The sequence below is a fragment of the Pedobacter sp. KBW06 genome (genome assembly GCF_003852525.1).
Classification (GTDB): Bacteria; Bacteroidota; Bacteroidia; order Sphingobacteriales; family Sphingobacteriaceae; genus Pedobacter.
The window spans coordinates 1,625,268-1,682,938 of record NZ_QAJL01000001.1; the positions used below are offsets into that span (position 1 = coordinate 1,625,268).

Consider the following 57,671-nt stretch of genomic DNA (forward strand, 5'->3'; position numbering starts at 1 on the left):
ATTTTTCAGACACCTTTTTGCGTTCCCGAGAAAAAACAGAAAGGACATGTCCGCTGTAAATAATCGGAAAACCGGGGCTTTTTATTTAATTTAGCCCTCCCATGGAAAATAAGACCATTGCACGCAACTTGCGCCTGCTTTCTCAATTGATGGAATTGCACAATGAGAACCCTTTTAAAATTAAATCAGTAGCGAATGCTGCTTTCAAAGTAGATAAACTGCCATATGCTGTTCAGGGCAAAAGTCTGGAAGAAATTGCACAGATCGACGGACTCGGAAAGAGCATTTCTTCTAAGGTCTGGGAGTTGCTGGAAACAGGAACGATGGCTGATTTAAAAGACATCATTGCTGAAACTCCGGAAGGTATCGTAGAAATGCTGGGCATCAAAGGCATTGGCCCTAAAAAGATAGGCGTCATCTGGAAAGACCTTGGTATTGAAAATATCGGGGAACTCTATTATGCCTGCAACGAAAACCGTCTTATTGAAGCCAAAGGTTTCGGCTTAAAAACCCAGGACGAGATCAAAAAGATCATTGAATTCAGAATGGCCGGACAGGGAAAATTCCTGTATGCCCATGCGGAGAGTTTGGTAAATACCCTATATTCCGAATTGGCCGTTTGGTTAAATGCCATCAGCGGAGAACCCCTGTTGGGAATTGCGGGTGAATACCGTCGTTGTATGGAAATCATAGAAGATGTTCCCTTCCTGATTGGCGCAGATCAGATTGCTGAAATTCAAGATAAAATTGCCTCATTTGAAACGATCGCTTTCGAAGAACAGGCTGATGGTTCTTATGCTGCAACCGCCACCTCCGGACTAAAAGTACAGTTACACCTTGTTCAAAAAGAAGATTTTTACCTGAACTGGTTTAAGCTCACCGGGAATGAACAGCATGTAAATGAAGTTCTTGCCTTAGCAGGAAACGGACCTTTTGAAGATGAACAGGCAATTTATAAAGCTGCAGGTCTGGCTTTCGTAGCTCCTGAGCTGCGCGAAGGGCTCAATGAGGTTGAACTGGCGAAAGAGAACAAGCTGCCCGAACTGATCACTTATGAAGACCTGAAAGGCAGTTTGCATAACCACTCTACCTGGAGCGATGGTGTGCATACGTTGGAACAAATGGCTATTTATTGCAAAGACAACCTGAAAATGGAATACTTTGGAATCTGTGACCACTCTAAATCGGCATTTTATGCCAATGGCTTGAATGAACAGCGCTTATATGCCCAGCACCAGGAAATTGATGCTTTAAATGCGAAGCTCGCGCCATTCAAAATTTTCAAAGGAATTGAAAGCGACATCTTAAACGACGGTTCTCTGGACTATAGTGATGATATCCTGAAAACCTTCGACTTTGTCGTAGCTTCCGTACACAGCAATCTACGCATGGATGAAGAAAAGGCTACAGCGCGACTAATTAAAGCGATTGAGAACCCTTATACGACCATCCTTGGCCATCCTACCGGAAGATTGTTACTGAGCAGAAAAGGATATCCGATTGATTTTGCAAAAGTAATCGATGCCTGTGCGGCAAATCAGGTCGTAATAGAGATCAATGCCAACCCTTTACGTTTAGACCTGGACTGGCGCTGGCACCGTTATGCCTTAGAAAAAGGCGTATTGCTTTCCATCAATCCGGATGCACACCGCATGGAAGGATTTTACGATATGCATTATGGTACCCTGATCGGAAGAAAAGGCAGCTTAACCGCCGCACAATGTCTCAATGCCATGTCACTTCAAGATATCTCAGAATACTTCAGCAATAAAAAATAGTTATCCTTACCTTTGATTCATGATTAGTAAGCTTTGCAATAAAATATTTCAGGACGCGATTAATGATTATCACCTCCACAACAACATTGACCAACCGATTCACAATACCTACAAAATAAGCACTATTGAACACCTGCTTTATTTGAAATGCTGGATTGATACGGTACAATGGCATATGGAAGATGTGGTTCGTAATCCTGAAATAAACCCGGTAGAGGGCTTGCAATGGAAACGCCGCATAGATGCTTCCAATCAGGAACGTACAGATGTAGTGGAATATATTGACAGTTACTTCCTGGAAGAGTTTAAAGATATCGTCCCTTCAGCTACGGCAAAGATCAATTCTGAAAGCCCGGCATGGGTAATCGACAGATTGTCCATTCTTGCTTTAAAGGTATATCATATGGGAGAAGAGAGTCAGCGCAGCGATGCTTCTGAAGAGCATAAACAGAATTGTACGGCTAAACTTAACATTCTGTTAAACCAACAGACCGATCTTTCTGCTAGCTTAGATGACTTAATGGCTGACATTAAGAGCGGTGCAAAATACATGAAGGTTTACAAACAAATGAAAATGTATAATGACCCGAGTCTTAATCCGGTACTCTACAACCCGAAATAACTAATGCCTAAAGAAACTGCTAAAATATTAGTAATCCGTTTCTCCGCAATGGGGGATGTAGCCATGACGGCCCCCATTTTAAAAGAGTTCAATCAACATTACCCTGATACACAAATCCTTTTCAGCAGCCGGGAGTTTTTCCGGCCTTTCTTCCAGGGCGTAGAGAACCTGACCTTCATTCCTTTTGATCCTTCAAAAAGGCATAAAGGTTTTTTCGGCATCATCAGGCTTTTTCTGGAGTTAAGGAAACACAAAGTCACGGCCGTAGCCGATCTTCACCAAAATCTGAGAAGCAGGATCCTGAGTTTACTGTTCTTCTTCCAGGGTGTGAAACGGGTAACGATCAATAAAGGAAGAAAAGAAAAGTCCCTGCTGACCCGAAAAAAAGACAAGGTCTTTGTCCCGCTTCAGCAAACCGTAGAAAGATATGCTGAGGTGTTTCAAAAACTGGGTTATCCTTTCCCCCTTTCCAATACCTTAAAACCGGTTTTGCCGGCAGTACTGAACCGGGAGATATTTCCTCCTAAAACAGAAAAATGGATTGGAGTAAGCCCCTTTGCCCAACACCTGCAAAAAGTCTATCCCCTGCATAAAATGGAAGGTGTGGTTTATGCGCTGGCCAACCTGGGACATCAGCTGTTTATTCTTGGCGGAACTCCCGAAGAAGAAGAAATCGCAGACAGCTGGGCCTCAAAGCACAAAAATGTGCGTTCCCTGGTCAGAAAGATTAAACTGGAGGAAGAATTGCAGTTTATTTCCAACCTGGATGTCATGCTGAGCATGGATTCTTCAGGAATGCACCTCGCTTCTTTAAAAAATATCCCTGTAGTTTCTGTATGGGGCGCTACCCATCCTTATGCCGGATTTTTAGGCTATGGACAATCTCTTGCCGATGCGGTTCAGGTTGACCTTTACTGCAGACCATGTTCAGTCTATGGAAATGTTCCTTGTTATCGGGGAGATTTCGCCTGTATGAACAATTTAGCCGAATCAACTGTTGTTAATAGTGTAATAAATAAACTCAATAATGGCGAAGCAACTTCTCTTAGTACGGCACGGAAAATCTGAATGGGGCAATAGCCACCTTTCTGATTTCGACAGGCCATTAAATTCCAGGGGCTTAAGAAATGCTCCGGAAATGGCAACCCGGATTCTTCATAAAGATTTAGTCCCGCAGCTGGTGGTCAGCAGTCCGGCTTTACGTGCACTCACTACCGCTAAAAATTTTGCAGAGGTATGGAACAAGCCTTTGAGCCAGATCCAGGAAGAAACTTCCATCTATGAAGCCAATGTAACGGCCATGTTAAAGATCGTCAATAAGCTGAGTGATAAATACGAAAGGGTGGCTTTGTTTGGTCACAATCCAGGGCTTACAGATTTCGCCAATTACCTGAGTAATGCGAATATCTATAACGTCCCTACATGTGGTACAGTGCTTATGGAGTTTCCATTTGAGAAATGGGAACAACTAAGCCACCATACCGGAAATTTATTAGAATTTGATTATCCTAAAAGTGCAGATGAAGATTAAAAGTGCAAATGTTTCACTGTTAATCCATTATTAATCAACTGTTTTAAGGAATCTATTCCTATTTTCAAGTGTGTTTCCACATACGTGCTGGTTACATTGCTATCGCTTTCTGCGGTTTTTACACCTTCAGGAATCATCGGCTGATCAGAAACCAGTAACAATGCACCTGTTGGAATCTTATTCGCAAATCCTGTGGTAAAGATCGTTGCAGTTTCCATATCTACCGCCATAGCGCGCAGGCTTTTCAGGTATTTTTTAAAGTTCTTATCGTGCTCCCAAACCCTGCGGTTGGTCGTATAACAAGTTCCTGTCCAGTAATCTCTGGAATGGTCACGGATGGTGGTAGAGATTGCTTTTTGTAAAGCGAAGGCCGGTAATGCTGGCACTTCAGCAGGGAAGTAATCATTGGAGGTACCTTCTCCCCTGATTGCTGCGATAGGAAGGATCAGATCGCCAAGTTGGTTTTTCTTCTTCAATCCACCACATTTTCCAAGAAACAATACTGCTTTCGGACTGATTGCAGTAAGCAGGTCCATCATCGTTGCTGCCATCGGGCTTCCCATACCAAAGTTGATAATGGTGATTCCGTTAGCCGTTACACTTTGCATTGGTTTATCCAGACCTACGATAGGCGCATCGTCATGCCATTCTGAGAACATCTGAACATATTTACTGAAATTTGTCAACAGGATATATTGTCCGAATTCCTCAAGTGGCCGGCCTGTATATCTTGGCAACCAGTTCTTAACGATGTCAGCTTTAGATTTTAAACCTGATTTTACCGGAGATTCTACTTCTTTAGCTTTCTTTCCTTTTTTCTCATTTCCGTCTTTGTTTACTTCTAATTCTTCATTCATATATTTTCTCCTTTTTTATTATTCATTATTGTTGCTGTTTTATACAGCTTCCGCTCTATCGAAGATCAGAGGGTGGTTCCTGGGGAATCCGGAGGATTTAGCAGGACAAATCCTGATATAACAAGTTAAAAAAAATCCCCGTAAAACGGGGATTAAATTTTTTAAGCTGCTTTTAACTTTTTAAAGTCGGCCTTTTCGAATTTCTCTACCGCGTAGTCGAGCGTAATGCTCAGCTCCTTTATGGTCGGATCGGAAGGGATGTCAAACATGGCATCCAGCATAATCGCTTCGCAGATGGAGCGTAAGCCCCTTGCTCCCAGTTTGTATTCCATTGCTTTGTCGACAATAAAATCCAATACCTCGTCTTCAAAAACCAATTTCACCCCTTCGAATTCAAACAATTTCACATACTGACGGAATAAAGAATTCTTAGGTTCTGTCAGGATATTGCGCAATGCCTGTTTATCCAACGGGTTAAGATGTGTTAATACCGGTACACGACCAATCAGCTCAGGGATCAAACCAAAAGATTTTAAATCCTGAGGGGTAATGTATTTGTACAGGTTTTTAAGATCAAGCTCCGCATCATCTTTTTTCACTTTATAACCAACGGCCTGCGTACGTAGTCTGTTCGCAATCTTACGTTCAATACCATCAAATGCGCCACCGCAGATGAAGAGGATATTATTCGTATTTACCGGGATCATTTTCTGATCAGGATGTTTACGTCCGCCCTGAGGTGGAACATTTACTACCGTTCCCTCTAAGATCTTCAGCAAGGCCTGTTGTACGCCTTCTCCCGATACATCTCTGGTGATGGAAGGGTTATCACTTTTACGCGCTACTTTATCCACCTCATCGATGTAAACGATTCCGCGTTCTGCCGAAGCCACATCATAATCCGCAGCCTGAAGCAGACGGGTCAGAATGCTCTCCACATCTTCTCCTACATAACCAGCTTCGGTCAGTACCGTCGCATCGCAAATGCAGAAAGGAACATGGAGGATCTTAGCGATCGTCTTGGCCAATAAGGTTTTTCCGGTCCCGGTTTCCCCTACCAGCATGATGTTCGATTTCTCAATCTCCACTTCGTCCTCCTGGTTTACCTTTTGACCTAATCTCTTATAGTGGTTATAAACCGCTACAGAAAGGACTTTCTTGGCATCATCCTGACCAATTACGTACTGGTCAATATGTGCTTTGATTTCCATAGGTTTCAATAAGGTAACTGAAGAGTCTAAAGATTTCGCTTTCTTACTCCCAAGCTCCTGTACCAGGAGTTGATTGGCCTGAGTCACACATTTATCGCAAATGTAGGCATCCAGACCTTCAATAAGCATTAATGTATCCTGCTTACCTGAGCCACAAAAAGAGCAACGAGATTCTTTATTTTGTTTAGCCATTATTTTCTTTGTTATTCGCTCCCAGCACTTCATCAATCATTCCAAAGCTTTTCGCCTCGTCTGCTTTCATCCAGTAATCACGGTCTGAAGCTTTCTCTACCCATTCGTACGATTGTCCGGAGTGGTTTGAAATGATGTCATACAATTCTTTCTTTAATTTCAGCATCTCTCTTAAGTTGATCTCCATATCTGAAGCAACTCCCTGCGCGCCACCTGAAGGTTGGTGAATCATCACACGTGAGTGTGGCAATGCGGCACGTTTTCCTTTAGCACCTGCTACCAATAATACTGCTCCCATAGAAGCTGCCATACCGGTACAGATCGTAGCCACATCTGGTGTGATGTATTGCATGGTATCATAGATACCTAATCCTGCATATACAGAACCACCTGGTGAGTTGATATAGATCTGAATATCTCTGTTGTTATCTGTAGATTGTAAAAACAACAACTGAGCCTGTATAATGTTCGCGTTACCATCATAAATGGCATCACCTAAAAAGATGATACGGTCCATCATTAAACGCGAGAACACATCCATTTGTGCCACGTTAAGCTGACGCTCTTCAATGATGTAAGGAGTCATGCTTTTTGGAGAGTTATTGGTTGCACCAATAAAACGATCCACGTTTAAACCATTAATACGATGGTGTTTAACTGCGTATTTTCTAAATTCGTCTTTGTCTATTTTCATCAGTATATCTATTTTTCTTTTAATTGTGATGAAGCTTGCTTCGCAGGTTTTGCTACACAGGTTTCATCAGTATATTTATTTTTTCCTTATCAATTTTACCAAATTAATTAAACTAAATTGGTTATTTATTGTGGTATTGTAAAATTCTCGAATCTCTTTATATAAACAAGGCGGCCTTAATAAAGCCGCCTTATCTGTAATTATAAACTAAAAGTATTGGGTTTTCCCTGGATTACTTCAATTCTATAAATTTATTATAAGCTATTTCTTTTTGGTCTAAAGTGGCAACAGATTGAATATATTCAAAAACTTTAATTGCTTTTACTTCATCAAAAATGCGGTTTGCATTGTCTTTCTCTTTCAGGAAAGTAGCTGTGTATTGCGCCAATTGATCTTCCGGCATCGGGCTTGGGCTGTACATTCTGAACTGTGCATCTAAACGTTGTTTAGCAGTTGCGAATACATCCTCATATTTAATTTCGATGCTATTGTCTTTAATCAGTTTGTTCTCGATTAAAGTCCATTTAAGGTTTTTAGCGAAATCTTCATATCCTTCTGCAAGCTCAGCCTCAGTTAGTTTTTCGTTTGTAGCTTTTAACCACTTACGTAAAAACTCATCAGGCAATTCCATTTTCACACTTTCAATTAGTTTAGTGTACATGTCGTTCTGCAGTTTGCGGTCTGCATCCTGTTTGAACATGCTTTCAACTTCCTCAGTGATTTTAGCGGTAAAACCAGCTTCGTCAGTCACTACACCTTCACCAAATAATTTATCAAAGAACTCCTGGTTTAAATCAGATTCCTCTAAACGGTTTACATTTTTAACCGTTACCTGGAATTTCGATTGTAATTCTTTTGCATCTTCTTCAGCAATGTTTAACAATTTGGCGATGATCACCTCATTCTTATCAAAAGCTTTTTGAACATCAAGTTCAACTACATCATCCTTTTTTAAACCGATTAAAGATTTTAAGATCTTTTTATCAGCTACCTGATCTAAACGAATAGAACCTGTACTGTTGATGCCACCTTCAAAAATTGAACCATCAGCAGAAAGTTGTGCTAATTCGGCATAAAGGACGTCATCTTCTGCCGAAACTTCAGGGTTTGTCATTTTGCCATAGCTTCTTCTGATGTTTTTGATACGGGAAGCTAAAGTTTCTTCGTCTGCTTTAACGTTGAATTGAGTGAATTTATCTTTGGCAGTGATTTTCACATCTACCTCAGGTGCAAGACCTAATTCGTAATCAAACTCAAATTCATCTGTATTGTCCCATTTGAATTCTTTAGTATCGTCCATCACCGGTAAAGGCTGGCCAAGGATTTCTACTTTATTATCAGTAAGGTGTTTGCTTAATGTTTCGCTCAACAGGGTATTGATTTCTTCCACCAAAATGCTTCTGCCATACATCTTCTTGATGTGTGCTGCAGGAACCATTCCTTTACGAAAACCAGGAAGGTTTGCTTTTTTAGCTTGCTCTCTTATAGATTTATCAACCTTTTCAGTATAATCTTCAGGTGAAATCTTAATCTTTACAACTGCATTTAAGTCGTTAATTTTTTCCTGTGTAATGTTCATCTTTCTGAATCAATAATTATTAGTGTCTTTATACAAAAAATCCTCCGGGTTGCGGAGGAAATTTATTGCGGAAGAATTGACTTCCAATCCATCGCTCAAATTTCCCTTTCGAGGGCGCAAATATATTCTTTTTTGTTGATTTCAAAGTGTATAATTTAAAAAATTATGTCTGCAGATTGTCTGAATCTCATGGACCTACACTAAAAAAAAGAAGCTGATTTCTGCACGTTCAGGACCAGCTGAATTTTGCGGTATAAAAGAAAAACAGTCCTTTTGAGACTGTTTTTCAATTGTTGTGCGGAAGAAGGGACTCGAACCCCCACGCCGTGAAGCGCCAGATCCTAAGTCTGGTGCGGCTACCAATTACGCCACTTCCGCAGTTAGGATTTATTTATTTCGGATTGCAAAGATAGAATAGTTTTTTAGAAATCCCAATAAAATTGAAATATTATGCATTTTTATTAAAAGCCCTGCGTATTTGATTAACACAAGGGATTTCCATCTGGCCTTTACCTGAGACGACACACCCCAAACCGGAAAGACAACCTTGATTTCCCTTGTAAACTTATCGTATTATATTTGAATAGCCTCCGTCCCTGAACAGGGGTTGCTGAGGGGTTGACGAGGGGTTGCTGAGGTATCTGGCCTTACCAACCGTTACCAACCCCTCGTCAACCCTACGTCAACCCCTCAGCAACCCCGAAGTCTATACAACCTTATTTCGGACCAGATCTTTATCCAACTGTCATTGTTTTTATAGAAATTCACCATCATTCTTTAACTTTAAATCAAGCTAAAATGAAAACAGAAGAAGAATTGATTCAATTTGAAAAACAGTGGAATAAAGCACTGGAAAACAACGATGCGGATGAAATCTCTAAATTCATGTCGCCAGACTGGATCATTGTCGGCTCCGACGGCATCACGACTAAATCTGCCTTTCTGGAATCAGTAAGAACAGGAATACTCATACACAACAGAATGGATTCAGACAAGATGACTGCTAAAATTTATGGAAACACCGGCATCATCATCAGCCGGGGAACAAGTGCCGGGACTTACAACGGTCAGGCTTTCCAGTTATACGAATGGTCCAGCAGTACCTATATAAAAAAATACCGGAAATGGCAATGTGTATCTACAATGGTTACACCGGCAAATCAGCCCTGAATAAGGAACCGCGATTTCGGGCATACAACCTTTTATTCCGGGATAAAAAAGACTTAAAATAGAAAACCCGATCGGATGGATCGGGTTTAGTTTTGTGCGGAAGAAGGGACTCGAACCCCCACGCCGTGAAGCGCCAGATCCTAAGTCTGGTGCGGCTACCAATTACGCCACTTCCGCAGTTAGGATGTCATTGTTTTGGATTGCAAAGATAGATATTGTTTCTAAATCTCAAAACTCTTTTCCAATTAATTTCGGCGTTTAAAGCTAACATATTGATCTTATACGCTTTAAATTTCAATCTTTTTTTTCTTTTCTCAGCTGCAGACATTCAGTCAGGCAAAACTCAATACAATTCCTTCTGAAACTGGAAAAAATATTGAACTGCCTTTACCAGCCGGCTTCCGTACCAGGAAAACATTTCGCCGTCAACCAGCAGCACTTTCGCTTCCGGCAGGACTGCCCTGATTTCTTCCAGGTGTTTTTCCTTAAAGGGATAAGGTTCTGAAGACAGAAACACCAGCTCCGGCTTCAACAGGCGAAGGTCTTCGAGGTCTATTTCCGGATAGCGGCTTTCTTTGACCACATTATTAAGCCCGTTTACAGCCAGCAGATGGTTGATAAAAGTATTTCTTCCGGCAAACATATACGGGTTTTTCCAGATCAGATAAGCCACACTTTTGTTCAGGTTATTTTGCAGCGCCAGGGTTTGCAGGTCATTAAACCCCGCATTGATCAAATGATTCAGGTAAGCTGCTTCTGGTTCCCGGTCTACCAGGGCCCCGATTTGACTGATGGTTTTCTTCGCATCTTCCAGGTCATAAATATCGCTCATCCAAACCGGAAACTCTTCCATAAGCGATTCGATCTGCGCTTGCTCATTTTCTTCTTTATTGCCAATGATGAGGTCAGGCTTTAAGCTTCGGATCAGGTCCAGGTTTAATTTCTTCGTCCCTCCTATTTTGGTCTTTTCCTTAAATTTTGATTCCGGATGAACACAAAATTTAGTAATTCCAATCAGCTCCGCATCCAGCCCCAGATCAAACAGCAGTTCTGTTTGAGAGGGAACCAGAGAAATGATTCTTTTTGGCGGATAACTGATGTTTATCGTACGGTTAAGCTGATCTGTAAAACTGCGCTGCATTTTACAAAGATAAGCTACTCGTACTTTAATGCATCCACAGGATTTGATTTTGCAGCGCGATAGGCCTGCCAGCTCACCGTCAGAAAGGCAATCATCACCGTTGATACCCCCGTGATCAGGAATACCTGCCAGCCTATGGAAATATGGTAGTCAAATTTATCCAGCCATTTCTTCATCAGCAGGTAGGCAACCGGCATCGCAACAAAGAGGGCGATCAAAACTGTTTTCACAAAATTAACGGACAATAACTGCACGATTCCCGATACCGAAGCGCCCAGGACTTTACGGACCCCGATTTCCTTTGTGCGCTGTTCTGCGCTGAAAGCAGATAAGCCAAACAAGCCCAGGCAGGAAATAAATATCGCAAGGCCTCCAAACAGATTCGACAACAGCCCTAAGGTCGCTTCATTCTTCATCTTCTCTGCAACAAGCTGGTCCAGGAACCGGATATCTATCGGAAAATCAGGATTGATCTCCCGGGTGATCCGGCCAATCGTTTCCAGGTTCTCTTTAAGGTCTTTTTCCGTATTTAACCGCATCGTAATTACATCACTGTTTTCCTGATTAAAAGCAATAATCATCGGTTTCTCTTTTGTAGTCAACGATCCCCAGATGATGTCTTTAAAAACACCAACTATAGTTCTTTTAACCCCCTGAAATATCACATCTTTCCCAACAGGGTTAACCAGCCCCATCCGTTTTATTGCGGACTCGCTTAACATTACAGCAACACTATCTGAAGCCAGGCCTTTTTTAAAATCCCTACCCTCCAAAAGTTCAACCCCGTTTGTTTTCACAAAATCATAACCAGTATAAATCTGGTTCACAGACATCTTCTTATCTGCTTCAGACATCCCCTGCCACTCCATCCCGGTACTGTTGGAATTTTGCTGTGAAATACTTCCTGAAGAATGACACATCGCGCTGACAGCGCCGGAAGACAACAGCCTTTCCTTCAAAAGGTCGTACTTCAGATACAGATTACCTTCATGGGGCATCTCCACCAATGCCTTTGTCTGGTAGCCCAATGGCTTATTTTTGAGGTACTGCAATTGCTCATAAATGATCAGGGTAGCAACGATCAGAATCACAGCAAAGCTAAACTGAACGATCACCAGTATTTGTCTGAAATTCAAAGAAAAGCTGCTTTTGAGTTTCACCGTTTTCTTTAAAGTCTGTACCGGGTTAAAAGAAGAAAGGAAAAAGGCAGGATAACTTCCGGCGAGAATTCCGGTAAAAAAGATCAGTGCAATTACGCCCAGCCAATTTAAAGGATGAGCATAAGCGATTTTCAGTTTAATATCCAGCAAATGATTGAATTTGGGCAGGCAAAGCTCCACCAATACAACCGCTATAACGACACTTACAAAAGTCAGCATCAGTGATTCCATAAGAAACTGGGAAATCAGGGATTTTCTTGATGCCCCGATTGTCTTTTTTATCCCTACTTCTTTTGCCCTTTTCTGTGACCTTGCGGTAGAAAGGTTCATAAAATTGATGCAGGCAATGATCAAAATACTCAATGCCAATATAGTAAAGATCCTCAATTGCTCGATCTGCCCCCCTGCAGGTTTACCGTTAATAAACCTTCCATAAAGATGAAGGTCTGCCAAAGGGTAAACAAAGGGCTCTGAATCGGTGGAGACACTGGCCGCATGTTTTCGGCTCATGTTCTTTATCTTCTCATTAAAAGCAGGAATGTCGGTTCCCTGTTTAAAGGTCACCAAAGTATAAAAGGAATAGTTATGCCAATTTGGGTCCACCACCCAGCTATTCAGCTGTTCGAAGAGCTTCCAGGAATTCAGACAATCAAAATTATAACTCACATTTGGAGGCAGGTCTTTGATTACTGCAGTCACTTTCAGATCAACCTGATTCTCAAAGCGGAGTACTTTATTCAACACGTCCATACGTCCAAACAAACGTTGCGCAGTACTGGCAGTCAACACGATGGAATTCGCGTCATTGAGGGCATGATCCAGATTTCCATAAAGGACCTGAAAATCAAAAATCTTTAAGATTTCCGGGTCCGCATAACGTCCTTCTACTTTAAAAGAATTCTTTCCATCTGCCAATAAACGTTTCACCGGCCATAAGATTCTGCTGATGTGTTCCACTTCAGGCATCTCTTCCTTCAACGCTCCCGCAATCGTATTCGGCGACTGGTCGCCGGTAGCCCTGATATTTTTATCAGCTCCATAAAAATTAAACATCACCTGATGAATACGGTCTGCATTTTTAAAGCCTTTATCGTAATTCCACTCGTAAGAAACATACAGCAACAGCATCAGACAAGCAGCCAAGCCAATTGCCAGACCACTGATATTGATCAGAGATGCCGTTTTATTCCTTAACAGATTCCTTAAAGCAATCTTTAAATTGAGAATATACATTTTAATTCTAATGGTTGATGTTGATTAAAAATCCCCTACACGCCCTGCGGTACGGCAAGGTCTTCCTTGATCACTCCGTCCAGCAAATGCAAGATCCGGCTTCCATAAGCTGCATTGACTTCCGAATGTGTCACCTGAATGATGGTAATATTCTCTTCCTCATTCAGTTTCTTAAACAACTCCATAATTTGAAGAGCCTGTGGAGATTGCAGGTTCCCTGTTGGTTCATCTGCCAGGATAATGGAGGGTTGTGCCACTAAAGCTCTGGCGATCCCCACCAACTGCTGTTGTCCGCCGGAAAGCTGATTGGGAAACAGGTCCTTTTTAGCGACCATATTAAAACGGTCAAGAACATCTGCCACCCTGCTTTTACGCTCTGGCCCGCTCACTTTTTTATAAAGTAAAGGGGCTTCAATATTCTCTGCAACGGTCATCTCATCGATGAGGTGATATGCCTGAAACACAAAACCAATATGGTTCCGGTACAGCTCAATCCGTTTCCGCTCATTCAGGGAAACCACGTCCTCCCCCATAAATTCATAGGCCCCATAAGTTGGCTCTTCCAGCATCCCCAGGATATTCAGAAGGGTAGATTTTCCTGCACCCGACGGTCCCATGATCGAAATAAATTCACCCTGTTTAATGCTCGTCGTCACATGGCGCAGGATATAACTTTTTACTCCTTTATTCGCGTAATACTTCTCTATATTTTTAAGCTCTATCATCTTTGTATGTTTTAATATTTAATTTTTCTCAGGATAAGTTTATTCGTATTTGAGGGCATCTATCGGGTTCGTACTCGCCGCTTTAAAAGACCGCAGACTCACCGTAACCAAGGTAATGATTACCGATAACACCATCGCAATCATGAATGGCCAAATGCTGATTTCTATGCGGTAAACGAAGCCATTCAACCATTTGGAAACAAAAATATAAGCCAATGGCCAGGCCACCAGGTTGGCGATCAGCACCATCCATAAAAAGGACCGGTTGAGCATTTTAACCAATTCTAAAGTCGAGGCACCAAGCACCTTACGGATCGCAATTTCACGTGTTTTCTGCGCAGCGATAAATGATACCAATCCGAATAAGCCGATAAAGGAAATGAAGATCACAACCCCGGCAAAAACTTTGAAAAGTACACCCATTACCTGCTCTGTTCTATAAAATCCAAGGATGTTGTCGTCCAGAAACTCAGCTTCATACACATGATCAGGAAAGGTGTTATTCCATTCTGTTTCTACTATTTTCATCGTCGCCACCATGTCCTTAGTATCTATCTTTACCGCCATTGCATTATAGTCTCTTTTATCAGAATAAATGGCAATCGGAGAGATGGCACTCTTAAAGGTCAGGTTGTTAAAGTCTTTCACGACGCCCACAATGCTCCCTCCCCTTCCCCCTACATTCATTGTCTTTCCTATGGCATCTGCAGGATTTCTGATGCCCAAAGATTTCAACAATTGCTCGTTAACCACAAATTCCTTAAGTGTATCACTTTTCGACAAGCCTCTACCTGCAATCAGTGGTAAATTGAAAGTTTTCAGATAATGTTCATCGGCTTTTTTCAGGTTTAATTGAATCTTTTCATCATCAGCACGATGATCATAGCGGAAACTTGAAGTCATATTATCTGTAGAAACCGGCGCAGCATTGGCAAAACTAATTTCCCTTACACCTGGTTTTTGCATTAATCTTTCCCTCAATCCTTCATATTTTAACCTGCTAAGGCTATCTCCGGGAATGTTGACTATTGATACCGCTTTCGTATCAAAGCCCAGCGATTTCTCCCTCATATATCCCATTTGCCTCACCACAACCAGAGTGGCGATGATCAACACCGCAGTAATGGCAAATTGTGCAACGACCAGAATTTTCCTCAATCCCAACCCACCGGCATTGGCCGAGCTGATCTTATTCTTGATGGCCAGTGCCGGACTGAACCCGGACATCACCAATGCAGGATAGAGCCCCGCAAGGAAACTCACGACCAGAATTAAAATCAGCATGAATATAAAAACAACCGGCTCAGAGAACAGCTGAAAAGAAACATTCGCCTCCATCAGGCTTTCCATTTTCGGAATGCCCAGTTCTGTCAATACACAGGCAAAGCCTAAAGAAATAACCGTTATTAAAGCGGTTTCACTTAGAAACTGCCAGATCAGTTGCTTACGACGGCTTCCCATTACTTTTCGGATGCCCACCTCCTTAGAACGACTGATGGCTTGCGCTGTTGCCAGATTAATAAAATTGATACATGCCGTAATCAACAAAAAGAGGCCAATTACAGAAAGGCCAATCAGCTCTCTGTAAGGCATGGTTTTATACCGGAAATTCCCAAACCTGGAGTCGTGATGGACCTCAGAAAGCGGCTGGAAATAATGTTTTTCCTGGGCCGGGCCTTTCTCTACATAATATTTAGTGATGAATTGTTTCAAAGGCTTTTCAAGATCCGCAGCCTGAAGTCCTTCTTTCAGCAGCACGTAACATTCCGACCGGTTCGTTACCCAGCCCCAGGCTTTACTATCCTTCTCTGCAAATGAAGCATAAGAAAACACCACCTCGAAAGGAAAGCTGCTGTTCTCGGGGAAGTCTTTAAAAACCCCGGTTACCTTATAATCCGCCTTATTGTTGTACAGGATACTTTTACCGATTGCATTTTTCCAGCTTCCAAAATACTTTACCGCTGTTTTTTCCGAAAGCGTCACCATATTAGGCTGTGATAAGGCCTGCTCCGGGTTTCCGGAAAGCCATTCAATTTTGAAAATCTCAAAAAACTGAGGCTCCACATAGAAAATATCCTGCTTTAATTTCAGATCTGCCTTTCCTCCCTCATTTTTCACTTTGAGAATTCCCCCACCCTGACGAACTGCAGCCACTTTTTCAAATTCTGAAAAATCATTGCGCATTGCCGGAGCCAATGGAACCGGAACCCCACTGGTAAAAAATTCCTCCTCAGGATAAATCCAGGAAGACACGACCCGGTAAATCCGATCCTTCTTCTCCTCGCTTTTATCGAAGCTCAGCTGAAATTTCAGAAAAATAAAGATCAGCAGACAACCTGCCAGTCCGATAGACAATCCAATGATATTGATGGCGGTGTAGCCCTTATACTTCCATAGGTTCCGCAGGGCGATCTTAAGGTTTAGTCTGAACATATCTCTTTAATATTTAATTACATTATTCATATTTTAAAGCATCAACAGGGTTTGCTTTTACGGCTTTTTCCGCCTGAATGCTTACGGTAAGAACCGTAAGAACCATACTGATCAGTCCGGCAAGCAGGAATGGCAATAGGGGAACATCTATTCTATAAGCAAACGTATCCAGCCATCTTGTAGCCACGATATAGGCGATTGGCCAGCCGATCAGATTGGCAGTTAAAACCACCCAAATGAAAAAACTGTTTAACAGACGGAGTACCTGAACATCGGTTGCCCCTAAAATCTTTCTGACTGCAATTTCTTTTCTTCGGCTATTGGTACTAAATGCAGAGAAAGCAAAAAGCCCCAAAACAGCGATAAAGATCGTCAGCACCGCTGCCCCGTAAAACACCGATTGAAGCTGCTCCTGTTTCTTAAATAAGCGGCCATACAACTCATCCAGAAATTCATACCTGAAATCATCTCCATCCAGCTGATTCCAGTCCTTCCAATTTGTTTTCAGGCTTGCAAGAACGGCAGCCATCTTTGCCTGATCAATATTTACCATCAGCATAGACTTTTCGCTGAGGTTACCACATGGATTTTTTATAGCATAAACCGTCGGTTCTACGGCCGTTTCAAATCCCTGCGCTTTAACATCCCTGACTACGCCTACAATCCTGTAATCCATATCACACCCCCTGATCGTCTTTCCGACAGGATTACTCATTCCATAAGCAGCGACAGCACTTTCATTCAATACAATTGAATTCAGCGTATCTGTGTTAAACCTTTTGGAAAAGAAACGACCTTCTTTAAGTTTCAAATGAAGGGTTTCGAAATAATCGAAATCAACATGAATGATGTCCAGGCCCTGCTCTTTTCCTTCAAAAGAATAGTTGTTCTTCTGTGCCTTGGAACCATCCGGAACAATAGTGGCTACCGTAAAGGCATTTACCCCGGGAATTCCGTTCACCTTCGCCTTCAATTGCTCAAAATTATCGCGTTTAAACCACACCGTATTTTGGATAGAAACCACTTGTGCAGGTTTAAAGCCGGTATCTTCGGTTTTCATGTATTTCAACTGAGTGCTCACAATCAAGAGACCCGCGATAAAGACAATCGCTACACTAAACTGTATCACGAGCAACGCATTTCTCAACCAAAGGGTCTTATAACTCGTTTGCAGGTTTCCTTTTAAAACATCGGCAGGCCTGAAGCCGGACAACACCAATGCCGGGTAAACGCCCGAAATCAGTGTAATCACGATCAAAATACCAGGCAGCTGCCAGAACAACGCTCCATTGCCTTTCCATAAGGATAAGGAAGTTTCAAATAAGCCATTAAAATAAGGGAGTAACAATTCCGACAATGCCAATCCGATTACCAATGCTAAAAGACACTGCATCAGAATTTCGATCAAAAACTGAAAGATCAGGTTCATCCGGTAAGCACCGAGTACCTTTTTAACCCCGACCTCTTTTGCCCTCCTGTTTGTTTGTGCAATGGTGAGGTTGGTAAAATTGATGCAGGCAATCACCAGCACGAGCAAACCCAGTATTCCCAGTGCAAGGACAATTTTATAATTGGTATTGTTTCCGGCAACAGGCTTCAAATGCAGGTTATCCAGGGGATCTAAAAAGATCACCGACCTTCCGGAAATCATCTTGTCACCGGCACTCATCCCATTTTTAATCATTTCCTTTTTAAACAGGCCATCTATCTTATGTTCAAGCTGAGCCACATCTGCGCCTGCTTTAACTTCAATATAGGTCTGGTAATTCAAAGCATTGGGGTCCTGATTGGCAGCAACATCATTTGAAATCACCATCGCATCAAATTTCAAATTGGAATGGTCGGTACGGTAGTTGATAATACCCTGGATGTTTGCCGATTGTCCAGCGTTCCTGGGACCAAGGGTCACCAGGCGGGGATACGTCAGATTCTTGCGGGGGAACAAGACATCGGCAAACTCCTGAGGTACATATAAATCAAAACCTTCCGCAGCCGGCTTTTTTAATCCGCCATCTGGCCGCAAATGGAACATTTTTGCCATTTCATAATCTACAGAGAGTACATTTTTACCGTAGATCCTACCCTCGTCGGTACTAAAAGCAAACTCAAATCCGGTTTTTTTACTTCTTCCGACATTCTCAATCTCCGGAAAAGCAGCTTTCATTGATGGTGCAAGCGAGGCGGGGGTATAATTTGTCTTCCCCTCAGGCAGACTTCTTCCCACCAGATAAATGCGGTTGTGGTTCGGAATATGATGGTCGAACGTGGTTTCAAAACCGACATACATCACGACCATAATAAAAGCCGAAAGTGCAATGGCCAGCCCACCAATATTAATTGCCGTATATCCCTTATTCTTCCAAAGGTTCCGCAAAGCGATTTTAAGATTTAACCTGAACATTCTTTTCTATATTTTCAAATACCTATTCATATTTTAACCCATCCACAGGGTTGGATTTCAAGACCTTTGCCGATTGTACACTGAGGGTAAGGATCGCGATGATCAGGGATAAACCCAAAGCCATTGCAAAAGGCAAAATGGAAATCCCCACCCGAAACTCATAGGCCGACAACCATTTCGTCATGATGACATACGCCAATGGAAATCCAATCAGATTGGCAATCCCCACGAGCTTCATAAAATCTTTATTCAACAAGGAAAGCACATCAATTGCACTGGCCCCTAAAACCTTGCGGATACTGATTTCCTTCTTGCGCTGCTCTGCCATATATAAGGTCAGTCCCAGCAGACCCAGACAGGAGATAAAGATGGCAAAACCACCAAACCAATTCGCCAGAGTTCCCAGGAGCTGCTCGTTCTGGAATTTTAGTTTAAAGTCCTCATCCACAAAGCTTCTTTCCATAGGAAAGTCCGGGTTTAACCTTTTCATCACTTCGTCAATTCTCTGAACAGAGCTGCTGACATTCATTGCAGGGTTCAAGCGAACAAGGGCGAAATTAAAATTCACATTCCAATCGTAAATCACCATCGGTGCTGCCTGCTGATAAGGTGATCCTACCACAAAGTCTTTGATCACACCTATAATCTTCACCTGATCCTGTCCCATGCTAATCACAGTACCAATCGGGTCTTTCAGTCCCATCACCCTGACGGCCGATTCATTCACGATCACATTGGTGCTGTCCTTGTATCGGGCAGAAAACTCCCTTCCCGATATCATTTTACTCCCAATAGTCTTTACGAAATCATAACCTGCACAGCGGTAATTGAAATAAACCAACTCCTTTTTACTTTTACCCGGCCAGTTCATGTCAAATGTCCGGTGCCCGTCCCAGTTCATGCTGGAACTGAAAAAGCTGACACTATTCACAGCCCCTGATTTGATCAGTTCATCTTTTAAGACATCCAGATTTTCTTTACCGCCCAAACCTTTCCCCAGGGTTCCCTGAAGTGGAATCTCAATCAGGCCAGCCTTTTCATAACCAATAGATTTATCCTTAATATAATTCAGCTGCTGGTACACGACGATCGTGCAAATCATCAAACATACAGCAAAAACAAACTGAAAAACAACGAGCACCTTTCTGATCGAAACAGAGGAATTCCCTCCGATACTGAGGCTTTTTAGAACTTTAACAGGCTCAAATGAAGACAGGTAAAATGCAGGATAACTCCCTGCAACAAAACCGGTAAACAGTGTCAGAGCGAAGAGCACCAGCCAGAATTCCCAATTGCTATAATTGATCACAAGCTCGATATGGAGCAATCCATTAAAGTAAGGCAGGCTGATTTCCATTAAAACAAAAGCAAGCAGCATCCCCAGAAAAGAAAACAACACAGATTCTACCAAAAACTGGCTGATGAGTGATTTTCTGGAAGAACCAATAGCTTTACGTACCCCAACCTCCTTTGCCCGTTTCTGAGACCTCGCCGTAGAAAGGTTCATAAAATTGACACAGGCAATCAACAGGATACAAAAGGCAATACCCACAAAAATTTTAACCTGATCAATTTTGCCGCCTACTGATTTTCCATTCTCAAAACGACTGTATAAATGCCATTTGGAAAAGGGATGAATCATCGCCTCTGCCAGCGTTCCTTTTTCATGGCGCTTAAAGATTCCTTTAATTTCTTTGCTCACCTGATCAAAAAAACGGTTGTCCTCCAGCTGAACGAGCGTCAGGGCATAATGACTTCCCCATCCTGCATCTTTAGACCATGGATATTGTTTCTCGTAAGCTGCCCAGGGCATCAGGTAATCAAACCGGATCGTATTTGTCTCCGGAATATCGGCAATCACAGCCTCGACTTTTAACAGCTGTGAATTCTCCAGTTTTAATGTTTTATTGATCGGATCTTCATCTCCAAACAAACTTTTCGCAGTACTCTCTGTCAGGATTATACCGTTTACCGCTGCCAAAGCCTTTTCCGGATTCCCCTTAATAAACTTGTAATCCAATATTTTCAGAAAATCCTGATCTGCAAAGACCGCTTGTTTTTTAAAACCCCTTTGCCCGTTCGCGATTAATAACGGTGCTGGATTGGTCGAACAGGAAGCCCTGGATACTCCTGAAATCTGCTGTCCCACTTCCTTTGCCATCACCGACGGTGTCCATGGCCAGCTTAATACTTCATTTGGCGTTTTTGTATTGTTATATACGACATACGTCTTATCATAGTTACTGAACTGCCTGTTATAGCTCCATTCATGTGCAACATACAATAACAACAACATACAGCTGGCCAGGCCAATCGCTACCCCCCCCACATTTATCAGGGTATATCCTTTGTTTTTCCAAAGGTTTCGCAAAGCGATTTTAAGGTGTTGTCTGAACATGTTGCTGTACCGTTATTTATGATGTCTATTCGTATTTTAATGCATCAATCGGATTGGATTTTGCCACTTTCACCGATTGTGCACTCACCGTTAGAAATGCGATGAGCAGGGATAAGCCGATCGCAATTGCAAAAGGAATAAAGGAAATACTGATCCTGAATTCAAATGCAGACAACCATTGGCTAATCATAATATAAGCCAGCGGGAAAGCGATCAGGTTCGCGATCGCCACGAGTTTTACAAAATCTTTATTCAGCAAGGTTAAAATATTCATCATACTTGCGCCGAGCACCTTACGGATACTGATTTCTTTCCTGCGTTGTTCTGCCATGAATAAACTCAAGCCCAACAGCCCCAAACAGGAAATAAAAATCGAGAAACCACCAAACCAGTTTGCCAGGATACCGAGTACCTTTTCATTCTGAAACTTGGCTTCAAAGCTATCGCTCAAAAATGTTGCATCTACAGGAAAATCAGGATTCATCTCTTTTACCAGTGTGGTAATCTGTTGCATAGAAGCACTGATACTTTGTGTTGGGTTCAGGCGCATCACCAGGACCCCTTCTCCATCTCCGGTTGAATTAACCATCATGATCATCGGTGTTACGGTCTGATAAGGGGTTTCCATCACAAAATCCTTCACTACACCGATGACAGTCAGTTTTTCACCTCCCCAGGTAATCACCTTACCCACCGGATTTGACAAACTCATCACTTTGACCGCGGTTTCATTGATGATGACCTTTCCACTGTCTGCATACTGAGGCGAAAACTCCCTGCCCATCACCATTTTCGTTCCAAGGGTGGCCGCGAAATCATAGTGAGCGAACCTAAAGTTAACCAGGACATCTACTTTTGGGTTTTTACCCGGCCAGCTCACCCCGGAGGTATTGTTTCCTCCCCGGCTTAAACTGGTACTGAACATGCTGGCATTGGTCACTGCCCCCGACTTGAGCAACTGTTCCCTGAGCAGTTTCATTTTTCCGCCGATGAGTAATCTGCCTTCAACCGGAATTTCGACCAATCCGGCCCTATTGTATCCAACAGGCTTATTCTTGACATAATTCAGTTGCTGATAGATCACTACAGTACATATAATTAAACAAACTGCAAATACAAACTGGAACACCACCAACACCTTTCTGATAGATAAGGAAGAATTCCCCGGCAGGTTAAATCCTTTCAATACCCTTACCGGATTAAAAGAAGAGAGGTAAAAAGCCGGATAACTACCCGCAACCAAACCGGTAAATAAAGTCAGCGTGATCAAAACCGACCAAAACTCCCAGTCCTTATAATTAATGGTCAGATTTGTATTTAAAATGCTATTAAAGTAAGGAAGGCTGATCTCCATCAGCATAAAAGCCACCACCATCCCAAAAAAGGCCAGCAATACAGACTCCATCATAAACTGAGCAATCAATGACTTTCTGGCTGCTCCAATTGCTTTACGGACTCCTACTTCTTTTGCACGTTTTTCAGACCTTGCCGTAGAAAGGTTCATAAAATTGATGCAGGCAATTAATAAAATACAAAAGGCCAGCAACAGGAAAATCCTGAGGCTATCTATTTTTCCGCCAACTGATTTTCCATTTTCAAATTTATTGTACAGGTGCCATTTTGATATGGGGTGGATCGAGGCAAAATTCCTGTTTTCCTTTTGGTTCCGCTGATAAACCCCCTTGATTTCTGCAGTTACCCTTTCAAAAAAGCTATTGTCCTGAATCTGCAGTACCGTAAGGCAATAATTATTACCCCAGTTTTTTTCGTTCTCCTGTGCCCATACATTTTGCTTTAAAAACATCGCCCATGAGCCCAGGTAATCAAACTGAATACTACTGGTAACAGGCACATCTTCGATCACCCCTTCTACAATCAGGTCTTCTTTGCCATCTATTTTAACCGTTTTATTGATTGGGTTCTCGTTTCCGAACAAGATTTTCGCCATACGCTGCGTCAACACTACAGCGTTTGGATTTTTCAGCATCTGATCTCTGTTTCCCTGTAAAACTTTATAATCAAATATTTTAAGAAAAGCAGTATCTGTAAACACCGCCTTTTTCTTAAAGTTCTGATGGTTATAGCTAATCAGGTGTTCAGCAGGATAAGTTGATTTTGAGGCCCTGGTGATTCCCGGTATTTTTGTCCGCAGCTCATCAGCCAGCACCCCTGGTGTCCAGGGAAAATTCACAGTATGATCCCCGTTTTTCTGATTGTTGTAAACGACATAGGTACGTTCGTATCCGCTGGTTTGTTTGTCGAAGCTCCATTCGTAAGCCACATACAGCAGCAGAATCATGCAGCTGGCCAAACCTATCGCCAGTCCGCCGACATTGATCAAAGTATATCCCTTGTTTTTCCAAAGGTTTCGCAAAGCGATTTTTAAGTTAAGTCTGAACATATTATATAATTTGACTATTCGTATTTAAGTGCATCAACAGGCTTCGCATTAGCTGTTTTAAAGGTCTGAAGACTTACCGTGAGCACCGTGATTAACACAGAAATAATGCTTGCAAAAACAAATGGCCATACCGTAATGGTGGTCCGGTACGCAAAACCGGAAAGCCAGTTACTGGATAAAATATAGGCAACCGGAATTGCAATGAGGTTCGCGATCAGAACGAGTGCTAAAAAGCCCTTATTGATCAGCCTCAGGATATCCGTTGTCTCTGCTCCCAAAACCTTTCTTACCCCGATTTCCCTGGTACGTTCCTGAACGGAGAAGGATGCCAGTGCAAATAAGCCCAATACAGCAATCGCCAGGGTCACATAGGTGAATATATTGAAAAGCTTATCCAGCCTCACATACTGTACATAAACCTGTGCAAAACTCTGATCCAGCCAGGTGTATTGAAAAGGAAATGGCTCCACAGCTGTCCATACTTCTTTAAGTGCTTCAAGGCTCTCCTGTGTATTCCCCCCATCCATTTTTAAAATCACATGATCAGCGGAATTTGTTCCTCGTCCTTCCACCACAAATGCGGTAGGTTCAGCGGCAGTTTCCATCCCTTTCTGAACATGGTCCTTAACCACACCAATGATCACCCTGTCGTTAATCCATTTGCTTCCGATCAGCTTTTGTAAACCATATTTTTTTACCGCAGATTCATTCACCACAATAGCACTGCTATCGGTAGCAAACTTATCCGAGAACACCCGTCCCTTTTGAGCAGGCATCCCCATCACTTTGAAATAATCAAAATCCACGGTAATGGTACTTAGATTGGAGACCTTTCCTCCATTAAAATCACGGTCAATCACCTGCATGGCTTTTACGCCCGGGTAGTAATTCACACGGCTCACCGCATTTATTCCTGGTACTTTGAGCAGTCGCTGTTTAATCTGGCTGAAATTTCTTCTGGTGTCACCTTTCCTGACCTTAAATACCAGCACATGATCCTTCCTGAAGCCCACATCCTGATTTTTGATGTAAGTCACCTGCTGGCGGATGATCATCAAAGCGACCATAAACACCGTCGCCACAATAAACTGGATTGAAATCAATGTTTTACGCATCCATAAACTGCCAATTCCTCTGGAGAAGTTTCCTTTCAAAACTTTTACAGGCTCATAATTCGACAGAAAAAACGCTGCGTATCCACCCGCAAGAATGATGACCAATGTCATCACCAGCGAGAGCTGAATGATCAGCTGCCCCGGGTTTGAATAGCTCAAGAGAGAGAGTTTTACGTCCATCAGCTGGTTCAAAACAGGCATTCCGACCTCCGCAATGGTCAGGGCCAGCAACAAGGCCAACAGACATTGTATTCCTGTTTCTGTCAGGAAGTAAGTGATCAGGTTGCTTCTCAAAGCTCCCAGAACTTTTCGGACCCCGGTTTCTTTGGCCCGCTTCACAGATTGTGCAATAGATAAGTTGGTAAAATTGATACAGGCAATGATCAGTAACAAAGAAGAAAAGAGCACCAAAATCGTCACAATTTTAGCATTGCCCCTTTTGGCAGGATCCTGTGCACTGCTGGCATGCAGGTAAATATCGGGCACTGAGGTAAGAAACAATTCTACGTCTTTTAATCCCTGATCTTCCTTTACCACCGGAAGTTTTTTAAAAGCCTCGTTTAGTTTTTTAACGAAAGCCGCTTTGTCTGTTCCTGCTTTCAATTTTAAGTAGGTGTAATAATTGCCGTTACCCCAGCCATCACCTGGTGATGACATTTTTACGAAACCATCATGTTCCAGGTGTTCCGGTGTATTGGGTTCCTCATATACGCCACTTACTACATAACGGTCTTTGGTATTGATCAGCAAAGACTGCCCTACAGGATTCGTTTTTCCAAAAAACAATTCACTCGTCTTTTGACTTAAAACAATCTGATTGTTCGATAAAATGGCTTTTTTTGCATCACCATAGATAAATTTATAGGGAAACAGTTTAAACCAGGAGCTGTCTACCCCCATGATATGGTCTACAAAACTTTCATTTTTATCCTTATTTATCAGGCGCTGTCTCATGTCCCAGACATAAAAACGACCGTAATCGGCAATTTCCGGTAATACTTCTTTTAAAGCAGGAGCCAGTTCCGCAGGGCTTGAAGAATATTCTTCCTGTCCAGGTCCCCATTTGATAGAAATCCTGTAAATGTCTTTTGCATCCGAATTCCAGGTATCATAGCTCCGTTCATGATTGGCAAATAACAGGATCATAATGAAACCTGCCAATCCAATAGAGAGTCCAAAAATATTTAAAGTAGAATAACCTTTGTTTTTCCAAAGGTTCCGTAACGCTATTTTTAGATTGAGTCTGAACATGATATTACTTATATAAGTTCTTCTGTACGGTTCTTATTGATCTTTTCAGAGATGACGTGTCCATCTTTTAAGTTGATGATCCGGTTAGAAAAACTGGCATCATGAGAAGAGTGGGTCACCATGACAATCGTGGTTCCTGTTTCATTCAGTTCACAAAGCAACTCCATGACTTCATTACCGTGGGAACTGTCCAGGTTTCCTGTAGGCTCATCCGCCAATACCAGTTTTGGCTTGGTTACCAATGCCCTGGCAACAGCCACACGTTGCTGCTGTCCACCTGAAAGCTGCTGAGGAAAGTGTCCGCTCCTATTCACAATGTTCATCCTTTCGATGATCTCATTGACCAGCCTTTTACGCTCTGTAGCCGGGATTTTGTTATAGATCAACGGAAGTTCGATGTTTTCAAAAACGGTCAGCTCATCGATCAAATTGAAATTCTGGAACACAAATCCCATATTACGTTTCCTGAAGTTGGAACGTTCCTTGTCATTGAGCTTCAATAATTCCGTGTCAATGAATTTATAACTGCCACTTTCAGGCTTATCCAATAAGCCCATTACATTTAGCAAAGTAGATTTACCGCAGCCCGAAGGCCCCATAATAGAGACAAATTCGCCTTCTTTAACATGAAGGTTTATCCCATTTAAAGCAGTAGTCTCAATTTCTTCAGTTTTATAAACTTTTTCCAGGTTTTCTATTTTTATCATGGCTATATTTTTATCCGTTTAAGCGTTTTTTAGAAAGGCTAGCGCCCGGATCAACGCAATAATCCTGGGCACACTAACCTAAATTTATGTCTTTAATGCACTATTTGCTAATTTCTATAATATCATACTGGTTGAACTGATCGTAAGATGAAGTAATCACTTCCTCTTCTTTTTGTAAGCCTTCCAATACTTCATAGTACAGGTAGTTTTTACGACCAATCTTCACGTTTCTTTTCGTGGCTTTTCCATTTTTCACCACAAATACCCAGGTGCCGCCGGTACTTTGGAAAAACTGTCCCTGTGAGATCAGCAGAGATTTGCTGTTGTCCGACAAGGTAAGTTTCACCTGCATAGACAGACCTCTTCTCAGCTCATCCGGAGATTTTCCTTCGAATACCAACTCCACCTGAAACTGCCCTGCGGTAACCTCCGGAATCACTTTTCTGACCGATAGCTTATACGTATTGCCGTTAAACTCTACGTTCGCACTTTGTCCTTCTTTCACCCTGTTGATGTAATACTCATCTACTGCTGCCTGCAATTTATACCCTTGCAGTACATCGATCTTACCCAACATTTCATTCGGGGCATAAGACTTACCTGTTACCGGATCATAAGAAGATAAACGTCCGGCCACAGGTGCCTTGATGGTCATATTCTCAATATTCTGTCTGATGGTTTCCAGGCTTTCATTCATCCTGCCGATGGAAATGTCAATCTGTTTAAGCTGCATTACCCTCCCCTGATTCTCCTGTTTTACCGCTTGTTTCAAAATGTTCTTTCTACCTTGAAAATATTCGTAATCCTGACTTGAAATGTTAAACTCTTCACGTGTGATGACATTCTTAGCGAATAAGGTGCTGTCAATTTTATATTTTCTGCTCGCCGTTCTCAAACTGTTTTCAATCACCATCATATCCTGGCTCATCACCCTTTGATTTTGTTCCAGATCCAGACGCAGCTTTCTCAATTGATTGATCTGCTCGGTAATACTCGTTTCGCTGGAAGTATAATTAGATAAGGCATTCGGATTGGTAATCCTCAATAATGGCGTTCCTTTAACTACCGAAGCTCCGTTTTCTGTAAAGATCTCGGCTACAGTACCACCTTCCGGTGAACTTACAATTACCGAGGTTAAGGGAACCACGCTTGCATTGAGCAATACGACATCCTCGAAGTCGCCATACTGAACTTTGCTCACTGTAATCTTCTCTGCATCTGCTTTATATACCTTGTTTAAGGAAAGGCTGTATCCATAAGCCACAAGGCCCACTAAAGCTATAGCCCCTGCAATGGTTATTATTGTTTTTTTACTGAACCTTTTTTTCTCTATGATCTTATCCATTTTTGTATTACGCTTAGTGATTAGCCATAAGCCAAGGGTATGCCAATCAAAAAAAATATATTTATATCACTAATTATCAACTAGTTAAATCAAACATCAATCAAAAAGCGTTCATAATCGGACACTAGCTGTACAGCATCGAACAGTTTCTGCTATTTTTGAGCGTTGCTTCGGCTTTACCTTTATCAGAAGCGCAACCTTACCTGATGCCGCTTCGGAAAGTCAGGATGAAGGCCATTTATACCTGATACACGATAACGAATAATAAGGAAACCAAACCGTACAGTTAAATTCATAAAAATGATAGATGCAAATGTTTTAGTAATCGATGACGATGACGACATCTTATTGAGTGCACGCTTATTCTTAAAACAACATTTCAATCAGGTTGTGACCTGTAAATCTCCAAAGGAAATCAATGTACTGCTCAGTCATAATGAGATAGACATTATCCTGCTGGACATGAATTATCAGAAGGGAGCCAGTAACGGACGCGAGGGATTGTACTGGCTGGAGCATATCCTCTCCATTGATAAAGATTATGTCGTGATCTTAATGACTGCTTATGGAAATGTGGAGCTGGCTGTTCAGGCGATTAAAAAGGGTGCTACAGACTTTATTCTTAAGCCCTGGGAAAATGAAAAACTATTCGCGACCCTGTCGGCGGCATCCCGTTTAAGGCAGTCCAACAAAAAAGTAAAGAAACTGGAAAAGATCCATTCTTCTTTACAAAAGGACCAGGCCAGACAGTTCGAGCATATCGTTGGAAATTCAGCACCCATTAAACACCTGCAGAATACCCTCATTAAAGTGGCACCAACAGATGCCAATGTCCTGATTCTTGGAGAAAACGGAACAGGAAAACAGGTTTTCGCCTATGAACTGCACAAGCATTCCCTGCGAAAGAACCACATCTTTATGCATGTAGATCTGGGTTCCCTGAATGAAAATCTTTTTGAAAGCGAGCTTTTTGGTTATGCCAAAGGAGCATTTACAGATGCCAAAGACGATAAACCAGGCAGGTTTGAGCTTGCAGATGGAGGAACCATATTTTTAGATGAGATTGGAAACCTGTCTCAGCCGCTCCAGGCAAAACTATTAAGTGTACTGCAAAACAGAACGGTGACCCGCCTGGGAGAGAGCAAAGAGCGCAAAGTCAATGTCCGCCTGATTACGGCCACCAATATGCCACTCAATGAAATGGTGAACAAAGGAACTTTCAGACAGGATTTGTTGTTCCGGATCAATACGGTAGAGCTATTGCTGCCAGGCCTTGCCCAACGTGGTGAAGACATCATCCTGCTGGCAAACCACTTCCTGCAGAGTTTCAGCACAAAATACCATAAAAGCCTGTATAAATTCGAGGCAAAAGCCGAGAGTTTGTTATTAGGTTACCATTGGCCAGGAAACGTACGCGAACTGCAACATGTAATTGAACGCGCAGTGATCATGGCCGATGGCATGGAAATCAGTGCAGGAGATCTACAACTGAGCCCACAGAAGTTCGGTGGAAATACCCTGATCCAGCCGGAAATGGGACTGGAAGAAATGGAAAAGCTTATGGTTCAGAAAGCAATAGACAAACATAAAGGCAATATCTCCAGGGCTGCCCTAGAACTTGGCCTCACCCGTGCTGCACTTTACAGGCGCATAGAAAAATTTGACCTATGACCTTTTATAACCGCTTCACTTTCCGCTTAATCAGTCGCCTGGTATTGATCAATGCACTGGGAATCTTGCTGTATTACCTGATCAGGAAAACAGAACTCTGGTTTACCATTTCCGGATTAGGCATCCTGCTGATCTCCGCCCTGCTGAATTTATACTTTTACATCAACCAGATCAGGGAAGACATCAAGCGTTTTATCCTGGCGGTAAAAACCCGCGACAGTACCCTGAACTTTAGAAATAAGGCTACAAAGGGCAGTTTTCCTGAACTTTATGAATCTTTCAACGACATCATACAAACCCAGAAAGACATACAGCTGGAGAAGGATTCCATGTTTCAACTCATTAAGACTATTCTGGAGCAGGTTCCTGTGGGTGTAATTGTGATCAAAGACAATGTGCAGGATGCCCGGCAAACAGAAATTGTATTTTTCAACCAGGCGGCAACGAGTTTATTAGGCATTCCAACCTATAAATACTGGCACCGTGTGGCACAGCATAGCCCCGATTTCTCAAAAGAAATCGAAGCGATTGGCAAGGGTGGGAAGCGTTTTATGGAACTGAAAATTCAGGACAAACTCATCCAGCTCTCTACCGAAGTGATCCCCCTTAATCTGTACATGACAGACTATACGATCATCTCTTTTCAGAACATCAAGGACGAGATCGAACAAAAAGAAAGCGAAGCATGGAACAGGTTGATTGGTGTCATCTCTCATGAGATCTTAAATTCCATTACGCCGATCAGCTCTTTATCCGACACAGTGAACAGCATGATCTCCAATAAGGAAACCTTAAATCATGAGGACCTTGAAGATTTAAAACCAGCCATAAAAACGATCAAAAGGAGATCCGAGGGATTACTGGATTTCGTAAAGGATTACCGCCTGATCGCAGAACTCCCTACGCCCGATCTGGAATACCATACCATAGGAGAAATCCTGCAACACATCAAAGTATTGATGCAGCCTTTTGCCAATGGCAGGAACATCATGCTTAAAGTGGAGCAAACTTCTTCGAAAATCACGATACAGATGGACTTGAAACTCGTGGAACAGGCCTTGATTAACCTCGTTACCAATAGCATTTATGCTTTGGATGAAGCCGAGCACCCCGTGATCGAGATCAACTACCGGCTCGATCAGAACAAGTTATACCTGGAAGTAACGGATAATGGCAAAGGAATCGATGCAGAACTGATTGAGAAAATCTTTGTCCCTTTCTTTACGACCAGAAAAAATGGTTCGGGTATTGGCCTGACCATTACCCGAAACATTATGAAGATGCACCATGGAAGCCTTGAAGTGAATTCTATTCCTTTTGAAAAAACAGTGTTCTCATTGGTCTTCCGGTATCAATAACGATTATTTAATAAATGATTATTTAATGATCGTTCCATCAGGAATAATGGCTCCTTTTTTCACGACAACAATACCATCCTTTACGGTATAAAGTGCATGATCGCTGTCAGGAAGGTGTGCCCCGCCAATGATCTGAACGTCATTTCCAATCCTGCAGTTTTTATCTAAGATGGCATTGGTGATGATACACCTGTCGCCGATGCCGATCCATGGCTTTTTATTTTGCAGATCGACCTCCATCTCTTCCAGAACCTGGTATTTATCACTGCCCATAATATAGCAGCTGTCAACAGTAGTCTCTTTTCCAATCCGTGCACGAATACCGATCACAGAATGCCTGATGCTTTCCGCATGTAAAATACAGCCTTCAGCAATGATCGCCTTATCCAGCGTTGTTCCCAGAATCTTGGAAGGTGGCAACATCCGCGGGCGGGTAAAAATGCTGTGGTGACTGTCGAACAGGTTAAACTTAGGCAGGTCATCGGTCAGTCCAAGATTGGCTTCAAAGAAAGAAGAGATGTTTCCAATATCTGTCCAATACCCCTCATACTGAAAGCTCAGCACATCATAGGTATTTAACATTCTTGGGATAATTTCCTTTCCAAAATCCTTCTCATCTGCATTTTCAGCAAATATTTTAATCAGTAAGTCTCTGTTAAAAATATAAATCCCCATCGATGCCAGGTGCTCACGACCTTCGGCACGCATCTCTTCTCCGGTATCAGAAGTCCAGTCGGCCAGTAACGAAGCCGCAGGTTTCTCGATAAATGACGTGATGATGTTCTGCTCATTGGATTTAAGGATCCCAAATTCCGGTGCTTCTTTTTCAGTTACCGGAATCGTTGCGAGTGTAATCTGTACGCCGCTTTCAATGTGCGCATTCACCATCTTGTTGAAATCCATCTGATACAGCTGATCTCCCGATAAAATGAGTACGTACTCAAATTCATGGTTTAACAAATGGTGCATGGTTTGCCTTACCGCATCCGCAGTTCCCTGAAACCAGGTTGGGTTATCAGGCGTTTGCTCTGCCGCAAGAATGTCTACAAAAGCAGCACTGAAATGGCTAAAATGATAGGTGTTCTTAATGTGCTTATTCAGCGAGGCTGAATTAAATTGCGTAAGAACGAACATGCGGTGTATGCCTGAGTTTAAGCAGTTTGAAATCGGAATATCAACCAGCCGGTACTTTCCGGCTATAGGAACCGCTGGTTTAGAGCGCGTTTGTGTAAGTGGGGACAACCTCGATCCCTGGCCACCACCAAGGATGACCGCCAATACTTTATCAGTCATAGCTATTCAGTTTATTATATTTGGTACAAGTCAATGTATTGTTGTGCCGCTCTATCCCATGAGTGGTCTAATTGCATCATATATTTACGGATCTCCTTCAGGTGTTTTTCATCATGGTAAAGCTCATAAGCCCTTCCTATCGCATGGCCAACATCCCAAACACTGGTCTGATCATGACAAACTCCAAAACCACCATCCCCAATGTCAACCACCGTATCCTTTAATCCTCCTACCCTCCGTACAATCGGAACCGTCCCATAACGCAGTGCATACATCTGGTTTAATCCACATGGCTCCACCCTGCTTGGCATCAGCAGAAAGTCTGCCCCTGCATAAATCTGATGGGACAGCTGTTCATTATAGCCAATATAAGCGTTGTAGTTTCCCGGGAAAGCTTCCTTCAACTGCATTAGTCTCCCTTCTACCTGGGGATCTCCGGATCCTAAAACCAACACATTTATTCCTCCGTTAGCCTGTAACAAAGCATTATAAAATATATCCGGTAAGAGGTCGGCTCCCTTTTCTCCGACTAATCGTCCTATGAAAGTAAAGAGTGGTTTCAGAGGATCTAAGTTGAAAACACGACATAAGGCTTCTTTGTTTGCCTTTTTTCCATTTTCTACCGTACGAATGGCATATTTTTTTTCGAGCATCGGATCATTTTGCGGATCCCAGACCTCATTGTCTATTCCGTTCAGAATTCCAACCGACTTAGCCCGCTCCTGTGCAAGTAAATCTTCTAAGCCATTTGCCTTAAAGCTAATCTCTTCCAGATAACTTGGTGATACCGTAGTTACCTTCCAGGCACATTTTATCGCCGAAGCCAAGGGGTTGATGGAACCTTTCCAGTCCAGCTGACCGGATTTCCATAAGTCAAAAGGAGGAATATAATGAAGCTTATCCCAGCCAAACTGCCCCTGATATTGCGCATTGTGTATGGTCAGTATCGAAGGTACCGTACTCAATTTCTTAAACTGATGACAATAAGCCATCATAAAAGGAACCAAACCGGTATGGTGATCGTGACAATGAATCACATCAGGGCGGTGTTCCCATTGGGTGATCCAGTCGAGCACCGCAATCTGATAGGCAAGAAAACGCTCGGTATCGTCGTCGTAACCGTAAACATTCGGCCGGTCCAGCAATCCGGAAATGTGGACAAGGTAAAGGTCGAAGCCTAACTTATTCGTTTTTTCCCTGAAGATGCGCACAGGAAAATTGTGGAAACCTAACTTTCCCCATCCGTCGTAAACCACCTCAAACTCGTTTTCCTGCATGAATTTAGTCTGGTAAGCAGGCATTACCACCTTCGCTACATGGCCAAGCTTGTTCTGGTATTTTGGCAGTGCGCCAACAACATCGCCCAGTCCACCTACTTTCGCAATAGGATAACATTCCGCACTCAGGTGTATAATCTCCATAGTTTTATTTGGGGGGTTAAAAAGTATCTTAAATTAGGGAATAACAGGTAGAATGGCAATTATTACAGGAAATTATTTCTTAAAAAAGATATGCTATTCAAAGACTGAAATCTTTTGCAGCGAAGAGCTGCAAAATTTTCTAGGTCTTTTCACAGCACAATCTTTTTTAAGGAATAAATATTTACTCGGAATAAAGCTGGGAAGAGGGAAAAGCAGGATGCAGAGCAGGGTTTTATAGCAATTGTTTTGGAGGCAGATATGGGTAGGTTATTGCGTAGATTTTGGAGGCAGGGGCATTAGAAGGAGGCTTTATTGCAGGCATTCGGAGGCAAATATTCATTGCAAGGGATTAAAGACCGGATTTTTATTACAGAACTGAGAGATGAAAGGCATTAGTGAAAAGGTCCGTATTTGGCAGAAATGCACGTAAACTTGTCATTGCAGACGAACTCTCCTGACCTTACCTTTGTCGGGTAATATAAAGATCAATGGAGAAGCGATTAGTTGTTATTGTTGCCATGCCTGATGCCTTAACACTTGACATTATAGGTCCTGCCGATGTATTTACGGGTGCGAATCATTTTTATCCTTCGGAAACCTTAAAAAAAATAGATGTGGAGTACGAGGTGCTTACCGTATCTGCTACGGAAGATCTTGATGTCAGTACCAGAAGCGGCATTGTGATCAGGACCAATAGCAATATTTATACGATCGACAAAAAGATTGATACGTTACTCATCGCCGGATTTCCCAGTCATATGGAATGGAAAAGCTATCCCAGACTGGTGGAATGGGTAAAGACAAAGGCACCTGAGATTCGAAGAGTAGGCTCTGTATGTATTGGTGCATTTGTATTAGCAGAAGCCGGTTTGTTAAAGAATAAAGGAGCAACCACACATTGGATGAACTGCCAGGAGTTACACAGTTCATATGAAGATATCCGCGTTAATCCTGATCCGATTTTTGTTAAGGATGGCAACATCTATACTTCTGCCGGAGCCTCAGCGGGAATTGACCTTGCGCTGGCTATGGTAGAAGAGGATCACGGTCCGGAGCTGGCTTTAACCATTGCCAGGTACCTAGTTTTGTACCTCCGCAGACCAGGCAACCAATCCCAGTTTAGTAACCTGCTCAGCCAGCAACTCTCCAGTAAAAAGCCAATCCGGGACCTGCAATTATGGATCGCCAAACACCTGCAGGAAGACCTGAACGTAGAGCGCTTATCTGGTCGTATGGCAATGAGCCCCAGAAATTTTGCCAGAGTATTTCATATAGAAACCGGATTCACTCCAGCCCGGTATATCGAAAAGCTACGTGTAGAATCCGGACGCAGATTCCTGGAAGAAACCAGACTATCCCTGGATGAGATCGCTGAAAAATGTGGCTTCGGTAGTTCAGATACCATGAGAAAAGCATTTCTACGTCACCTGGATACCAGCCCCTCGTATTACCGGAATCTGTTTGGTTCCTCCTAAAACAACTTAATTCCAAACTGCTTTAAACAGCTTAAACGATCGTTTTAAACCATTGTATGGCTACTGCATTGCTTAATATTTCACATCATAATTCAAAAAACATGAAATCAGTTAAATTCTTAATTGCCATCACTTCAATTATCGTCAACACTATCGCCGCTCAGGCACAACAGACAAAACAGATGCAACAGACACCGCACACACAACAGACAAAACAGATACGACAGACACAACAACCAAAAAATCAGCTGCTTGAACTGAAAAAAGAAAAAAAGAAAATCAATGTCGCCTTTCTAATCTACGATCAGGTGGAAGCGATGGACCTGAATGGTCCGGTAGACGTCTTTACAAAAGCAAATGCAATGGACCCCACATATTACCTTTACACCGTCTCTGCATCCAGCAAAAAACTTGTCCCTTCAGAAGGAGGTACAATAGTGATGCAATCTACTTACGGTTTTGAAAATGCTCCTCAGGCAGATATCCTGATTGTTCCGGGCGCTGCGCCAGAAGTAATCAAAAGTACCTCCGACAGTCAACCTGAACTCCTGAAATGGATCAGCAACCAAAATAAAAATACAAAGCTAACCATGTCTGTATGCACCGGATCTTTACTATTGTCAAAAGCGGGAGTGCTGGATGGAAATAAAGCCACTACCCATTACCTCGCCCTGAACCTGCTTAAACAAAACAAAAAAATAGAAACTCTTGAAAAGGTCCGCTTTGTGGAAGATGGAAAACTGATAACCACCGCAGGAATCACCTCAGGATTAGACGGCTCCCTTCATGTAGTAGAACTGATCAACGGAAAAGAAATAGCAGATCAAATCGGAAAAATTATGGTCTACAACAGGAATGGCGACCTGTCTTTCATGGAATAATTATCAAAAAAAAAGAAGCGTTCTAAGAAAAGGCATAGGAAGATTTGCGCCCCTTCAGCGCAAAAGATTCCAGCCTTTGATTAGTAATGCTTCTTTTTTTAAAGTAATATTTCTAAAAATAATACTGCTAAATAACGCTGCTAAAAATTAACAATCCTAAAAAATTACGCTGCTAAAAACCAATATCACGACTAAATAACATTGCTGAAAAGTAACAATCCAAAAAAGTAACACCGCTAAAAACCAATATTACCAAAAAGCAATACACCTTAGTCCGCTACTGCCCTGAACATCAGCGCCGCAACCGTCAAATTCGTTCTGCTGTCAATCAAAATCGCCGCGCCATTCGCCTTATTGTCAGTATAAAGATCAAAAGCAAGCTCGTCAGCAGTTTTAACCACTACACGCCCTATATCATTGAGCTTAAAATCAACTGCATTTTCCTTTTCCAAAGTATTGATATCAACCTTGTAAATGATCTCATTGATCTTCGCCTTAGTCACCTTACTATTGTGTTGCAACAGGTAAGTAATGCTTTCATCCAAAGGGCGCGTATCCATCCAGCAAACATCTGCTTCGATAAGTTTAGAGTTCTGCGGCAAATGATCTGCATTGACCAATACATCGCCCCTGCTGATGTCTACATTGTCTTTCAGGTGAAGTGTAACCGATTGTCCGGCATGCACCTCTTCCGGTCGCTGGTCAAAGATTTCAATTCGCTCAATTACAGAACTGCTTCCTGATGGCAATACCGTTACCTTATCATTTACTTTAAAGGAACCGCTCAGCACTCTTCCGGCATAACCTCTGTAATCGTGAAGCTCATCAGTTTGTGGACGCACCACCCACTGAACAGGCATCCTCGCGAGGTTATAGCTTTGCTGATCTTCTACATCTACAGTCTCGAGGAAGTGCAATAAACTACGTCCCTGATACCAGTCCATATGTTTAGATTCATGAACAATGTTATCCCCTTTTAAGGCACTTACCGGGATAAAGGTCACTTCTTTTAATTTCAGGTCGGCAGCAAGCGTTTTATATTTTTCAGTGATGGCATTGAATACCGTTTCACTGTAATCTACCATGTCCATTTTATTCAGGGCCACTACAACATGTTCAATGCCAAGCAAGGAAACAAGATAGGAATGTCTGATGGTTTGCTCTACAACTCCATTTCTGGCATCAATTAAGATGATGGCCAGTTTAGCAGTAGACGCACCAGTAACCATATTTCGGGTATACTGAATATGGCCCGGGGTATCAGCGATGATAAACTTACGCTTGTCAGTCTGGAAATATTTGTAAGCCACATCAATGGTAATTCCCTGTTCTCTCTCTGCTCTTAGCCCATCTGTTAAAATGGCAAGGTCAATTGTTCCATCGTCATTTTTGCGGTTGGATTGCTGTAAGGCTTCCAGCTGATCGGCTAAAATAGAATCCGTATCGTAAAGCAATCTTCCGATAAGCGTGCTCTTTCCGTCGTCCACACTTCCTGCGGTAAAAAATTTCAATAAATTCATTAAAAATACCCTCCTTTTTTGCGGTCTTCCATAGCAGCTTCGGATACTTTATCGTCCATGCGGGCTCCACGTTCACTAATTTTTGATGCACTGATCTCGGCAATGATATCTCCTATTTCGTCTGCTTCAGATTCTACTGCTGCAGTACAGCTCATATCTCCTACCGTACGGAAACGGACTTTCTTATTTTCGACAATATCTTCTTCGTCCATATTCAGGAATGGAGAGGCTGCCATGAGTTGTCCGTTTCTGGTGATACAATCCCTGTAATGGGCAAAATAGATGGAAGGAAGGTCGATGTTTTCTCTTTTCACATAGTTCCATACATCCAGTTCTGTCCAGTTGCTGATTGGGAATACCCTCACGTTTTCGCCTTTATGGATCTTCCCGTTATAGATGTTCCAAAGCTCCGGGCGCTGACGCTTAGGATCCCATTGTCCGAATTCATCCCTTACCGAGAAGATTCTTTCTTTGGCTCTTGCTTTTTCCTCGTCCCTTCTTGCACCACCGATGCAGGCATCAAAGCCATGTTTGGCAATGGTATCCAGAAGCGTTACCGTTTGCAATGCATTTCTGCTGGCATTTTTTCCTGTTTGCTCTACCACTTTCCCCTGGTCAATAGATTCCTGAACATGGCCAACAATCAGTTTTTCGCCCAGTCGCGCTACCATTTTATCACGGTAATCGATGGTTTCTTCAAAGTTATGTCCGGTATCGATATGCACCAATGGAAAAGGAAACTTTCCCGGACGGAATGCTTTTTCAGCAAGCCTCACCAGGGTGATGGAATCTTTACCTCCGGAGAATAACAATGCTGGCTTTTCAAATTGCCCTGCTACTTCACGTAAGATGTGAATCGCCTCGGCCTCCAGTTCGTCTAAATAATCTAAATTATACTTACTCATTTTCGTTTAATTACGAAGTGGCATGTAAACCACATTCTTTCTTTGATTGATCTTCCCACCACCAGCGTCCGGCTCTGAAATCTTCGCCTTCCCGTACCGCTCTCGTACAAGGGGCACATCCGATACTCGGAAATCCTTTATCGTGCAAGGTGTTGTATACGATATTGTGTTTTTTAATGTACGCTTTTATTTCTTCCAGCGACCAGAAGAAGATGGGATGGAACTTTAACAACTCATTTTGTGCATCCCATTCTATATTGGCCATATCATGTCTGTTTAGGGACTGCTCGGACCGGATTCCGGTAATCCAGCAATCCTTACCACTAAGTGCTCGTTTTAATGGCTCCAATTTACGGATATGGCAACACTCTTTTCTATTTTCTACACTTTCATAAAAGCTGCTTGGTCCTTTGGCATTGACCATTTCCTGCAAGGCTTCTGCCTGAGGATGGTAGGCCAGGATCGGTTTTTTATAATTCTCCAGGGTCCGGTTCCATACATAATAGGTTTCGGGAAACAGCCTGCCGGTTTCCAGCGTAAACACTTCGATGGGAATATCATTCGAAAAGATCATGTGTGTAATCACCTGATCTTCCCATCCGAAACTGGTAGAGAAAACAATTTTTCCAGGGTAAGTACCGGCAAAATACCTCAGCGCTTCCACAGGATCTTTATCTTTTATTTGTGCTGCTATTTCTGCTAAATCTACTTTCATGACTATACGAGTTTAAGGATAAAATTGATGATGCTGCGAAGGCTGACTAAAACCACCAGCACGCCTACCGACACCATGATCGTCTTCACGGAGATCTTATTGGAAACCCTTGCCGCAATCGGCGATGCCAAAGCACTCCCGATCACCAAACCTGCAACCGCTTCCCAATGCGCGCCGTTCAACATCGTGATAAAGGTCAGCGAGCTCATCAGGGCGATGAAGAAACGGGTAATCTTTACCGTTCCAAGAGAGAATCTTGGGTTTCTTCCTCCTGCAATTAAGCTCGACAACACGATGGATCCCCATCCACCACCACCAACAGCGTCAATAAATCCACCAAACAATCCCAATAAAGAGATCTTTTTAATTTTACCCTTCGGGTCTTTATGTTTACGGTTTACCTTAAACGCTTTGGAAAGAATTACCCCTCCCAAAATCAGCGTATATAAGGAAACCAATGGTTTGGTATAATGACTGTAATGCTCCAGGGAAGACAGTAAATAAGCTCCTGTCACTGCCCCGATGATTCCTGGAACCAATAAAATTCGAAATAGTTTCCAGTTTACATTTCCAAAACGGTAATGCATCCATCCGGCGATTCCGTTACTTAATATTTCTGATAAATGGACTCCCATACTGGCCGAGGCAGGTGGAACACCCATGGCCAGAGAGAAGGAAGTAGAGGTCACCCCGTACGACATTCCAATGGCACCATCGATCATTGCAAAGATAAAGCCACCAATCAGGAACCAGTAAAACATAGGGTTCAGTTGCGATATATAGGCCTGAAATTCAGGCTCTTTATTCCAGAAAGCAGCGATGACAATTGCAAAAGAAAAGACAATCGAAGTCCAGATCAGCCATTTGAAGTTTTTCTTTACTTTATCTTCTCCTTTCTGTTTTACCAGGATGGCCGTCACCTCGTTCAGCTTTTTAACTTTCGAGCTGAAGTTCCCGTTCAGCGTATTTCTCAATGCCTGCATTTGCTGCAGCGTATCGTTCAGTTCTTCCGGCAAGTTATCATTCAGCACCTCTTTCAATCGTTTTGCAATGGTTGGCGATTTTCCGTTGGTGGAGATCGCAATTTTCAGGTCGCCCTTTTTTACGATGGAGCCCAGGTAAAAGTTGCAGAGCTCAGGCTTATCTGCAAAGTTCACCAGGAGGTTCCGCTGGTCTGCTTCTGCCCTGATTTGCTGGTTGAGTGCATCATTATTTGTTGCCGCAACCACCAGGTCTGCCTCATCCAGATCTGCAGGCTCAAATGCCCTTTGGAATAGCTTTACTTTTTCATAACCTTTGGCCAGCTCCTGCAATTCGGGTAAGATCTCCAGCGCAATCACCGTAACCCTCGCTTCCGGACTATTCGTTAATATGGCCGACAATTTCTCCAGTCCCACCGGTCCGGCACCAATCAGCAACGTATGTATCGTATTCAACTTGATGAAGACAGGAAATAATTGGTTGCCTTCCATATGGTTTATTGTTCCTCTTTAAGCGCGTTGAAAAATTCCCTGATTGGCTGAAAAGAAGGATGTAGCGATACTACTTCTCCAAAAATCAGCAATGCAGGAGCTTCAATCCCTTTTTCTTCCACTACTTCCACAATGGTATCGACAATGCCGATGGCCAGTTTCTCATTTTCCGTCGACCCGCTTTGAATCGCCGCAACAGGAAGCTGACCTTTCCCTTCGTTTTGGAAAAGCTTCACAATCTCTTTCAGCTTGCCCAGCCCCATCAGCACCACTACTGTTGCTTTAGACCTCGCCGCCTCATATAGGTCGTTGGAGATCTTTCCTGAAGTCGTGGTTCCTGTCACCACCCAGAAGCTTTCACTCAGGCCCCTGTGTGTTACCGGAATTTGCTGTAAACCGGGTACCGAGATCGAGCTCGATAAGCCTGGAACAACACTTACCGGAATGCTGTAACCTGCCGCGAAATCCAGTTCTTCATATCCCCTGCCAAAGACAAAGGGATCACCCCCTTTTAAGCGCACCACATGTCCGTAGTTAATGGCGTAATCGACCATCAGCTTATTGATCGCATCCTGGGCATAAGAATGTTCCCCCGAGCGCTTCCCTACATAGACCTTGATCGCATCCGGATTTGCATAGTCCAGGATCCCTTCATTCACTAAGGCATCGTAGAGTACAACATCTGCAGATTTCAAGGCATTGGCACCCCTCATCGTGATCAGTTCAGGATCACCAGGTCCGGCACCTACCAGGGTAATCCTGGGTTCTTTAGGGTTTATATTTTGAGTGATCATTAGATTTTCTCCTCTCTTTTTGCTGTAATCTGTTTATAAAAATTCTCCACTTCATTTAAATAAGCCGCAGCAAATTCTTCTGAGGGCTCGTTCTTGTTGATCTGCAGGACAAGTTCATTAAAGGTACTTTTCAGTTCAACCTCTCCTGTTTCCACATAATTTGTATCAAACTCACGGATCACACCGATCTGTGTGCTGCTGCTGACTCCTTTATCCAGTAACATCGCCTTAGCGCTGTTTACAAAGACGGCATAGGTATGGTAGATCGCATCAGACCATGCCTCTGCAGCATAAGAGGCCCTTGCCCACTCCAGCTTTTCACCTGCCTCTAACAACAAAGTCGCAACAAGGTCAATCACCACTCCGGCACATTCTCCTACTCCGATAGCAGTATTAAAGATCTCTTCATGTCCCCAGTCTACATATTCTTCATCTTTCAGGTTGGTCAGGTCTGCCAGTGGTTTTAACAACTGATAGAAATAATCCTTCCCTTGTCTGTCGTAATAATGGTGGAAGCTTTCGCTTGCTTCCCCATTATCGGCATAATCATTCAGAATAGTTCTCAGCACCGCTGTTGCACGTTTTGAAGGCGCTTTAATCACCCGCTCCGCCACTCTTCCAATCCCGTCACCTACGGTACCACCACCAAGCATCACCTGCACTGCAGGCACTACTTTTCCGTTGGCTTTTACCGAGCTGCCATGAAATCCGATATGTGCCAGTCCATGCTGACCACAGGAGTTCATACATCCGCTGATCTTAATCTTGATTTCTTTATCATAAATCAGTTCCGGGAATTCTTCATAGATCACTTCTTCCAGCGCAACCGATAGCGACATGCTGTTGGAAATCCCAAGGTTACAGGTATCTGTTCCCGGGCAGGTGGTCACATCACCGATGCTGTCAAATCCCGGGGTTGCAAAATCCAATGCTTTCAGTGCTAAATATAAAGAAGGTAAAGCACCTTCTCTAACAAATTTCAATAATAAACCCTGGTTCTGGGTGATGCGGATTTCGTCGGCAACGTAAGGGGAAATTCCTTCCACCAGCTTACGCGCACGGTCCGTTTTGATGTCTCCGATCGGAACCTTAACATATACGCCATAAAAGCCTTTTTGCTTTTGCTCCACCACATTTGTCGCACGCCAGTGCTGGTAATCCAGGGTCTCGATCACATCCAGATAAGGATATTCCAGCAAGGCCGGAGGTTCCGGTAAAGGAACCGCATCTCTGTCGATCGGATAAGACTTGGATTTATTGGCAATTCTTTCTTCGTCAATTAAACGCAATAGTTCTTCCAGACCAAGTTTCTGAACCAGGTATTTAAGACGTGCTTTATTGCGGTTGCTCCGTTCTCCATAACGGTCAAATACCCTCAATACAGATTCTGCATAAGGAATGATCTGATCTTCCGGAAGGAAATCGTGTACAAAGCTGGCCAGAAAAGGTTGTGCACCCAGTCCGCCACCCAGCATCACTTTAAAACCGCGTTCTCCTTTTTCGTTTATTTTAGGAATAAAACCAAGATCATGAATGTAACTGTATGCCGTATCTTTTTCATCAGAAGAGAAAGAAAACTTAATCTTTCTCCCCATCTCCTGGCAAATCGGATTTCTCAGGAAGTAAGTGAAGAAAGCATGGGCATAAGGAGAAACGTCGAACAACTCGTTCGGGTTAATTCCGGAATCCGGCGAAGAGGTTACATTTCTGACCGTATTTCCGCAAGCTTCCCGGATCGTTACATCGTCGCGCTCCAGCTCCTGCCATAATTGAGGCGTTCTGTCCAGGCTCACGTAATGAATCTGAATGTCCTGTCTGGTGGTTAAGTGCAAGTTTCCACTTCCATACTCATCAGAAACATCAGCAATGCGTAAGAGTTGTTTAAAAGTTACTTTTCCAAAGGGCAGTTTAATGCGCACCATTTGCACACCCGGCTGTCTTTGTCCGTAAACACCGCGGGCTAAACGCAGGCTTCTAAATTTCTCCTCATGGATTTTCCCTTCGCGGAAGTCCCTGATCTTTTTCTCCAGATCAATGATATCCTTTTCTACGACAGGATTTTCTAACTCTGTTCTAAAACTTTGCATAGTACGTTTGGTCTTATTTGAAAAAAGCTCCTTCTGTCTGGGAGACTGAAGAAGCTTTTAAATATTTTTATTCTCTACAGCCAAAATCATTACCTACACATGCAGTGGGTAAACATCAGATTTCCGTTGTAAATTGTTTGGTTCATACAGCAAATATATAAAGTATATAGGTTTAGTAGTACATTGCTTTTGTAAAAAATATGCAATAAACTGTATTACAACAAGTTAATTTACTTCCAGCGCAAACAAAAAGCAGTCATTTTTCCTTATTAAGCCTTGACTGGTACGAACTTAGCCTCAGTTCAATCCTCCTGGCAATGTAAAATTGGCGCCCCGCTGCATTAAATCAATGATGATGCAGTACATTTATTTAGTTTTAAATTTCTATGAAGAGAAAAATCAATCTTTTACCCTTTGCAATTATCACTGCATTCGTCTTTCTGCTCAACTGGTATGTGCTCTCCGGAATCCAGACCTTAACCCTCAGCAGCTGGCTCAGCCCTGTTTTTTGGGGCTTTATCATTTTCATTACTGTTGCCCTCGCCTACTCCATTCAGAGGATGCGGGACAATGGAATGGACATCTTCTTTAAAATCACCACCCATACCTTTTTGGTTTTACTGGCCAGTGAACTCGTCTTTATCATTGTCTTATTCCTTGGGGATGGCTACCGCCTGATTACCGGAGGAGCAAGAAATGTCTACTGGGTGGAGTTTGGCCTGCTCCTCTTTGGGATCACAGTACTCATTTTCCTGTATGGCATCATTAAAGGAAAATATGCTTACCGGGTAATTAAACATACTTTATACTTCGAAGACCTGCCGGAAAATTTTGATGGTTTCCGCATTACACAGATTTCAGATGTACACGCAGGCAGCTTTAAGAATGCCAGAGCGGTGCAAAAAGGGATCGACCTGATTAAGGCACAAAACTCAGATTTATTTGTATTTACCGGAGACCTGGTGAATAATAAAGCGGAAGAAATTTTGCCATGGATGGGACATTTTTCACAGGTAAAAGCACCATATGGGCAGTTTTCCATCCTTGGAAATCACGATTATGGAGATTATGTGAAATGGGAAAACGATTCCGTTAAACAAGCCAACCTGCAGGATTTAAAAAGACATCATGGAGAAATGGGCTACCGCCTCTTGCTGGATGAGCATGTGGAACTCGAAAAGGATGGCCAAAAGATCATTCTTGCAGGGGTTGAAAACTGGGGGATTGGATTTGGCGAACGTGGGGACCTTAAAAAGGCACTTCAGGGCGTTGATCCACAAAGTTTTAAAGTATTGCTTTCTCACGATCCGACACACTGGGATGCGGAAGTAAAAAAATGGCCTTCAAAAATCCACCTCACCTTATCCGGTCATACGCATGGAATGCAGTTCGGGATGGAAGCCTTTGGGATCAAATGGAGCCCTGTAAAATACAGATATGCGCATTGGGCAGGCATTGCCTCAGAAAATGGCAGATACCTGAACATCAACAGAGGTTTCGGCTTTCTGGGTTTCTCCGGAAGGGTCGGCATCTGGCCGGAGATTACCGTAATCGAATTAAAAAAAGCGAGGTAAAAAATTCAGACCATTGCCCCCAAAATTCAATTATTTTTTGGGAGCAACAGTCAGTCCTTTCTCTACAAATATGCTTCAGCCCTTTCCAGCGATGACTCCCTGACATACAGGCCAGCCAATTTTTCAACGGCATAGTCGATTTCTTCTTCCGTATTGTAACGGCTAAAGGAGAAACGGAGGGTTGGTCTGCTGAAATCATAACCCAGGGCAGAAAGCACATGTGATCCCGCACCGGAATGACTGTTACAGGCACTGCCTCCGGAGGCAGAGATCTGATGCTGATCGAGGTAATGAAGCGGACTGATCCCACTTTGCAAATCCGGAAGAGACACGCTCAGGACACTATTTAATGTTCCATGATTTTGTGCTGAATTCCCATTAAAGGAAATTCCCTGAATTTTATCTGTCAGCTTAAAAATCATTCTTTCCTTCAGTTTGATTAAATGTTTTTGGCTGGCCGACTGGTTCCGGTAGGCAATTTCCAATGCTTTCGCTAATCCCACAATTCCGGTTACATTTTCTGTTCCTGCACGTTGCTTATATTCCTGAGCACCTCCATGGATCAATGGCTGTAATTCATGAGCGGTATTCCGGTACAGGAAACCGATTCCTTTCGGTCCATGAAACTTATGTGCAGACCCAACCAGAAAATCAACATTTAAAGAGGAGGTATCGTACCGGTACTGGCCCATAGACTGAACAGTATCTGAGTGAAAAACAGCCCGGTACGTTCTACAGACCGAAGCAATAGATTCGATATCATTGAGGTTTCCAATCTCATTGTTTCCATGCATCACCGAAACAAAGGCCCTTTCATTGGCTGCAATCAGCTGTTCGAGATGAGACAGGGAAATATTCCCTCTTTCATCGTGTTTCAAATAAACGATCCGGATTTCTCCGTTCTTCTCCAATGCTTTCAGGGTATGAAGTACCGCATGATGCTCAAAAGGAGTAGTGATCGCCAGCCGGATGTTATTGGCACGGATGCCCGAAAGAATGGCGGTATTGTCTGCCTCAGAGCCTCCTGAGGTAAAAACGATGTGGCGCGGCGTCGCGTTTAACAAATCTGCAATGATCCCCCTGGATTGCTCAATGGCAACTCTTGCTTCCCTCCCATGGAAATGAGAAGAAGAAGGATTACCGAAGTTTTCAAATAAGTAAGGCTCCATGGCCAAAAATACTTCTCTGTTTAAAGGTGTTGTTGCAGCGTTGTCTAGATAAATTCTCATGTTAATGGGTTTAATAGATTAATAAAAATCTACTTAATCAGCTTCGAGAAATAAGGCAATGGATGAGTCTAAGAGAAACCACAAGCATGGGTTTCAAACAACTTATCTCTTCCGCAATCTTGCGGACAGGAATTAGCACCTTATTATTCAACAGGTTGCTAAGACATCACAGGGCCTTTCCCTCAGTCTTTCTGGATAAGTAAATAAATGTAAGAACAGTTACTGTCAGCAAAGATATAATAAAGACTACTAATTTCATAGACTTTATGAAAAAAAATTACAAATCGAAGAATTTCAGTCATGCAATTGCTACTTCTACCTAACATTTAACTTTTTTTTCCTTTAAGTCAGGATTCATTTACATATTTTTGCGGGATATTCAAAAAGAATATTTTTATAAAGCCTGAATGGAAGAAAACAAGTTGAGAGAAGAAGTGCGCCCGGTAACCGGCGACAACAGTATTTTAAAAAGAATATTCCAGGATAGAAAGAGAACTAATATATTAAGCGGTGTAGAGCAAAGCACCATTTCCTATCTCGTGAAACGGGTTCCTTCCTTTATTACTTCAGATATGCTCACCTTTATAGGTACTGCAGGTTCGGTATTGGTGCTGACCGGGTTTATCCTTGCCACTTATCTCAGCAGAGAATACCTGTTGCTTGGTGTGTTGGGCCTGGCCATTAACTGGTTTGGTGATTCACTGGACGGCAGGATCGCCTATTACAGAAATATCCCCCGCAAATGGTATGGATTTTCATTAGACATCATCATGGACTGGGTCAGTACAGTGCTGATTGGCTTAGGCTACCTTGTTTATGCGAGAAATGAATATGAACTCATTGCCTTTATTTTTGTGGTCCTTTACGGATGGGCGATGATCATTTCGCAACTCCGCTACAAAATCACCGATATTTATAGCATTGATGCAGGCCTGGTTGGCCCTACCGAGATCAGGATCATCCTCGCATTGATCATTATTATGGAAGTCTTCTTCGGCCATTTAATAGAATATTTTGCCGCGATCATCTGTATTACCTTATTTATCATTAATTTCATCGATACCCGGAAGTTATTAAAGCTTGGCGACATCAGGGATAAGGCCGAGCGGGAAGCAAAGAAAAAAGCCAGCTAATGAGCATCATGAAATCTGTATATGTTTTTGCCAAAGCACAGGTTTCGGCATTTTCCGGTGGCATGCTGGACTATGGCACCATGATCCTCTGTACAGAGCTCCTGCACATCCATTATACCATTTCCATCGCCATTGGCGGGATTATAGGGGCCATTGCAAACTTCTCCATCAACCGCTACTGGACCTTTAATGCCGATAAAGCACATACCTCTCCTGTGGGCGATCAGCTGACAAAGTTCATTTTCGTGGTGGCCGGAAGTATCGCCCTGAAATCTTCGGGCACCTGGCTTTTTACCAACTGGCTCCATCTCGATTACAAGATCACAAGAATCATGGTAGATATCATCGTTTCTTTGAGTTTCAACTATGTTTTACAAAAGTACTGGGTATTTAAAAAAACGGCTCCGGAATTAAAAACACCACAAAAGGAGGAGATAAAGGCCTAATCTGAGCGATCCGACAAGAGCAACAGAAAACAAATCAGTAAATAGTACCATTTTATAAAGAATTAATACCGCTTATAAATCAGGGGGAAGAAGTATCTTTGTATATGAAAAATGACATCCCTGTTTACGACATCAGTACTTTTGAGGAATACAAAAATGCCGGTATCCTTGTCAGCAGATTTGGGCATTATTCTAAACAGTATTTACACTTACATTCCGCACACCGCCACTCTTTTTACCATTTGGTTTATTTTACCAGTGGCAGCGGAACACAAACTATAGATTTTCAGAATTACCCGGTCATGCCCGGTTTGATTTACTTTATGACCCCGGGACAGGTACACAGCTGGTCTTTTAACACGGAAGTAGAAGGTTATATCATCAATTTTTCTGAAGATTACTTCAAATCCTTTTTATACAACCCCTTATACCTGGAGAACTTCAGCTTTTTTGATGAACATTCCGGAGATGCAGTATTGGTATTGCCCAATGAAGCAAGGGAGAAAGTTGCGGCCCTCTTTGAAGAGATCCTCAATGAAGGAAAGGAAGCGCGTGCCTTCGATGCTGACCTGGTCAGGATCCTAATGTTAAACATCTTTATTCAGGTATCCAGGGGCCTCAGCTTAAAGCAGCAGACCCAAACCAATTCCTACAACCAAACCCTGTTGAAGAGCTTTAAAAAATTAATCGAAACCAATTTTATTGAATTGAGGTTTCCTAAACAATATGCGGAGTTACTATACATTACCCCGAACCATTTAAATGCTTTATGCAACGACCTTCTGGGTGTTCCTGCAGGGCAGCTGATTCGCGACAGGGTAATTTTAGAAGCCAAGCGACTATTGATCAACATGGAACTCTCTATCGCTGAAATATCGGAGAAACTCGCTTTTAGTGACCACTCCTACTTCATCAAATTCTTTAAAAAACAGGTTGGAGCAACACCGGATAAATTCAGAAAACAAGACAATTAAAACACACAGATATGAGCAGCACAGATCAATTAAATCATACACCACACGTTTCTCAATGGTATGGCATTACACATTCCAAATGCCCGAGATGTAGAGAAGGTAATGTTTTCACCGGAGCAACTTATGGCTTCAAAGTGCAGAAAATGAACGAACGTTGTCCGCATTGCGACCTGAAGTTCGAACGTGAACCCGGATACTTTTATGTAGCCATGTTCGTAAGCTATGCCATGAATGTTGCAGAAATGATCTCCATGAGCGTTGCCGCTTACGTGTTAGGCTTACCACTGACTTATGAAAACCTATGGTATTATGTCGGCATTCTATTGATAGGGGTATTTCTTTTCTCTCCTTTCAATTACCGCTATTCCAGAATGGTACTTTTATACTGGCTCTCCCCGGGATTAAATTACGATCCTTCGAAAGTCAATAAACCAGCTGTACCGGCTAAATAATTCAACAACTCTCCTCATAAAAGGGTTGAGCGGAAATTTCCGCTCAACCCTTTTTTTATTTGCACCGCATCCCGGCCATTTTTTACCGCTTCCCCGCCATGACTGGCAAGGGGCATCAAAATGTAGCTTAAGACACCATCATTTCCTGTGGACGAAGGCCCAGCACTTTATAAAAGGTATTGCTAAAGGTAGAAACACTGTCATACCCAACCTTCATCGCGACACTCTTTACGTTCTCTCCCGATACAGAAAGCAATTCTACCGCTTTTATCACTTTATACAATTTGATATATCCGGCCACGGTGATTCCAATATCCTGCTTAAAAAGCCGCTCCATTGTTCTTGCAGAAAGGTTAAACCGCTTTGCAACCTCCGGTATTTTGAGCTCGTTTGCCATGTCCCCTCCGCTTTCCACACAGTCTGTCAGGTAATCAATCATACTGGCAATCCGTGGGTCCCGGGGAACCGGAAGCACCAAAGGCAGGGCAGCATTGAAGGTTAAGGGTAAAATCCCAATCAATGCCTTCAGGAAATCCAGTTCCAGCACATCCTCTTCTTCCAAACGGGACCATTGCTCGGTAAAAAGAATCATTTCCCGCAATACCTTAGAGGTATGAAAGATATTGAGTTCCTGGAAAAAAGGGTCATTTGCTGTTTTACTCAAAAAGATACAACGCAGATAAACCTGCTTCACAGGGCTGGATGTCCGGTGGACCAGCCCGGGAGGAATCCAGGCACAATGATGTGTAGGCAGCAGATAAGTCCTTTCCGCAGTATGCAGGTATTGCACGCCTTTTTCTACAAAGATCAGCTGCCCCATGTGATGGGCATGCCATTCGTCGGAAAACTTCCAATCGGCCTCATGCCATACATAAGCCTCTTTTTGTACCGCATCAACGGTTAAGTGACAAAACCTCGCTCTATCCATTTGTCGTATATTAACATGTTATTGGCAAATATAGACATTTAAAGACAGCTGCATTTCCGGACCTTTGTGCTTATAAATATTAAATCAATAATCACATGGATTCTGTAAACTCAATGCGCATCAAAACAGGCATTTTAATATTCCTGTCACTGTTTAGCTGTTCATTATTAAAAGCACAAAGCAAAATGACCAATCATAACTCAGAAACAAAGGTCCTCGTCCTGTTCAATACAGAAAGCGGTGGAACCTATAAAATGGCGAGAGAGATCGCCGCCGGAATAGAAAAGCTTCCCGGAGCCAAAGCCATATTGAAACAGGTTCCCAGAATTAAGCCATTGGAGAACGAAGCAAAACAAGTCTTTGGCAACATTCCGTATGCCAACATCAATGAACTGGCCGAATATGATGGGATCGCCTTTGGCTCTGCTGTTCATTTCGGAAACATGTCTGCAGACATGCGTTACTTCCTGGACCAGTCGGTTGGGCTTTGGACCGCCCATAAGCTGGAAGGAAAACCAGCCACGGTATTTATGTCTGCAGGAAGCGGCGCAGGCAGAGAAGGCGCGATACTGTCTTTCTGGAATACCCTTGCGGTACATGGAATGACGATTGTATCTCCGGGAATCATGGGTACTTCAGAAATAGACAAATCTATTCCACAGGGAAACACGGTATTTGGTGCTTCTTCCCTTGCCGGTGCAACCGGCGACAGGCCTTCAAAAGGAGAATTACACATTGCAGCACTGCAGGGATATGCCCTGGCTAAAGCGGCAAAAGGATATCAGCTTACAAAAGCAGAGATTGCTCCTGCTCCATTAACACCATCATCGCCAAAAGTGAGCCGTATAGAAGCCCGGTTAAAAGAATTAAACATTGTACTTCCGGATGCCCCTGCACCGGTTGGAAATTATAAACCTTTCAGGATTTCAGGCAAACAGGTATTTATCAATCAGATTGCTTTAAAAGCAGGAAAGGTAGAACACCCTGGAATCCTGGGTACTGAAGTGACCGAGGAGCAGGCTAAACTTGCCACCCGCCAGACTTTATTAAACGTTCTTGCGGTATTAAAACAGGCAGCAGGCGGAGACCTGGACCAGGTGAAACAAGCCGTACAGTTAACCGGTTTCTTTTACACTCCTGCAGGATACACCAAACATGCCCTGCTGATGAACGAAGCTTCCAACCTGCTGGTTGAAATTCTTGGCGAGAGCGGAATGCATACCAGGGCTACTGTTGGTGCATCCTCCCTGCCAATGAATTCTTCAGTGGAGATCCAGGCTATTTTTGAGCTGGAATAACCGCGGTACCCAACAACCTTCTGTGGTAGTTGATCTGACCGGTATGATAGGCCAGATGAGCCAGTAAATGACACAACATAAAGTCAATCGTCTGGCCTTCATATACGTCTTTGATCAACTTAGGATAAGGAGCTTGTAAATCGTCAATGCGCTTAATGCTTTCCACAACTTCGGCTTTCAGCGCATAAAGCTCTTTTAGCAAAGCCTCGTAGCTGAACCTTCTGGAGTTAAACTCCGCATCTCTGTCGCGCTGATAAGGAAAACCGGCAAGTGGCTCGGTCACAAAAGTCTTTAAATTTCCAATCAGGTGCTGGGCAAGATGCCCCGCTGAGTTACTGATCATTGGCGCAACCAACCAGATTTCCTCCGGATCGGTATAGGCTTCCATTTCGGTGATCAACCGCTGTAAATCTCTGTCGTAAATATGGATATAATCGTTCTGGGTCATGTCTTTTCTGCTTACTCAAAATTGGTTAAAAAAAGAGGATTTGTGAACAGGAAGCGCTTAAATAAAACAATATAGAGGCATTCTTAATTAGAATACCCGGCATTTAAAAGCAGCTTATTCGTTAAAATAATACTGCATTTCCTGATTGATCTCTTTCCTCATATCCGCCAGACGAATCGCATATTTCTGAAGGGCTTTCTCTTCTTCTGTTTCAGGAACCCATTCCGGAACAGGTACAGTTTTCCCTGCATCATCTACCGCGGCAAAGACAATCACACAATGGGTTGCCTTGGTTTCCATTTTTGTCTTGGGATTGATGGTCATGATGTCTACACCAATGTGCATGCTGGTTCTTCCGGTATAAAGAATTCTGGCCTGAACTTCTACAATGTCGCCGATATGAATCGGATTGACAAAGCGGATTCCCCCAACATACACCGTTACACAATACTGACTGCTATATTTCACCGCACAGGTATAAGCGGTCTGGTCAATCCATTTCATCACTGCCCCACCATGGACCTTCCCACCAAAATTTACATCTCCGGGTTCGCTCAAAAAGCGAAAAGTAATCATGTTCTTCTGCATAACGCGCTGGATAAAGGTTGAATTTAATAGTTTAAATTTCCCTTATTTATTGCTTTTATCCTAGACAAAAACACATTCTTTTGTTAAACGAAGCTCATAATTGCCCAGAGTGAAGCACAGGAAATGGCAGCCCATAAGATCAATCCCTGCAAAAAGGGCTTTACACCAACTATACGGATCACTTTAAAAGACAGCCCGCTGCCAATCAGGAATAAAGTTAGGGTTAAGCCTGATTTGGCAATCATCACGAGGTAAGGAGCCATCAGTTTCACAAAAGGCAGAAAAGTATTGGCCAGCATGGCGAGGATAAATAAACCGATAAAATAAGGGAGCTGAACTTTACGCTGGCTGCTCTTAAAAAGAACAGCTGTTCCCAGTGCTACAGGGATAATCCATAAGGCACGGGCAAGTTTCACTGTAGTTGCGATCTGTAAGGCCTGCTCTCCGTATTTACTGGCCGCACCTACCACAGAGCTCGTATCGTGGATGGCAATGGCACACCACATGCCGAACTGGCTTTGGGATAATCCCAGTAAATGACCTATTGCCGGAAAGAGGAATAAGGCAACAGAATTCAGGATAAAGACAATGCCAAGAGAAACGGAAATCTCTTTTTCTCCTGCCTTCATTACCGGCGACAATGCCGCAATAGCACTCCCACCGCAAATCGCCGTTCCAGATGAGATCAGAAAAGAGGTTTTCCTTTCTATTTTGAAAACCTTACCTAGGATGAAACCCAGAACCAGCACCCCAAAAATCGAAACAACCATGAATAAAAAGCCTTCGCCACCAGCGCGGATCGCCGAAAACACATTCATTCCAAAGCCCAATCCTACCACGGAAATTTTCAATAATAAATTGGTTGCTTTTTGATTCAGATGAAGGTAAGGGTGTTTCATCAGCTGTGCGAGGGCCAATCCCATCAACAGTGCCAGTGGTGGCGACATAAAAGGCATCAGGCACAACAATGCGGCTAATAAAAAAACGACTTTTCGGGTATTCAGGCTCAGTTCCATAATCTCTTCCATTTGTTGGAACAAAGGTCCGGATCATGGCCCTGCGGGTCAAATTGCTAATATTAATCTCCCATTACTTCAGGTTATAGGACAAGCGGGCATGACGCAGGAATACTTCCGACAAACCGTCCAAAATTCCCTGAAGATGAATGAAATAGAAGTAACGTTCAATGCTTAACCCGGCAATGTCTATGATGTGCAGGCTTCCGTTTTGCAGTTCTTTATTCAGTGCATGAATGGAAATAAAGGCCAGACAGGAGGAGTTCATCAAATAAGATTTGATACTTTCCGTACTTCCCAACTGGATCTCCATTTTCAGATCGGACATTTTCAGGCCGACTTCTTTGAGCGCATGATCGATCACCTCCCTCGTTCCGGACCCCTGCTCCCGCATCACAAAAGCATGTGATTTTAAAGCTTCCGGATCCAATACCCCTTTTCTGGCCAGAGGATGATCTTTGCTGCAAACCAATACAATCTCATCCTTGATGAATTCCGTATAACTGATCTCCTGATTTTTAGATTTCCCCTCTACAATCCCCAGATCAATCTCTTTATCGAGTAAAGCTTTTTCGACCTGTTCTGTATTTCCATTGACGAGGTTGAGCCGGATGTCTTCAAACTTCTTTTTGAATCCTGCAAGAAGAGGGGCAATGATGTAATGGGCAATGGTGGTGCTGGCACCGAGGCTCAGCGAGCCCTCCTTTTTATGAACCAGGGAATTCATGTCGAAATCAATGTTCCGGTAAATGGCAAAAAGTGTTTCCGTATGACTGAGCAATAACTCGCCCGCTGAAGTCAGCTGAATGCTATTTCCTTTACGCTCGAATAACTTGTTATTATACTGCTGTTCCAATTCATGAATATGCTTCGTTACCGCTGGCTGGGTAATGAACAGCGTGGCTGCAGCTTTGGTGAAGCTGAGGCGCTTGGCTACAGTATAAAACACTTCTAATCGAAAATCTGCCATCTTATTAGTTTGAACTTCACTGAACTTAGTTTGAACTTCCCTGAACGGAAAATTCAAACTTAGTAAAATCCTTTAAGGAATTCGTTCTGAAGCTTATTTTCCCTTAGTTTTAAGCAGAATTTTCGTTGCATCACGGGCATAGCTCCCGATACTTGTGGCATATCCCTTTAACCGGGAAAGCTCAGAGGCAGTCTCATCTGAATAGTTCAGAATGGCCAGTCTCGCTTCTTCCTGATGCGCCTCATTTAACGCATTGGTAAAGAAATGACCAATGGTATTTTTCGGATCTACCCAAACCCGCCTGTAATAGTTAACCTGCGGAGAAAAAACAGTAGTGTAAGCATCATCAGGAAAAGGGGCTTTCCCCAGTTTTGTATCTAATGCAGTTTCCAGTGCTTTGATTTCCCGCTGAGAAAAGACTTTCAGCTCAATCAGGCGGATGGTACTGTCCCGGCGTTCATAATGAACGATTACCCTATTGATGGAATCGCCTTGTTTTCCACTGAGGTCCACTCCGTTAAATTTTAAAATACTCGAATCCGAACTTTCAAACACACCATAATTGGTATAAGTCCAGTTTGTAGCCCGGTCATCTTTAAGTTTCAATCCTGTTCCTTTCAAAAAACCACTGATCTTTTCTTTAAAAGTGATGTTGGAAAGATCAAATGGAATTGGCGCCGGATTTTTACAGGAACAATTGATCAATACGATCAGTGAGACACAAACTATTTTTTTTATTAACATCGAACGTAATTATCTAATGATTTCAAACCCAGTCTTTCCTTCCGGTATATGGAGATAGAGACCGGTAAACCTGGCTCTTGTATTCCCGCTTTCGTTCTTGTATTTGCCCCATAGCACAAACTCCTTTCGCAAAAGAGGGTTAGTATTGTTCTGTTCTAAACAAACCAGTTTACCATCTCCGTAAAGTACCATTTTATAATTTTCCAGGGGTTCTATCTTATAAGAAGGTTCTTTAAATGGAAATAATTCATCGCTGACAACATCATCAACTTCTTCCTGTCCGATATAACCACTTTGACCAATTTCAGCCTGGGAGTGAAAAGTCAGCTTAAAATAATCATCTGCTTTTTTATCATTGATCAGATTCCATACCTGCTGATAAGCTGCTTCTGTTTTTTGAAGCAACTCCTTTTGATCCATTTTCCTTAAATCTTTGCTATTGCTCCAGCCTTTATTTTCATAAGGTACCTGTGCATTAAAAGTAAAACTATGTTCATAATAGTTTTCACCCGCAGCAATAAAGGTTTTGCCATCCGGTTTCTTCAAGCTGTGATGCTCAAGCAAAATCTCTTTACTCATATAGGGATCAACTTTCTTTTTGTTAATTTTTAAGATGTTTAGGTCTACTTCCGTCCAGTCTGGCAGCTTATCAATGACATCTCCATTTTCACGTTTCCCTATCGGATACAATTTGTAAGTGATCTTTTGTGGCCCACTTTTTAAAATCATCAATTGAACGTCAACCTCTGCACTTACCTGGTCCTCTTGAAAAAACTTAAAGGTTGGAACGTCATTCACTAGTATTTCAAATGTACAGCCCAAAATATTTTTTATCTCTAAAAAATAGTAGGGCTCTTCCGGATAATGCTTTACTGACTTAAATATCTTCTCAGAAATGTTACTCGCATTTATTTCTTCCATATTACTCTGGTTTATTTCATTCTTAACCACCTTATTACAAGAACCAAGGCAAATCAAAAACGTTACTAACAAAAAGTTTCTTTTTAACATATTAATACAATTTTACATCTGCTACCGTTATCGTTTCCGGATCCATTAAAACAAAATTCATTGGTTCAGGCTTAATAATGTCTATAGCTTTGTCGTTTCCTCTCTTCGTACTCAAACTAATCATTACACTCCCCTTAATTCCGGAAAAGTAGATCATATCCTTATAAAAAGGGTTCATCTGGATATCCACCCCATAAGTCCGTTCATGAGAAATATAACTTTCGATGTTCAGTTTAATTCCGGCATTCAGTTCTAAAGATGGCAAATATTTCCGGACAGGGGCCCAAAATTGATTTTGTACTCTTCCCTTAGCCTCCAATACGACCTTACCTACAATCTTTTCTCCACTTACGATTTTACCCGAGCTATTGTTCAGCGCTTTATTCAGACGGTTAACAACCGTAACCGGTCCTTTTTTAAGGTATCCTGCATTTACAGGAATGGCAAATTTCACGCTATATCCTGCAGAAATTTTACCACTAAAAGTGAGTGTGAGACTCGCGTCATTACCCATCTTTTCCAACAAATCCTGAATACCTTTTCCTACAACTGCCTTTTCTTTCCCTTCTTTATCTTTCTCTTCATCAGTTTGTGCTGCCTTTTCCTCCTTGGTTTTCTTATAAAGGTCAGCTACAATCCTTTTAGCCAGTGTAAACTTCTTTTCATATTTAATCTCGATGAGCGGATTCGCCGTCACGTTCTCCTCTATCATAAAATAGATATCCCCATCTTTTCCTTTATGATAATAGAAGCCCCTGTTTACCGCCACCTGAGGAAATATAAACTCAAATCCTAAATCCTCTATTTCCTTCTTTAACTTTTGGGCTTCCTGGACTCCTTTGATCAGTTTCTTCAGTCTTGGCAGTTTGGCGGCAGCACTTTCCCCTGCAGTAAGGATCATGATCAGGACCTCCACCACAATCACCAGTACAGTAAGCGTCAGAATTGCTACTTCTACTGCAATTCTATACTCCGCTGTATAATCTTTTTGCCTCCCATACCCATTATAAAGACCACCCGTCCAGTTCCAGCGTTGATGATACCCCAGGCTATACATATTAGACTGATCCTTAATATAACCTACCAGCAATTCCTGTACGAATCCGGTTACCATCATCATAGGGATTATCTTCACTGCCCGGAAATACATATCCAGATAAGGCTTCGCTTTATTATAAATCGTATCAATTCCTTTCACCATGGTCACCCTTTGGGTGGTACCTCTGCTCGAAAAGAAAAATTCTTCCTGATAGTCGTACTGCGCATGAAGCATCCACACCGCATCACTGTAAGCCAGGATTAAAATCGTCGGTTTGGTTTTATC

The 57,671-nt window shown here is 42.6% G+C and carries 46 protein-coding genes, 2 tRNA genes and 1 riboswitch (1 of these 49 only partly in view); of the genes, 15 read left to right on the plus strand and 33 right to left on the minus strand.

The window, feature by feature from the left end; genetic code table 11:
- Window positions 1-101: 101 nt before the first annotated feature.
- Genes DBR43_RS06475 through DBR43_RS06490 form a run of 4 tightly spaced genes read left to right on the plus strand, consistent with a single transcriptional unit; the run spans window position 102 to window position 3,931 of the window.
- Window positions 102-1,778: a DNA polymerase/3'-5' exonuclease PolX gene (locus DBR43_RS06475; protein WP_124579015.1), complete on the plus strand. Its 1,677-nt coding sequence runs from the start codon at window positions 102-104 to the stop codon at window positions 1,776-1,778.
- 19 nt (window positions 1,779-1,797) lie between these two features.
- Window positions 1,798-2,400: a DUF4254 domain-containing protein gene (locus DBR43_RS06480; RefSeq protein ID WP_124579018.1), complete on the plus strand. Its 603-nt coding sequence runs from the start codon at window positions 1,798-1,800 to the stop codon at window positions 2,398-2,400.
- Between the two features lie 3 nt (window positions 2,401-2,403).
- Window positions 2,404-3,468, plus strand: a complete 1,065-nt coding sequence (locus DBR43_RS06485) for a glycosyltransferase family 9 protein (RefSeq protein ID WP_124579020.1) — start codon at window positions 2,404-2,406, stop codon at window positions 3,466-3,468.
- On the plus strand, window positions 3,428-3,931 hold the full coding sequence (locus DBR43_RS06490; protein ID WP_124579022.1) for a SixA phosphatase family protein: 504 nt from the start codon (window positions 3,428-3,430) through the stop codon (window positions 3,929-3,931). Before DBR43_RS06485 ends, DBR43_RS06490 begins: the two co-directional genes overlap by 41 nt.
- On the opposite strand, the gene DBR43_RS06495 is transcribed toward DBR43_RS06490, so the two are convergent.
- The 5 genes from DBR43_RS06495 to DBR43_RS06515 form a co-directional block, all read right to left on the minus strand.
- Window positions 3,928-4,788 (minus strand): AMP nucleosidase, encoded by an 861-nt coding sequence (locus DBR43_RS06495; protein WP_124579024.1) that lies wholly within the window; start codon window positions 4,786-4,788, stop codon window positions 3,928-3,930. The genes DBR43_RS06490 and DBR43_RS06495 overlap by 4 nt on opposite strands.
- 161 nt (window positions 4,789-4,949) lie before the next feature.
- The gene (gene clpX, locus DBR43_RS06500; protein WP_124579026.1) at window positions 4,950-6,191 is read right to left on the minus strand and encodes an ATP-dependent Clp protease ATP-binding subunit ClpX; all 1,242 of its coding nucleotides are present in this window, start codon (window positions 6,189-6,191) and stop codon (window positions 4,950-4,952) included.
- Window positions 6,184-6,885 carry an ATP-dependent Clp endopeptidase proteolytic subunit ClpP gene (gene clpP / locus DBR43_RS06505; protein ID WP_069380235.1) on the minus strand — a complete coding sequence of 234 codons (702 nt, stop codon included), beginning with the start codon at window positions 6,883-6,885 and terminating at the stop codon, window positions 6,184-6,186. The genes clpX and clpP overlap by 8 nt, the downstream gene beginning before the upstream one ends.
- 232 nt (window positions 6,886-7,117) lie before the next feature.
- Window positions 7,118-8,464 carry a trigger factor gene (gene tig, locus DBR43_RS06510; protein ID WP_124579028.1) on the minus strand — a complete coding sequence of 449 codons (1,347 nt, stop codon included), beginning with the start codon at window positions 8,462-8,464 and terminating at the stop codon, window positions 7,118-7,120.
- A gap of 296 nt (window positions 8,465-8,760) precedes the next feature.
- A tRNA-Leu gene (locus DBR43_RS06515) sits at window positions 8,761-8,842 on the minus strand.
- 420 nt (window positions 8,843-9,262) lie between these two features.
- Between DBR43_RS06515 and DBR43_RS06520 the strand changes: the two genes are divergently transcribed.
- Window positions 9,263-9,634, plus strand: a complete 372-nt coding sequence (locus DBR43_RS06520) for a nuclear transport factor 2 family protein (RefSeq protein ID WP_124579030.1) — start codon at window positions 9,263-9,265, stop codon at window positions 9,632-9,634.
- A gap of 95 nt (window positions 9,635-9,729) precedes the next feature.
- On the opposite strand, the gene DBR43_RS06525 is transcribed toward DBR43_RS06520, so the two are convergent.
- From DBR43_RS06525 to DBR43_RS06575, 11 genes are all read right to left on the minus strand, one after another.
- Window positions 9,730-9,811 (minus strand) — tRNA-Leu (locus tag DBR43_RS06525).
- A 166-nt stretch (window positions 9,812-9,977) separates the two neighbouring features.
- Window positions 9,978-10,775 carry a helical backbone metal receptor gene (locus DBR43_RS06530; RefSeq protein ID WP_124579032.1) on the minus strand — a complete coding sequence of 266 codons (798 nt, stop codon included), beginning with the start codon at window positions 10,773-10,775 and terminating at the stop codon, window positions 9,978-9,980.
- Window positions 10,776-10,789: 14 nt separating this feature from the next.
- Entirely contained in the window at window positions 10,790-13,168 is a 2,379-nt protein-coding gene (locus DBR43_RS06535; protein WP_124579034.1) for an ABC transporter permease, read from the minus strand.
- Between the two features lie 35 nt (window positions 13,169-13,203).
- Window positions 13,204-13,893: an ABC transporter ATP-binding protein gene (locus DBR43_RS06540; RefSeq protein ID WP_124579036.1), complete on the minus strand. Its 690-nt coding sequence runs from the start codon at window positions 13,891-13,893 to the stop codon at window positions 13,204-13,206.
- Window positions 13,894-13,932: 39 nt separating this feature from the next.
- The gene (locus DBR43_RS06545) at window positions 13,933-16,326 is read right to left on the minus strand and encodes an ABC transporter permease (protein ID WP_124579038.1); all 2,394 of its coding nucleotides are present in this window, start codon (window positions 16,324-16,326) and stop codon (window positions 13,933-13,935) included.
- 22 nt (window positions 16,327-16,348) lie between these two features.
- Window positions 16,349-18,727: an ABC transporter permease gene (locus DBR43_RS06550; RefSeq protein WP_124579040.1), complete on the minus strand. Its 2,379-nt coding sequence runs from the start codon at window positions 18,725-18,727 to the stop codon at window positions 16,349-16,351.
- Window positions 18,728-18,749: 22 nt separating this feature from the next.
- The gene (locus DBR43_RS06555) at window positions 18,750-21,125 is read right to left on the minus strand and encodes an ABC transporter permease (RefSeq protein WP_124579042.1); all 2,376 of its coding nucleotides are present in this window, start codon (window positions 21,123-21,125) and stop codon (window positions 18,750-18,752) included.
- Between the two features lie 25 nt (window positions 21,126-21,150).
- Window positions 21,151-23,526, minus strand: coding sequence for an ABC transporter permease (locus DBR43_RS06560; RefSeq protein WP_124579044.1), 2,376 nt, complete (start codon window positions 23,524-23,526; stop codon window positions 21,151-21,153).
- A gap of 14 nt (window positions 23,527-23,540) precedes the next feature.
- Window positions 23,541-25,892 (minus strand): ABC transporter permease, encoded by a 2,352-nt coding sequence (locus tag DBR43_RS06565; protein ID WP_124579046.1) that lies wholly within the window; start codon window positions 25,890-25,892, stop codon window positions 23,541-23,543.
- Between the two features lie 8 nt (window positions 25,893-25,900).
- Window positions 25,901-26,599, minus strand: coding sequence for an ABC transporter ATP-binding protein (locus DBR43_RS06570; protein ID WP_124579048.1), 699 nt, complete (start codon window positions 26,597-26,599; stop codon window positions 25,901-25,903).
- 100 nt (window positions 26,600-26,699) lie between these two features.
- Window positions 26,700-27,944, minus strand: coding sequence for an efflux RND transporter periplasmic adaptor subunit (locus tag DBR43_RS06575; RefSeq protein WP_124579050.1), 1,245 nt, complete (start codon window positions 27,942-27,944; stop codon window positions 26,700-26,702).
- 300 nt (window positions 27,945-28,244) lie between these two features.
- On the opposite strand from DBR43_RS06575, the gene DBR43_RS06580 reads away from it, so the two are divergent.
- Both DBR43_RS06580 and DBR43_RS06585 read left to right on the plus strand, forming a co-directional pair.
- A complete protein-coding gene (locus DBR43_RS06580) occupies window positions 28,245-29,615 on the plus strand; it encodes a sigma-54-dependent transcriptional regulator (RefSeq protein WP_124579052.1) in 1,371 nt (456 codons plus the stop codon).
- Entirely contained in the window at window positions 29,612-30,973 is a 1,362-nt protein-coding gene (locus DBR43_RS06585) for a sensor histidine kinase (RefSeq protein ID WP_124579054.1), read from the plus strand. Before DBR43_RS06580 ends, DBR43_RS06585 begins: the two co-directional genes overlap by 4 nt.
- An 18-nt stretch (window positions 30,974-30,991) precedes the next feature.
- On the opposite strand, the gene DBR43_RS06590 is transcribed toward DBR43_RS06585, so the two are convergent.
- Window positions 30,992-32,266: a glucose-1-phosphate adenylyltransferase gene (locus DBR43_RS06590; RefSeq protein WP_124579055.1), complete on the minus strand. Its 1,275-nt coding sequence runs from the start codon at window positions 32,264-32,266 to the stop codon at window positions 30,992-30,994.
- Between the two features lie 14 nt (window positions 32,267-32,280).
- Window positions 32,281-33,687: a glycogen synthase gene (locus DBR43_RS06595; RefSeq protein WP_124579057.1), complete on the minus strand. Its 1,407-nt coding sequence runs from the start codon at window positions 33,685-33,687 to the stop codon at window positions 32,281-32,283.
- A 488-nt stretch (window positions 33,688-34,175) separates the two neighbouring features.
- Here DBR43_RS06595 and DBR43_RS06600 point away from each other — a divergent pair, with 488 nt between their 5' ends.
- Both DBR43_RS06600 and DBR43_RS06605 read left to right on the plus strand, forming a co-directional pair.
- Window positions 34,176-35,162 carry a GlxA family transcriptional regulator gene (locus DBR43_RS06600; protein WP_124579059.1) on the plus strand — a complete coding sequence of 329 codons (987 nt, stop codon included), beginning with the start codon at window positions 34,176-34,178 and terminating at the stop codon, window positions 35,160-35,162.
- Between the two features lie 101 nt (window positions 35,163-35,263).
- Window positions 35,264-36,043: a DJ-1/PfpI family protein gene (locus tag DBR43_RS06605; RefSeq protein ID WP_158622450.1), complete on the plus strand. Its 780-nt coding sequence runs from the start codon at window positions 35,264-35,266 to the stop codon at window positions 36,041-36,043.
- A gap of 269 nt (window positions 36,044-36,312) precedes the next feature.
- On the opposite strand, the gene DBR43_RS06610 is transcribed toward DBR43_RS06605, so the two are convergent.
- Genes DBR43_RS06610 through DBR43_RS06635 form a run of 6 tightly spaced genes read right to left on the minus strand, consistent with a single transcriptional unit; the run spans window position 36,313 to window position 43,536 of the window.
- Complete coding sequence (locus DBR43_RS06610; RefSeq protein WP_124579063.1) at window positions 36,313-37,563, minus strand: sulfate adenylyltransferase subunit 1; 1,251 nt, start codon at window positions 37,561-37,563, stop codon at window positions 36,313-36,315.
- On the minus strand, window positions 37,563-38,468 hold the full coding sequence (gene cysD, locus DBR43_RS06615) for a sulfate adenylyltransferase subunit CysD (protein ID WP_124579065.1): 906 nt from the start codon (window positions 38,466-38,468) through the stop codon (window positions 37,563-37,565). Before cysD ends, DBR43_RS06610 begins: the two co-directional genes overlap by 1 nt.
- A 10-nt stretch (window positions 38,469-38,478) precedes the next feature.
- Complete coding sequence (locus DBR43_RS06620; protein WP_124579067.1) at window positions 38,479-39,183, minus strand: phosphoadenylyl-sulfate reductase; 705 nt, start codon at window positions 39,181-39,183, stop codon at window positions 38,479-38,481.
- Window positions 39,184-39,185: 2 nt separating this feature from the next.
- Window positions 39,186-40,655, minus strand: coding sequence for a TSUP family transporter (locus tag DBR43_RS06625; protein WP_124579069.1), 1,470 nt, complete (start codon window positions 40,653-40,655; stop codon window positions 39,186-39,188).
- Window positions 40,656-40,660: 5 nt separating this feature from the next.
- Window positions 40,661-41,449: a uroporphyrinogen-III C-methyltransferase gene (cobA, locus tag DBR43_RS06630; RefSeq protein WP_124579071.1), complete on the minus strand. Its 789-nt coding sequence runs from the start codon at window positions 41,447-41,449 to the stop codon at window positions 40,661-40,663.
- Window positions 41,449-43,536: a HEPN domain-containing protein gene (locus DBR43_RS06635; protein ID WP_124579072.1), complete on the minus strand. Its 2,088-nt coding sequence runs from the start codon at window positions 43,534-43,536 to the stop codon at window positions 41,449-41,451. The genes cobA and DBR43_RS06635 overlap by 1 nt, the downstream gene beginning before the upstream one ends.
- A 386-nt stretch (window positions 43,537-43,922) precedes the next feature.
- Between DBR43_RS06635 and DBR43_RS06640 the strand changes: the two genes are divergently transcribed.
- A complete protein-coding gene (locus DBR43_RS06640) occupies window positions 43,923-45,110 on the plus strand; it encodes a metallophosphoesterase (protein WP_124579074.1) in 1,188 nt (395 codons plus the stop codon).
- Between the two features lie 62 nt (window positions 45,111-45,172).
- On the opposite strand, the gene DBR43_RS06645 is transcribed toward DBR43_RS06640, so the two are convergent.
- Complete coding sequence (locus DBR43_RS06645) at window positions 45,173-46,339, minus strand: cysteine desulfurase family protein (protein ID WP_124579076.1); 1,167 nt, start codon at window positions 46,337-46,339, stop codon at window positions 45,173-45,175.
- A gap of 99 nt (window positions 46,340-46,438) precedes the next feature.
- Window positions 46,439-46,541, minus strand: a riboswitch (SAM riboswitch).
- A 205-nt stretch (window positions 46,542-46,746) separates the two neighbouring features.
- Between DBR43_RS06645 and DBR43_RS06650 the strand changes: the two genes are divergently transcribed.
- From DBR43_RS06650 to DBR43_RS06665, 4 genes are all read left to right on the plus strand, one after another.
- Window positions 46,747-47,472, plus strand: a complete 726-nt coding sequence (locus DBR43_RS06650; RefSeq protein ID WP_124579078.1) for a CDP-alcohol phosphatidyltransferase family protein — start codon at window positions 46,747-46,749, stop codon at window positions 47,470-47,472.
- Window positions 47,472-47,918, plus strand: a complete 447-nt coding sequence (locus DBR43_RS06655; RefSeq protein WP_124579080.1) for a GtrA family protein — start codon at window positions 47,472-47,474, stop codon at window positions 47,916-47,918. The genes DBR43_RS06650 and DBR43_RS06655 overlap by 1 nt, the downstream gene beginning before the upstream one ends.
- A 104-nt stretch (window positions 47,919-48,022) precedes the next feature.
- Entirely contained in the window at window positions 48,023-48,892 is an 870-nt protein-coding gene (locus tag DBR43_RS06660; protein ID WP_124579082.1) for an AraC family transcriptional regulator, read from the plus strand.
- 11 nt (window positions 48,893-48,903) lie between these two features.
- Window positions 48,904-49,344, plus strand: a complete 441-nt coding sequence (locus DBR43_RS06665) for a DUF983 domain-containing protein (protein WP_233602891.1) — start codon at window positions 48,904-48,906, stop codon at window positions 49,342-49,344.
- A gap of 127 nt (window positions 49,345-49,471) precedes the next feature.
- Here the strand turns inward: DBR43_RS06665 and DBR43_RS06670 are convergent, their stop codons facing one another.
- Window positions 49,472-50,272, minus strand: a complete 801-nt coding sequence (locus DBR43_RS06670) for a helix-turn-helix transcriptional regulator (RefSeq protein WP_124579084.1) — start codon at window positions 50,270-50,272, stop codon at window positions 49,472-49,474.
- 185 nt (window positions 50,273-50,457) lie between these two features.
- Between DBR43_RS06670 and wrbA the strand changes: the two genes are divergently transcribed.
- The gene (gene wrbA, locus DBR43_RS06675) at window positions 50,458-51,570 is read left to right on the plus strand and encodes an NAD(P)H:quinone oxidoreductase (RefSeq protein ID WP_233602893.1); all 1,113 of its coding nucleotides are present in this window, start codon (window positions 50,458-50,460) and stop codon (window positions 51,568-51,570) included.
- Here wrbA and DBR43_RS06680 read toward each other — a convergent pair.
- From DBR43_RS06680 to DBR43_RS06710, 7 genes are all read right to left on the minus strand, one after another.
- On the minus strand, window positions 51,551-52,018 hold the full coding sequence (locus tag DBR43_RS06680; protein WP_124579086.1) for a DUF1572 family protein: 468 nt from the start codon (window positions 52,016-52,018) through the stop codon (window positions 51,551-51,553). The two genes, wrbA and DBR43_RS06680, sit on opposite strands and share 20 nt — an antisense overlap.
- 114 nt (window positions 52,019-52,132) lie before the next feature.
- Entirely contained in the window at window positions 52,133-52,606 is a 474-nt protein-coding gene (locus tag DBR43_RS06685) for an acyl-CoA thioesterase (RefSeq protein WP_124579088.1), read from the minus strand.
- Between the two features lie 83 nt (window positions 52,607-52,689).
- Window positions 52,690-53,634 (minus strand): YeiH family protein, encoded by a 945-nt coding sequence (locus DBR43_RS06690; RefSeq protein ID WP_124579090.1) that lies wholly within the window; start codon window positions 53,632-53,634, stop codon window positions 52,690-52,692.
- 61 nt (window positions 53,635-53,695) lie between these two features.
- Window positions 53,696-54,592 (minus strand): LysR family transcriptional regulator, encoded by an 897-nt coding sequence (locus DBR43_RS06695; protein ID WP_124579092.1) that lies wholly within the window; start codon window positions 54,590-54,592, stop codon window positions 53,696-53,698.
- 93 nt (window positions 54,593-54,685) lie between these two features.
- Window positions 54,686-55,336: a hypothetical protein gene (locus DBR43_RS06700; protein WP_124579095.1), complete on the minus strand. Its 651-nt coding sequence runs from the start codon at window positions 55,334-55,336 to the stop codon at window positions 54,686-54,688.
- Between the two features lie 9 nt (window positions 55,337-55,345).
- Window positions 55,346-56,257, minus strand: coding sequence for a hypothetical protein (locus DBR43_RS06705; RefSeq protein ID WP_124579097.1), 912 nt, complete (start codon window positions 56,255-56,257; stop codon window positions 55,346-55,348).
- 91 nt (window positions 56,258-56,348) lie between these two features.
- On the minus strand, window positions 56,349-57,671 hold the final stretch of the coding sequence (locus DBR43_RS06710) for an OmpA family protein (RefSeq protein WP_124579098.1). 1,602 nt of this gene lie beyond the right edge of the window; the window shows 1,323 of its 2,925 coding nt (coding positions 1,603-2,925); its start codon lies beyond the right edge, outside the window; it ends in the stop codon at window positions 56,349-56,351.

Excerpts from the sequence above, each read along its gene's own strand:
- DBR43_RS06530 (WP_124579032.1), bottom strand. The coding sequence starts at position 10,775 with ATGCAGCGCAGTTTTACAGATCAGCTTAACCGTACGATAAACATCAGT.
- DBR43_RS06540 (WP_124579036.1), bottom strand. The coding sequence starts at position 13,893 with ATGATAGAGCTTAAAAATATAGAGAAGTATTACGCGAATAAAGGAGTA.
- DBR43_RS06610 (WP_124579063.1), bottom strand. The coding sequence starts at position 37,563 with ATGAATTTATTGAAATTTTTTACCGCAGGAAGTGTGGACGACGGAAAG.
- DBR43_RS06570 (WP_124579048.1), bottom strand. The coding sequence starts at position 26,599 with ATGATAAAAATAGAAAACCTGGAAAAAGTTTATAAAACTGAAGAAATT.
- DBR43_RS06685 (WP_124579088.1), bottom strand. The coding sequence starts at position 52,606 with ATGCAGAAGAACATGATTACTTTTCGCTTTTTGAGCGAACCCGGAGAT.
- cysD (WP_124579065.1), bottom strand. The coding sequence starts at position 38,468 with ATGAGTAAGTATAATTTAGATTATTTAGACGAACTGGAGGCCGAGGCG.
- DBR43_RS06605 (WP_158622450.1), top strand. The coding sequence starts at position 35,264 with ATGAAATCAGTTAAATTCTTAATTGCCATCACTTCAATTATCGTCAAC.
- tig (WP_124579028.1), bottom strand. The coding sequence starts at position 8,464 with ATGAACATTACACAGGAAAAAATTAACGACTTAAATGCAGTTGTAAAG.
- DBR43_RS06475 (WP_124579015.1), top strand. The coding sequence starts at position 102 with ATGGAAAATAAGACCATTGCACGCAACTTGCGCCTGCTTTCTCAATTG.
- wrbA (WP_233602893.1), top strand. The coding sequence starts at position 50,458 with ATGACCAATCATAACTCAGAAACAAAGGTCCTCGTCCTGTTCAATACA.
- DBR43_RS06520 (WP_124579030.1), top strand. The coding sequence starts at position 9,263 with ATGAAAACAGAAGAAGAATTGATTCAATTTGAAAAACAGTGGAATAAA.
- DBR43_RS06480 (WP_124579018.1), top strand. The coding sequence starts at position 1,798 with ATGATTAGTAAGCTTTGCAATAAAATATTTCAGGACGCGATTAATGAT.
- DBR43_RS06495 (WP_124579024.1), bottom strand. The coding sequence starts at position 4,788 with ATGAATGAAGAATTAGAAGTAAACAAAGACGGAAATGAGAAAAAAGGA.
- DBR43_RS06585 (WP_124579054.1), top strand. The coding sequence starts at position 29,612 with ATGACCTTTTATAACCGCTTCACTTTCCGCTTAATCAGTCGCCTGGTA.
- DBR43_RS06565 (WP_124579046.1), bottom strand. The coding sequence starts at position 25,892 with ATGTTCAGACTCAATCTAAAAATAGCGTTACGGAACCTTTGGAAAAAC.
- DBR43_RS06695 (WP_124579092.1), bottom strand. The coding sequence starts at position 54,592 with ATGGCAGATTTTCGATTAGAAGTGTTTTATACTGTAGCCAAGCGCCTC.
- DBR43_RS06580 (WP_124579052.1), top strand. The coding sequence starts at position 28,245 with ATGATAGATGCAAATGTTTTAGTAATCGATGACGATGACGACATCTTA.
- cobA (WP_124579071.1), bottom strand. The coding sequence starts at position 41,449 with ATGATCACTCAAAATATAAACCCTAAAGAACCCAGGATTACCCTGGTA.
- clpX (WP_124579026.1), bottom strand. The coding sequence starts at position 6,191 with ATGGCTAAACAAAATAAAGAATCTCGTTGCTCTTTTTGTGGCTCAGGT.
- DBR43_RS06640 (WP_124579074.1), top strand. The coding sequence starts at position 43,923 with ATGAAGAGAAAAATCAATCTTTTACCCTTTGCAATTATCACTGCATTC.
- DBR43_RS06680 (WP_124579086.1), bottom strand. The coding sequence starts at position 52,018 with ATGACCCAGAACGATTATATCCATATTTACGACAGAGATTTACAGCGG.
- DBR43_RS06705 (WP_124579097.1), bottom strand. The coding sequence starts at position 56,257 with ATGGAAGAAATAAATGCGAGTAACATTTCTGAGAAGATATTTAAGTCA.
- DBR43_RS06670 (WP_124579084.1), bottom strand. The coding sequence starts at position 50,272 with ATGGATAGAGCGAGGTTTTGTCACTTAACCGTTGATGCGGTACAAAAA.
- DBR43_RS06555 (WP_124579042.1), bottom strand. The coding sequence starts at position 21,125 with ATGTTCAGACAACACCTTAAAATCGCTTTGCGAAACCTTTGGAAAAAC.
- DBR43_RS06635 (WP_124579072.1), bottom strand. The coding sequence starts at position 43,536 with ATGCAAAGTTTTAGAACAGAGTTAGAAAATCCTGTCGTAGAAAAGGAT.
- DBR43_RS06700 (WP_124579095.1), bottom strand. The coding sequence starts at position 55,336 with ATGTTAATAAAAAAAATAGTTTGTGTCTCACTGATCGTATTGATCAAT.
- DBR43_RS06690 (WP_124579090.1), bottom strand. The coding sequence starts at position 53,634 with ATGGAAGAGATTATGGAACTGAGCCTGAATACCCGAAAAGTCGTTTTT.
- DBR43_RS06665 (WP_233602891.1), top strand. The coding sequence starts at position 48,904 with ATGAGCAGCACAGATCAATTAAATCATACACCACACGTTTCTCAATGG.
- DBR43_RS06575 (WP_124579050.1), bottom strand. The coding sequence starts at position 27,944 with ATGGATAAGATCATAGAGAAAAAAAGGTTCAGTAAAAAAACAATAATA.
- DBR43_RS06490 (WP_124579022.1), top strand. The coding sequence starts at position 3,428 with ATGGCGAAGCAACTTCTCTTAGTACGGCACGGAAAATCTGAATGGGGC.
- DBR43_RS06485 (WP_124579020.1), top strand. The coding sequence starts at position 2,404 with ATGCCTAAAGAAACTGCTAAAATATTAGTAATCCGTTTCTCCGCAATG.
- DBR43_RS06660 (WP_124579082.1), top strand. The coding sequence starts at position 48,023 with ATGAAAAATGACATCCCTGTTTACGACATCAGTACTTTTGAGGAATAC.
- DBR43_RS06535 (WP_124579034.1), bottom strand. The coding sequence starts at position 13,168 with ATGTATATTCTCAATTTAAAGATTGCTTTAAGGAATCTGTTAAGGAAT.
- DBR43_RS06590 (WP_124579055.1), bottom strand. The coding sequence starts at position 32,266 with ATGACTGATAAAGTATTGGCGGTCATCCTTGGTGGTGGCCAGGGATCG.
- DBR43_RS06545 (WP_124579038.1), bottom strand. The coding sequence starts at position 16,326 with ATGTTCAGACTAAACCTTAAGATCGCCCTGCGGAACCTATGGAAGTAT.
- DBR43_RS06620 (WP_124579067.1), bottom strand. The coding sequence starts at position 39,183 with ATGAAAGTAGATTTAGCAGAAATAGCAGCACAAATAAAAGATAAAGAT.
- DBR43_RS06595 (WP_124579057.1), bottom strand. The coding sequence starts at position 33,687 with ATGGAGATTATACACCTGAGTGCGGAATGTTATCCTATTGCGAAAGTA.
- DBR43_RS06650 (WP_124579078.1), top strand. The coding sequence starts at position 46,747 with ATGGAAGAAAACAAGTTGAGAGAAGAAGTGCGCCCGGTAACCGGCGAC.
- DBR43_RS06550 (WP_124579040.1), bottom strand. The coding sequence starts at position 18,727 with ATGTTCAGGTTAAATCTTAAAATCGCTTTGCGGAACCTTTGGAAGAAT.
- DBR43_RS06600 (WP_124579059.1), top strand. The coding sequence starts at position 34,176 with ATGGAGAAGCGATTAGTTGTTATTGTTGCCATGCCTGATGCCTTAACA.
- DBR43_RS06625 (WP_124579069.1), bottom strand. The coding sequence starts at position 40,655 with ATGGAAGGCAACCAATTATTTCCTGTCTTCATCAAGTTGAATACGATA.
- clpP (WP_069380235.1), bottom strand. The coding sequence starts at position 6,885 with ATGAAAATAGACAAAGACGAATTTAGAAAATACGCAGTTAAACACCAT.
- DBR43_RS06560 (WP_124579044.1), bottom strand. The coding sequence starts at position 23,526 with ATGTTCAGACTTAACTTAAAAATCGCTTTGCGAAACCTTTGGAAAAAC.
- DBR43_RS06645 (WP_124579076.1), bottom strand. The coding sequence starts at position 46,339 with ATGAGAATTTATCTAGACAACGCTGCAACAACACCTTTAAACAGAGAA.
- DBR43_RS06655 (WP_124579080.1), top strand. The coding sequence starts at position 47,472 with ATGAGCATCATGAAATCTGTATATGTTTTTGCCAAAGCACAGGTTTCG.